This is a genomic window from Pseudorhizobium xiangyangii (assembly GCF_020531965.1).
Taxonomy (GTDB): domain Bacteria; phylum Pseudomonadota; class Alphaproteobacteria; order Rhizobiales; family Rhizobiaceae; genus Neorhizobium; species Neorhizobium xiangyangii.
Genome location: NZ_JAJAWH010000009.1, coordinates 53,369 through 106,641, shown reverse-complemented (window position 1 = coordinate 106,641; position 53,273 = coordinate 53,369). Strand labels below are relative to the sequence as shown.

General features: G+C 63.1%; 64 protein-coding genes and 2 pseudogenes (2 of these 66 running past the window's edge). 23 read left to right on the top strand and 43 right to left on the bottom strand.

Annotation, left to right across the window (positions count from 1 at the left end; genetic code table 11):
• Positions 1-315 carry the end of an MFS transporter gene (locus tag LH464_RS10110; RefSeq protein WP_226786255.1) on the top strand. 900 nt of this gene lie to the left of the window's left edge, so the window shows 315 of its 1,215 coding nt (coding positions 901-1,215); the start codon falls outside the window, past its left edge; its stop codon occupies positions 313-315.
• Here the strand turns inward: LH464_RS10110 and LH464_RS10105 are convergent.
• The 9 genes and pseudogenes from LH464_RS10105 to LH464_RS10065 form a co-directional block, all read right to left on the bottom strand.
• The gene (locus tag LH464_RS10105; protein WP_226786254.1) at positions 305-703 is read right to left on the bottom strand and encodes a DUF3168 domain-containing protein; all 399 of its coding nucleotides are present in this window, start codon (positions 701-703) and stop codon (positions 305-307) included. The genes LH464_RS10110 and LH464_RS10105 overlap by 11 nt on opposite strands.
• On the bottom strand, positions 700-1,032 hold the full coding sequence (locus tag LH464_RS10100) for a phage head closure protein (protein ID WP_226786253.1): 333 nt from the start codon (positions 1,030-1,032) through the stop codon (positions 700-702). The genes LH464_RS10105 and LH464_RS10100 overlap by 4 nt, the downstream gene beginning before the upstream one ends.
• Complete coding sequence (locus LH464_RS10095) at positions 1,032-1,472, bottom strand: head-tail connector protein (protein WP_226786340.1); 441 nt, start codon at positions 1,470-1,472, stop codon at positions 1,032-1,034. The genes LH464_RS10100 and LH464_RS10095 overlap by 1 nt, the downstream gene beginning before the upstream one ends.
• Positions 1,467-2,603 (bottom strand): annotated as a pseudogene (locus LH464_RS10090) (phage major capsid protein); the annotation flags it as partial. The gene LH464_RS10095 and the pseudogene LH464_RS10090, both read right to left, overlap by 6 nt.
• Positions 2,600-3,205 (bottom strand): HK97 family phage prohead protease, encoded by a 606-nt coding sequence (locus LH464_RS10085; protein ID WP_226786252.1) that lies wholly within the window; start codon positions 3,203-3,205, stop codon positions 2,600-2,602. The pseudogene LH464_RS10090 and the gene LH464_RS10085, both read right to left, overlap by 4 nt.
• Positions 3,206-3,286: 81 nt before the next feature.
• Positions 3,287-3,616 carry a DUF6107 family protein gene (locus LH464_RS10080; protein WP_226786251.1) on the bottom strand — a complete coding sequence of 110 codons (330 nt, stop codon included), beginning with the start codon at positions 3,614-3,616 and terminating at the stop codon, positions 3,287-3,289.
• Positions 3,617-3,859: 243 nt separating this feature from the next.
• On the bottom strand, positions 3,860-5,041 hold the full coding sequence (locus LH464_RS10075; protein WP_226786250.1) for a phage portal protein: 1,182 nt from the start codon (positions 5,039-5,041) through the stop codon (positions 3,860-3,862).
• A gap of 138 nt (positions 5,042-5,179) precedes the next feature.
• Positions 5,180-5,536, bottom strand: a complete 357-nt coding sequence (locus tag LH464_RS10070) for an HVO_A0114 family putative DNA-binding protein (RefSeq protein WP_226786249.1) — start codon at positions 5,534-5,536, stop codon at positions 5,180-5,182.
• 238 nt (positions 5,537-5,774) lie between these two features.
• Positions 5,775-6,398: a hypothetical protein gene (locus LH464_RS10065; protein WP_390624961.1), complete on the bottom strand. Its 624-nt coding sequence runs from the start codon at positions 6,396-6,398 to the stop codon at positions 5,775-5,777.
• A gap of 149 nt (positions 6,399-6,547) precedes the next feature.
• On the opposite strand from LH464_RS10065, the gene LH464_RS10060 reads away from it, so the two are divergent.
• Positions 6,548-6,688 carry a hypothetical protein gene (locus LH464_RS10060; protein ID WP_226786248.1) on the top strand — a complete coding sequence of 47 codons (141 nt, stop codon included), beginning with the start codon at positions 6,548-6,550 and terminating at the stop codon, positions 6,686-6,688.
• Positions 6,689-6,693: 5 nt separating this feature from the next.
• Here LH464_RS10060 and LH464_RS10055 read toward each other — a convergent pair.
• The 3 genes and pseudogenes from LH464_RS10055 to LH464_RS10045 form a co-directional block, all read right to left on the bottom strand.
• A pseudogene (locus LH464_RS10055) lies at positions 6,694-7,927 on the bottom strand (DNA-packaging protein).
• 193 nt (positions 7,928-8,120) lie between these two features.
• Positions 8,121-8,816 (bottom strand): hypothetical protein, encoded by a 696-nt coding sequence (locus LH464_RS10050; RefSeq protein WP_226786247.1) that lies wholly within the window; start codon positions 8,814-8,816, stop codon positions 8,121-8,123.
• Positions 8,817-8,944: 128 nt separating this feature from the next.
• Positions 8,945-9,121 (bottom strand): hypothetical protein, encoded by a 177-nt coding sequence (locus LH464_RS10045; RefSeq protein ID WP_226786246.1) that lies wholly within the window; start codon positions 9,119-9,121, stop codon positions 8,945-8,947.
• A gap of 579 nt (positions 9,122-9,700) precedes the next feature.
• Between LH464_RS10045 and glsA the strand changes: the two genes are divergently transcribed.
• The 6 genes from glsA (at position 9,701) to LH464_RS10015 (ending at position 15,580) form a co-directional block, all read left to right on the top strand.
• The gene (gene glsA, locus LH464_RS10040; RefSeq protein ID WP_226786245.1) at positions 9,701-10,681 is read left to right on the top strand and encodes a glutaminase A; all 981 of its coding nucleotides are present in this window, start codon (positions 9,701-9,703) and stop codon (positions 10,679-10,681) included.
• A 259-nt stretch (positions 10,682-10,940) separates the two neighbouring features.
• Positions 10,941-12,140, top strand: a complete 1,200-nt coding sequence (gene cml, locus LH464_RS10035) for a CmlA/FloR family chloramphenicol efflux MFS transporter (protein WP_226786244.1) — start codon at positions 10,941-10,943, stop codon at positions 12,138-12,140.
• A gap of 270 nt (positions 12,141-12,410) precedes the next feature.
• Positions 12,411-13,646, top strand: a complete 1,236-nt coding sequence (locus LH464_RS10030; RefSeq protein WP_226786243.1) for an MFS transporter — start codon at positions 12,411-12,413, stop codon at positions 13,644-13,646.
• Between the two features lie 696 nt (positions 13,647-14,342).
• The gene (locus LH464_RS10025) at positions 14,343-14,657 is read left to right on the top strand and encodes an ArsR/SmtB family transcription factor (protein ID WP_226786242.1); all 315 of its coding nucleotides are present in this window, start codon (positions 14,343-14,345) and stop codon (positions 14,655-14,657) included.
• A 2-nt stretch (positions 14,658-14,659) separates the two neighbouring features.
• Positions 14,660-15,124, top strand: a complete 465-nt coding sequence (locus tag LH464_RS10020; protein ID WP_226786241.1) for an SRPBCC family protein — start codon at positions 14,660-14,662, stop codon at positions 15,122-15,124.
• Between the two features lie 39 nt (positions 15,125-15,163).
• Positions 15,164-15,580, top strand: coding sequence for a GFA family protein (locus tag LH464_RS10015; RefSeq protein ID WP_226786240.1), 417 nt, complete (start codon positions 15,164-15,166; stop codon positions 15,578-15,580).
• 259 nt (positions 15,581-15,839) lie between these two features.
• On the opposite strand, the gene LH464_RS10010 is transcribed toward LH464_RS10015, so the two are convergent.
• The gene (locus tag LH464_RS10010) at positions 15,840-16,469 is read right to left on the bottom strand and encodes a hypothetical protein (RefSeq protein WP_226786239.1); all 630 of its coding nucleotides are present in this window, start codon (positions 16,467-16,469) and stop codon (positions 15,840-15,842) included.
• Positions 16,470-16,659: 190 nt separating this feature from the next.
• Between LH464_RS10010 and LH464_RS10005 the strand changes: the two genes are divergently transcribed.
• The gene (locus tag LH464_RS10005) at positions 16,660-17,025 is read left to right on the top strand and encodes a DUF4180 domain-containing protein (protein ID WP_226786238.1); all 366 of its coding nucleotides are present in this window, start codon (positions 16,660-16,662) and stop codon (positions 17,023-17,025) included.
• 143 nt (positions 17,026-17,168) lie between these two features.
• Here LH464_RS10005 and LH464_RS10000 read toward each other — a convergent pair whose 3' ends face one another.
• Positions 17,169-17,867 carry an alpha/beta fold hydrolase gene (locus LH464_RS10000; protein WP_226786237.1) on the bottom strand — a complete coding sequence of 233 codons (699 nt, stop codon included), beginning with the start codon at positions 17,865-17,867 and terminating at the stop codon, positions 17,169-17,171.
• Between the two features lie 198 nt (positions 17,868-18,065).
• Between LH464_RS10000 and LH464_RS09995 the strand changes: the two genes are divergently transcribed.
• Both LH464_RS09995 and LH464_RS09990 read left to right on the top strand, forming a co-directional pair.
• Positions 18,066-18,695 carry a carboxymuconolactone decarboxylase family protein gene (locus tag LH464_RS09995; RefSeq protein ID WP_226786236.1) on the top strand — a complete coding sequence of 210 codons (630 nt, stop codon included), beginning with the start codon at positions 18,066-18,068 and terminating at the stop codon, positions 18,693-18,695.
• 111 nt (positions 18,696-18,806) lie between these two features.
• A complete protein-coding gene (locus LH464_RS09990) occupies positions 18,807-19,712 on the top strand; it encodes a dihydrodipicolinate synthase family protein (protein ID WP_226786235.1) in 906 nt (301 codons plus the stop codon).
• Positions 19,713-19,719: 7 nt separating this feature from the next.
• On the opposite strand, the gene LH464_RS09985 is transcribed toward LH464_RS09990, so the two are convergent.
• Complete coding sequence (locus LH464_RS09985) at positions 19,720-21,195, bottom strand: protein adenylyltransferase SelO (RefSeq protein ID WP_226786234.1); 1,476 nt, start codon at positions 21,193-21,195, stop codon at positions 19,720-19,722.
• 102 nt (positions 21,196-21,297) lie between these two features.
• Positions 21,298-22,674, bottom strand: a complete 1,377-nt coding sequence (locus LH464_RS09980) for an MFS transporter (protein WP_226786233.1) — start codon at positions 22,672-22,674, stop codon at positions 21,298-21,300.
• A gap of 337 nt (positions 22,675-23,011) precedes the next feature.
• On the opposite strand from LH464_RS09980, the gene LH464_RS09975 reads away from it, so the two are divergent.
• Positions 23,012-23,638, top strand: a complete 627-nt coding sequence (locus LH464_RS09975) for an outer membrane protein (RefSeq protein WP_226786232.1) — start codon at positions 23,012-23,014, stop codon at positions 23,636-23,638.
• Between the two features lie 67 nt (positions 23,639-23,705).
• On the opposite strand, the gene LH464_RS09970 is transcribed toward LH464_RS09975, so the two are convergent.
• The 9 genes from LH464_RS09970 to LH464_RS09930 all read right to left on the bottom strand — a co-directional run bounded on the left by LH464_RS09970 (position 23,706) and on the right by LH464_RS09930 (position 29,007).
• The gene (locus tag LH464_RS09970; RefSeq protein WP_226786231.1) at positions 23,706-23,939 is read right to left on the bottom strand and encodes a hypothetical protein; all 234 of its coding nucleotides are present in this window, start codon (positions 23,937-23,939) and stop codon (positions 23,706-23,708) included.
• A gap of 47 nt (positions 23,940-23,986) precedes the next feature.
• Positions 23,987-24,844 (bottom strand): sigma-70 family RNA polymerase sigma factor, encoded by an 858-nt coding sequence (locus LH464_RS09965; protein WP_226786230.1) that lies wholly within the window; start codon positions 24,842-24,844, stop codon positions 23,987-23,989.
• A complete protein-coding gene (locus LH464_RS09960; protein WP_226786229.1) occupies positions 24,844-25,317 on the bottom strand; it encodes a carboxymuconolactone decarboxylase family protein in 474 nt (157 codons plus the stop codon). The genes LH464_RS09965 and LH464_RS09960 overlap by 1 nt, the downstream gene beginning before the upstream one ends.
• A gap of 121 nt (positions 25,318-25,438) precedes the next feature.
• Complete coding sequence (locus LH464_RS09955) at positions 25,439-25,831, bottom strand: GFA family protein (RefSeq protein ID WP_226786228.1); 393 nt, start codon at positions 25,829-25,831, stop codon at positions 25,439-25,441.
• A gap of 206 nt (positions 25,832-26,037) precedes the next feature.
• Positions 26,038-26,316: a hypothetical protein gene (locus LH464_RS09950; RefSeq protein ID WP_226786227.1), complete on the bottom strand. Its 279-nt coding sequence runs from the start codon at positions 26,314-26,316 to the stop codon at positions 26,038-26,040.
• A 161-nt stretch (positions 26,317-26,477) separates the two neighbouring features.
• Positions 26,478-27,194 carry a Crp/Fnr family transcriptional regulator gene (locus tag LH464_RS09945; protein ID WP_226786226.1) on the bottom strand — a complete coding sequence of 239 codons (717 nt, stop codon included), beginning with the start codon at positions 27,192-27,194 and terminating at the stop codon, positions 26,478-26,480.
• A gap of 310 nt (positions 27,195-27,504) precedes the next feature.
• Complete coding sequence (locus LH464_RS09940; RefSeq protein WP_226786225.1) at positions 27,505-27,873, bottom strand: response regulator; 369 nt, start codon at positions 27,871-27,873, stop codon at positions 27,505-27,507.
• Between the two features lie 168 nt (positions 27,874-28,041).
• The gene (locus LH464_RS09935; RefSeq protein WP_226786224.1) at positions 28,042-28,485 is read right to left on the bottom strand and encodes a DUF1801 domain-containing protein; all 444 of its coding nucleotides are present in this window, start codon (positions 28,483-28,485) and stop codon (positions 28,042-28,044) included.
• A gap of 48 nt (positions 28,486-28,533) precedes the next feature.
• Positions 28,534-29,007 carry a DUF1801 domain-containing protein gene (locus LH464_RS09930; RefSeq protein ID WP_226786223.1) on the bottom strand — a complete coding sequence of 158 codons (474 nt, stop codon included), beginning with the start codon at positions 29,005-29,007 and terminating at the stop codon, positions 28,534-28,536.
• Positions 29,008-29,230: 223 nt separating this feature from the next.
• Here LH464_RS09930 and LH464_RS09925 point away from each other — a divergent pair, with 223 nt between their 5' ends.
• Complete coding sequence (locus LH464_RS09925) at positions 29,231-29,761, top strand: DUF2380 domain-containing protein (protein ID WP_226786222.1); 531 nt, start codon at positions 29,231-29,233, stop codon at positions 29,759-29,761.
• Between the two features lie 29 nt (positions 29,762-29,790).
• On the opposite strand, the gene LH464_RS09920 is transcribed toward LH464_RS09925, so the two are convergent.
• Complete coding sequence (locus LH464_RS09920) at positions 29,791-30,075, bottom strand: acylphosphatase (protein WP_226786221.1); 285 nt, start codon at positions 30,073-30,075, stop codon at positions 29,791-29,793.
• 363 nt (positions 30,076-30,438) lie between these two features.
• On the opposite strand from LH464_RS09920, the gene LH464_RS09915 reads away from it, so the two are divergent.
• On the top strand, positions 30,439-31,185 hold the full coding sequence (locus LH464_RS09915) for a F0F1 ATP synthase subunit A (RefSeq protein ID WP_226786220.1): 747 nt from the start codon (positions 30,439-30,441) through the stop codon (positions 31,183-31,185).
• Between the two features lie 79 nt (positions 31,186-31,264).
• Here LH464_RS09915 and LH464_RS09910 read toward each other — a convergent pair whose 3' ends face one another.
• Genes LH464_RS09910 through LH464_RS09900 form a run of 3 tightly spaced genes read right to left on the bottom strand, consistent with a single transcriptional unit; the run spans position 31,265 to position 34,263 of the window.
• Positions 31,265-31,459 carry a heavy-metal-associated domain-containing protein gene (locus tag LH464_RS09910; protein WP_226786219.1) on the bottom strand — a complete coding sequence of 65 codons (195 nt, stop codon included), beginning with the start codon at positions 31,457-31,459 and terminating at the stop codon, positions 31,265-31,267.
• Between the two features lie 27 nt (positions 31,460-31,486).
• The gene (cueR, locus tag LH464_RS09905) at positions 31,487-31,942 is read right to left on the bottom strand and encodes a Cu(I)-responsive transcriptional regulator (RefSeq protein WP_226786218.1); all 456 of its coding nucleotides are present in this window, start codon (positions 31,940-31,942) and stop codon (positions 31,487-31,489) included.
• Positions 31,939-34,263 carry a heavy metal translocating P-type ATPase gene (locus LH464_RS09900; RefSeq protein ID WP_226786217.1) on the bottom strand — a complete coding sequence of 775 codons (2,325 nt, stop codon included), beginning with the start codon at positions 34,261-34,263 and terminating at the stop codon, positions 31,939-31,941. Before LH464_RS09900 ends, cueR begins: the two co-directional genes overlap by 4 nt.
• A gap of 145 nt (positions 34,264-34,408) precedes the next feature.
• Between LH464_RS09900 and LH464_RS09895 the strand changes: the two genes are divergently transcribed.
• Positions 34,409-35,065, top strand: coding sequence for a dihydrofolate reductase family protein (locus LH464_RS09895; RefSeq protein WP_226786216.1), 657 nt, complete (start codon positions 34,409-34,411; stop codon positions 35,063-35,065).
• 3 nt (positions 35,066-35,068) lie between these two features.
• Here LH464_RS09895 and LH464_RS09890 read toward each other — a convergent pair whose 3' ends face one another.
• Complete coding sequence (locus LH464_RS09890; protein ID WP_226786215.1) at positions 35,069-35,761, bottom strand: winged helix-turn-helix transcriptional regulator; 693 nt, start codon at positions 35,759-35,761, stop codon at positions 35,069-35,071.
• 188 nt (positions 35,762-35,949) lie between these two features.
• On the opposite strand from LH464_RS09890, the gene LH464_RS09885 reads away from it, so the two are divergent.
• Entirely contained in the window at positions 35,950-37,116 is a 1,167-nt protein-coding gene (locus LH464_RS09885) for an acyl-CoA dehydrogenase family protein (RefSeq protein ID WP_226786214.1), read from the top strand.
• Between the two features lie 84 nt (positions 37,117-37,200).
• Here LH464_RS09885 and LH464_RS09880 read toward each other — a convergent pair whose 3' ends face one another.
• Positions 37,201-37,680 carry a YcgN family cysteine cluster protein gene (locus LH464_RS09880; RefSeq protein ID WP_226786213.1) on the bottom strand — a complete coding sequence of 160 codons (480 nt, stop codon included), beginning with the start codon at positions 37,678-37,680 and terminating at the stop codon, positions 37,201-37,203.
• A 147-nt stretch (positions 37,681-37,827) separates the two neighbouring features.
• On the opposite strand from LH464_RS09880, the gene LH464_RS09875 reads away from it, so the two are divergent.
• The 3 genes from LH464_RS09875 to LH464_RS09865 all read left to right on the top strand — a co-directional run bounded on the left by LH464_RS09875 (position 37,828) and on the right by LH464_RS09865 (position 41,371).
• Positions 37,828-40,032: a transglycosylase domain-containing protein gene (locus LH464_RS09875; protein ID WP_226786212.1), complete on the top strand. Its 2,205-nt coding sequence runs from the start codon at positions 37,828-37,830 to the stop codon at positions 40,030-40,032.
• A gap of 195 nt (positions 40,033-40,227) precedes the next feature.
• Positions 40,228-40,815, top strand: a complete 588-nt coding sequence (locus LH464_RS09870; RefSeq protein WP_226786211.1) for a DUF1214 domain-containing protein — start codon at positions 40,228-40,230, stop codon at positions 40,813-40,815.
• A complete protein-coding gene (locus LH464_RS09865) occupies positions 40,808-41,371 on the top strand; it encodes a DUF1254 domain-containing protein (protein WP_226786210.1) in 564 nt (187 codons plus the stop codon). The genes LH464_RS09870 and LH464_RS09865 overlap by 8 nt, the downstream gene beginning before the upstream one ends.
• A 36-nt stretch (positions 41,372-41,407) precedes the next feature.
• Here LH464_RS09865 and LH464_RS09860 read toward each other — a convergent pair whose 3' ends face one another.
• On the bottom strand, positions 41,408-41,596 hold the full coding sequence (locus LH464_RS09860; protein WP_226786209.1) for a hypothetical protein: 189 nt from the start codon (positions 41,594-41,596) through the stop codon (positions 41,408-41,410).
• 587 nt (positions 41,597-42,183) lie between these two features.
• On the opposite strand from LH464_RS09860, the gene LH464_RS09855 reads away from it, so the two are divergent.
• Positions 42,184-43,197, top strand: a complete 1,014-nt coding sequence (locus LH464_RS09855) for a DUF2336 domain-containing protein (protein WP_226786208.1) — start codon at positions 42,184-42,186, stop codon at positions 43,195-43,197.
• 6 nt (positions 43,198-43,203) lie between these two features.
• Here LH464_RS09855 and LH464_RS09850 read toward each other — a convergent pair whose 3' ends face one another.
• Positions 43,204-43,551 (bottom strand): DUF1491 family protein, encoded by a 348-nt coding sequence (locus LH464_RS09850; protein ID WP_226786207.1) that lies wholly within the window; start codon positions 43,549-43,551, stop codon positions 43,204-43,206.
• Between the two features lie 71 nt (positions 43,552-43,622).
• Positions 43,623-44,024, bottom strand: a complete 402-nt coding sequence (locus LH464_RS09845) for a tautomerase family protein (protein WP_226786206.1) — start codon at positions 44,022-44,024, stop codon at positions 43,623-43,625.
• Between the two features lie 118 nt (positions 44,025-44,142).
• Here LH464_RS09845 and LH464_RS09840 point away from each other — a divergent pair, with 118 nt between their 5' ends.
• Complete coding sequence (locus tag LH464_RS09840; protein ID WP_226786205.1) at positions 44,143-45,003, top strand: LysR substrate-binding domain-containing protein; 861 nt, start codon at positions 44,143-44,145, stop codon at positions 45,001-45,003.
• A gap of 6 nt (positions 45,004-45,009) precedes the next feature.
• Here LH464_RS09840 and LH464_RS09835 read toward each other — a convergent pair whose 3' ends face one another.
• Both LH464_RS09835 and LH464_RS09830 read right to left on the bottom strand, forming a co-directional pair.
• Complete coding sequence (locus LH464_RS09835) at positions 45,010-45,984, bottom strand: peptidoglycan-binding domain-containing protein (protein ID WP_226786204.1); 975 nt, start codon at positions 45,982-45,984, stop codon at positions 45,010-45,012.
• Positions 45,953-47,494 carry a sensor histidine kinase gene (locus LH464_RS09830; protein ID WP_226786203.1) on the bottom strand — a complete coding sequence of 514 codons (1,542 nt, stop codon included), beginning with the start codon at positions 47,492-47,494 and terminating at the stop codon, positions 45,953-45,955. Before LH464_RS09830 ends, LH464_RS09835 begins: the two co-directional genes overlap by 32 nt.
• Before the next feature lie 464 nt (positions 47,495-47,958).
• Here LH464_RS09830 and LH464_RS09825 point away from each other — a divergent pair, with 464 nt between their 5' ends.
• Together LH464_RS09825 and LH464_RS09820 are read left to right on the top strand one after the other, a co-directional pair.
• Positions 47,959-48,387, top strand: coding sequence for a DUF5330 domain-containing protein (locus tag LH464_RS09825; protein ID WP_226786202.1), 429 nt, complete (start codon positions 47,959-47,961; stop codon positions 48,385-48,387).
• A gap of 168 nt (positions 48,388-48,555) precedes the next feature.
• Positions 48,556-48,978, top strand: a complete 423-nt coding sequence (locus LH464_RS09820) for a SufE family protein (protein WP_226786201.1) — start codon at positions 48,556-48,558, stop codon at positions 48,976-48,978.
• A 4-nt stretch (positions 48,979-48,982) separates the two neighbouring features.
• Here LH464_RS09820 and LH464_RS09815 read toward each other — a convergent pair whose 3' ends face one another.
• From LH464_RS09815 to LH464_RS09785, 7 genes are all read right to left on the bottom strand, one after another.
• Positions 48,983-49,789 (bottom strand): DUF6456 domain-containing protein, encoded by an 807-nt coding sequence (locus tag LH464_RS09815; RefSeq protein WP_226786200.1) that lies wholly within the window; start codon positions 49,787-49,789, stop codon positions 48,983-48,985.
• The gene (locus LH464_RS09810) at positions 49,782-50,234 is read right to left on the bottom strand and encodes a helix-turn-helix domain-containing protein (RefSeq protein WP_226786199.1); all 453 of its coding nucleotides are present in this window, start codon (positions 50,232-50,234) and stop codon (positions 49,782-49,784) included. Before LH464_RS09810 ends, LH464_RS09815 begins: the two co-directional genes overlap by 8 nt.
• Positions 50,235-50,459: 225 nt before the next feature.
• A complete protein-coding gene (locus LH464_RS09805) occupies positions 50,460-50,888 on the bottom strand; it encodes a MucR family transcriptional regulator (protein WP_226786198.1) in 429 nt (142 codons plus the stop codon).
• Between the two features lie 403 nt (positions 50,889-51,291).
• Positions 51,292-51,636, bottom strand: a complete 345-nt coding sequence (mnhG, locus tag LH464_RS09800) for a monovalent cation/H(+) antiporter subunit G (RefSeq protein WP_226786197.1) — start codon at positions 51,634-51,636, stop codon at positions 51,292-51,294.
• Positions 51,633-52,109 carry a cation:proton antiporter gene (locus LH464_RS09795; protein WP_226786196.1) on the bottom strand — a complete coding sequence of 159 codons (477 nt, stop codon included), beginning with the start codon at positions 52,107-52,109 and terminating at the stop codon, positions 51,633-51,635. The genes mnhG and LH464_RS09795 overlap by 4 nt, the downstream gene beginning before the upstream one ends.
• Positions 52,109-52,582, bottom strand: a complete 474-nt coding sequence (locus tag LH464_RS09790) for a Na+/H+ antiporter subunit E (RefSeq protein ID WP_226786195.1) — start codon at positions 52,580-52,582, stop codon at positions 52,109-52,111. The genes LH464_RS09795 and LH464_RS09790 overlap by 1 nt, the downstream gene beginning before the upstream one ends.
• Positions 52,579-53,273 carry the final stretch of a Na+/H+ antiporter subunit D gene (locus LH464_RS09785; RefSeq protein WP_226786194.1) on the bottom strand. The gene runs 868 nt beyond the window's last position, so the window shows 695 of its 1,563 coding nt (coding positions 869-1,563); its start codon lies off the right edge, out of view; it ends in the stop codon at positions 52,579-52,581. The genes LH464_RS09790 and LH464_RS09785 overlap by 4 nt, the downstream gene beginning before the upstream one ends.

The window sequence follows — 53,273 nt, the reverse complement described above, 5'->3', positions numbered from 1 at the left end:
TCCTCGTCGGGCGCGCTGTGGGTCTTCATCCTGTTCTATGGCTTCGGCTCGGGCATTCTGGCGGTGGCACGGGCGCTTCTGCCGCTCGCACTCTTTTCGCCACGGGAATTCGGCCTGCAGTCGGCGCGGCTGTCACTGCCGCAAAATCTCGCCAATGCCGTGGCGCCGGTCGTCTTTACCGCGCTCCTCGACCGCCTCGGCCATGAGGCGGCTATCGCCGTTGCCGGGGTGCTGGGATGTCTCGCGCTTGCCGCCGCCGTCATGCTGCTCCGCTTGGTAAGGAGGGTGCGGACACGGGCAGACGCTACTCCGTAACCGCCCGGAACTGCAGCTCGGCACTGAACAGCCTGCTCTTCGGCTGTCGCCTCGTCCGGGTCCGGATATGCGTCAGGTTCACGAGTTCATGGCTTGCCAGAACCAGTGGCGCATCGTGCAGCAGAACCTGCACGCGATCGGCGATCGCATCCGCCTCGCGCCGCCCCTCCGCGTCGGACCAGACTTCCAGCGTCAGCCGATGCTCTTCTCCCGCCTCCGTCGCAGTCGAATAATCCCGCGTCTCCATATCGCCAAAGACGATGCACGGCAGGGCAGGACGCGGCAGCAGCCGGTCGCGGACACCGGCCGGCCCGATCAGGTCGGCAAGGTCTGCATCGCCGGTGAGCCGCGTATGGATCGCGGCCAGAAGTGCATTCGCAGCGCTCATCGTGCCGCCTCCTCGCACCGGCAGACGAGATAGCGCCGCGTCTCGTCCGGATCGCGCACCAGCTTGACGGCGAAGACGCGCCCGCCTTTGCGGAACCGTTGCCCGGCGGCAATATCCTCCCGGAACCGCACCCAGATGCGGTGCGTGACCGTTCCCGTCTCGGCCGATCCTTCCTCACCGATCACCGTCGATACCGGCTCGACCCTGGCCCACATCGATGCGGCGATTGACCATGTCCTGCTCACGCCGCCCTGCCCGTCCGGCACGCTGTCGGCAGCCTCCAGGTCGAGCCGCACCGTCATCTGGCCGGGATCGAAGAAGGTCACCATCAGAGCCTCCGCATCCGGAAGGGCGCGATCAACCGCTCGTAGCCATCGGGAATTCCGGCCGGCTGCTGGTCGGGCGAGATGACGCCGCGAAACGCGAACATGTGGCCGACATGGATCAGCATCGCCCGCTTCAGCGTGTCCGGCACATCCGTCCCGGCCTCGCCGTAGCCGGCCGAAAAGTCGATCTCGATACCGTTCATCGACCGGCCGGACGACAGGGGATCCCGGAGCCACAGCCGGGCCGGACGCCCCGCGCCGTCAAGCAGATGGTCTTCAAGTGACACTTCAAGCGGAAGCCCGTCCTCGCCATAAACCGTAACGGTTTGAATCGCTTGCACCGGAGACTTCGCAATGCGGATGACGCCGTCGCTCGGCCAGTCGTCGAGATGAAGCCGCCACGACTGCGCCAGCAGGCACAGCCCCGTCTCGCGCTCGCGCACGCCCGCCCGGTCGACCACGAGATAGCCGGCACGGAAATCGCCAAAGGCCAGTGCGTAGGCATTCGCCCCCACATCCGGCATCTCCTCCGCCTCTGCAATCGGGAAGCCCATCAACGAAGCCGGCTGGCCCGCGGTTGCCGGCGGGCGCCACAGGTAATTTCCATCGGCATCCTTGAACTTGCGCACGTCGCCTTGCGTCTTGCGGTTCATCATGAACGTGCCGTTCTGGCGGTGGCCGGCCTTCAGCGCATAGATGATGTCCACCAGCGTGTCGGAGGGACCGGCGGCCTTCCAGTCACCGGCGACGCCGGTTGCGACATAGCCCAGGTTACCCCAGGTCCAGGTTGCGTCCGCCACCGCCGCATAGGTCAGGAAGCCCTTCGGCTTGTTGATGCCATCGCCGCGGATGAAGGCATCCCCCTCCTGCTCGGCGAAAACGATGTCCACCTCGCCGGCAATCCACGCCTCGATGTCCACCGCCGCGTCATCGAGCAAGCCTTGAGTTGCTGCCGGCATGGCATAGAGTTCCATGGTCGGGAAGGAGAGTTCCGCAAGCTGCGGCGTCGCAGTCTGCGGCCGCGCCGCCGTTTCCGCCACCCAGCCCGTGGCAAGGCCGGATGCCGCAAACGGCTTCTTCAGGACGGCGGTCGATACAGTCCTCACCGTCGAGAGCGCCCGCATCGGCGAGACGACCGAGATGCGGCGGCCGATCTCGTTGTCGGTCTCGGACGGCACCAGATAGCCGCCATCCGCGCCGGTCCCGCCGGAAAAGGCCTTGGCCTCCAGTTCGCGCAGGCCCTGGTCGTCGCCACGGCGCACATAGGCGTCGAAGGCAGACTTGTGCTCCTCGGCTTCCGGCGACAATTGGCCGGACGCCGATCCGAGCGGCGGGCGCGCCTTCTTCAGCACCAGGTGGTCGAGCACCTTCTTCTGGTCGTCCACCGCCCGGTTGATGCGGTCCATCTTATCGCGCGTCACGACATCCGAAGTCAGTTTCTGCTCGATCTCGCCGAGCCGGCGGTCGTTCACGTCCTTGAACGCCTCGAACGCCTCCATGAATTCCTCGAAGGCCACCGTTACCGTGTCCGGCAGAGCCTTCACCTCGGGCGCCGTCGTCATCTGATCCGTCATGTCGCTTTTCCTTTGAAGCTGGGTTTCAACATCGTCTTCGCCGCCCGCCGCATGTGGCGGACAAGCTCTGTCTCCCGGTCGCGGAAGAACCGCGCATGCTTGATGTCGGAGACGCGCGCCGAGGGCAGCATGGGGAAGGTCACCACCGAGATCTCCCAGAGATCGGCCTCGAGCACGCGGCGCACGCCGGTCTTGGCGTCTGTGCGTGCCTTGACGGTCCTGAACCCGATGGACAGTCCGTCGAGCGCACCCGACTTCATCAGCGAGAAGACTTCTCGCGCCCTCCCCACACCGGGCGACAGCACCCCCTCGACGTAGAGCCCGCGGGCATCCTCCCGGATCGTCGTCCAGGCGCCGATCGGCTCGGCCGGATCGTGCTGGTAAAGCATGCGCACGCCACGGGCGCCGCGTTCGACGAGCGAATTCATGAAAGCGCCGCGCTCTATGCGGTCCTTGCCGAGATCGATCTCGCCGAAGACGCTGGCATAGCCGCTGAACGTCCCGTCACCGGCAATCCCGGCCAGTTCCAGATTGGCGAATTTGCGCCCGCTGGGACGCAAGCCCCGGGGCATGACGGGGCGCTGCCCGCGATAAGCGTGCATGAAAATCTCCTGCAATGTCTTTGAAACGCCGCTCCCGCGTGCGGGCCGGGAGCGCATATTCTTTCAGCAGCGGGCCGCGAGCTACCCCACCCTTCGCCCATACCGCGCGGCCACACGCACCAGCGCACCCAGCACCCACCAGGCTGAAAGGCTGGCGGCGGCTGATCCGGTGAGCATGATTTCCGTGCCGGAAAGCCGGTGGGCGATTTCCATCTGCTCGGCGAGCCAAAGCCCCACCGGACCGCCGAAGATCAAGCCGCAGCAGAGGCCGGTGAAAAAGCGGCTCGCCGCCTCGCGCCTGCTCTTCGGAAGGAGGTAGATCAGCGATACGCCGGCGCCCGCCGCCGCACCGGCCGCCTTCGCCGCCAGTACGCCCGGCAGGAAGGAAGCCTCGTTGCCAAGGTCAGCCATTGTTAATATCTCTTGATTAGAATGATCACACAGACGGCCGATCGCCGCCGTGCCGCCCCGGAAGGCGATTGCCGATTCATCTGAATCGCTTACGCCGCAATGCTCCCAAATTGAGTCCGGTCCTTCAGAAATCGGTTCAGCGACCTTCGGGATTGAATCAAGTTGCTGAGATGCCGATTGAAGACGCTCGCCGGCTTGCTTCGGCATGATCGCCAAGCCTTTTCGCGGCCTTGCCTTTTTGCCTCAATAGCCCACCGCCTGCCGCTTTTCCTCTTCGCTCAGGAATTCCGCCGCCCCTACCCGCGCCCACAGCGCATCGCGCTCGGCGGAAAGCCCCGCAATGCGGTCGAGATCCGGCTCCAGCCGGATCGCTTCGCCATGGGTACCCGATAGCCACGCCGAAAGGCTCGCGGCCGTCCGCGTCAGAAGCGGCACCACGGTCAGCCGGTAGAAGGCGCGGTTCGCCTCCTGGTAGTTCGCGTAGGTGTTGTCGCCGGGAATGCCGATCAGCATGGGCGGCACGCCGAGCGCCAGCGCGATGTCACGGGCGGCGGCGTTCTTCGCCTCGATGAAGTCCATGTCCCTGGGCGAAAATCCCATCGATTTCCAGTCGAGCCCGCCCTCCAGCAGCAGCGGCCGCCCGGCATTGACGGCGCCGGAATAGCCGGCCTCCAGCTCCTGCTTCAGCCGCTCGTACTGGTCGACGGAAAGGTTGCCGCCGTCCTTCGGCTGATAGACCAGCGCACCGGAAGGCCGCGCCGAATTGTCGAGCAGCGCCTTGTTCCATTCGCCCGCCGCGTTGTGCAGGTCGAGTGCCGCACCGGCGGCCCCGAGCGGCGGAAATCCCAGATGATCGTCGAGCGGGTGGAAGAGCTTCAGATGCAGCAGCGAAAGGCTCCCCTCTCCGTCCGTATCCACAGGCAAGCGCCGTGTCACATTGCCGGCGCGGTGGTCATAGGCCGCAATCCAGCCGTCCCTGCCTTCCACCACGCTCACCCGGTCGGGGCGCAGCAGATGCAGCTCGCGCACGGCATTGCCGATTGCCAGCGGCTCCACATAGGCATTGCCGGAGAGAAGCAGGTGCCCGTACAGCGTCTCGAAGAAATCCGGTCCCGCCTGCCGGCCGTTCGGCTGCGCCAGAAGTGCCAGCGCAGGATGCTCGGTCAGTTCCGTCTCCCCGTCATAACCGAGCCAGGGCACGGAAGCGGCCGCCTCGGCCACCAGCCGTACCGCCCGGTGCGCAATCGGGTTCTTCATGAAGCCGGCGCGGGAAAGAGCGCCGTACGACCGGCCGGACCAGCGTGCCGCGCCATCGCCGGCCACGATCGCAAATCCGCCTGCCGCCTTCGCTTCCGTCGACCGGTTCGCGGACACGGCTGTTCGCCCGCCGGTGGTCGCCCACGGCAGCCTGAATGGAGATTTCATGATTGTCACCCTGCTCCAGATCCACTTTGATCGCTTGAGACATGCGCCGCTCGCTTGGCGAACCCGGCCCAGGCCTGATCGTCAGGTTTAACTCATCCGGCGGAAAGGCTTGCCACGAACCCTCACCCGGTCGATGCGCTAGTTGGCGGTCTGCATCTCGGCGGTGATCCGGTCCCAGCCCACGAAGATCTGGTCGTCGGTATCCTTTTCGATCAGCCCCGCGTCGAGCAGGGCGAAGACATCCGCATGAACGCTGCGATAGTCGCGCTCGAGTGCCTGCGACAGGCGGCAGATCGAGGTCGCCCCCTCCGCCTTCAGCGCCCGAAGCAGATGCCAGCGGCTCGGCGTCAGCACCTTCAGCAGCAGGTCCATGCTCTCGAAGGCGATTTCTCCGGACTGCTGTTGGGGATCGCCACCATTGATCCGCCTGCCCGCCGCAGCGGCGCGGTGCAGGAAACCGTCCATGTCCGATACGTGAAGCCGCACTTCGCTCATGTCATTCCTCCCGAGAGATCTGCCTTCGGTCGTCGACGATCCGCTCTCCCGTGCGGACGAGGACTGCGAATATTCCGTTCCATGTTATACGGGTCATGCGAATGCTATTGGCACGGCCCGGCAGTTGCCGAACCTTCTGGATGATCGTCTCGTCCGGCGTCGCGCGCTGCGGCTGAGGGACTCAAGGATCGCCCAGGTCATCGAGATCAAAAATAGCATAGGGTGCCGGGGGCAGCAATTATTCCAGCGCGAACCGGAACGCCCGCCCGTAACCCGCCACCATTTCGGCCCTGTCCGTGCCGTTGATGATTTTTCGCGCGCCCGCCCAGTCCTCGCGGCCGCGCTCGAAATAGTCGTCGAGGCACCGGCCGGTGAAACTGCCGCCCCGCATGCCCTCGATCAGGATCACTACTGCGACATCCATCTCCATCGCACGGCCGGGGTCCGCCACCAGGTCCATGCCCGTCACCGCCGACATCGCCTCGTAGTTCCGCCGGTGGGTCAGCTGCACCAGGCCACGGCCGAGCCAGCTTTTTCCGTCCGCATCGGGCCGCCAGTACGGTGTCCTTACCGCCTTCAGCCGGCCCGCCGCGAAGGCCGCTTCCAGCTTGCGGATCGCCAGCGCATCCGTCGCGGCAAGCGTCTCGCGCACCGGCTGCATGGTCGCCGCCGTCTCGTGGAACGCCGTTGCCAGCACGTAGGCAAGCTGGCTCGATTTGCCTCCGCCTGTCCTGGCCTGCCAGACATCGAGAACCGCGGAAAGGCCCTCGACCTGCGCCTGGCGAAGCCGCCCGCCGAACAGGGTGCGGCGCGCCCGGGAGTAGAATTGCCCCCGTTCTACCTCATTCGAAACCATACGCATTAACCTCTTCGACGTAAGGCCCCAAGTTTCAATCGGTTTAAGAAAACTAAATCGTTTTAATCCCTTAGCGCGCGATTTACATTTCATTCACGCTGTGGAACCAACTGCGTCACCGGACGTTTCGGTCGGCCTTTTGATATGGAGAGATCATGATGATGCACCCGCAAGTCCCGGCCCAGCAGCCCAAGCAGCTGCAGATCCCCCAGCATGTCCTCGACCGCCTGGAAGACGAGTGGCGGCAGATGCGCGACAACGCCGCGCCACAGCCGCGCCTTCAGGCAGCCGAATAAGTTCTCTAAATTCCACGCACGCGCGGCTCTCCCTGCCCTTCGAGGACGAGAGCCGTCAGCGCCCAGACCAGCGCATCCAGCCGGTCGGGCGAGCGGCCTGAGGAAAGCCCTTCCGGCCCGAAGTCGCACATCTGGTCCTCGAGTTCCATGAACCGTCCCGCGTGCACGACACGCCGCTGCTCGTAGAGCGCGGCGACCGGCTCCGCCCTCAGGAATTTCCCACGCGTCGCCCTGACCAGCGTCAGCGGCAGCACCGTATCGACGCTTCTCAGCATCGCCGCCACCATCTCGCCGCCCTGGTTCGCCTCGGCCACCACCCGGTCGGCCGAAAACCGTTGATAGGCGCGTACCACCGCGTTTGCCCAGCCGGCGGGCGACTTGCCCGTCACCGAGCAATCCGCCAGCACCACGGCCCGTCCGGTTGCCTCCAGCCCGGCCACGACGATGCCGCAGCAGGAGTGCTCGCCCGAACCCGAAGGCGGGTCGACCGCCACGACGATCCGCCGCAGCGCTTCGGAGACCCGCACCGTGCAGGCCTCGATCTCGCCGCGCGTCCACAGCGCATCCTCGCGGTCCGATCAGTTCGCCGTCGATCTCCTGCCGACCGAGCCTTGTCCCGCCGTAGCGCTTCTGAAGCTCGGCGATGAAGCCCGGTGCCAGGTTCCCGGCATTGGCGCGCGTCTCGATGCGCACCAGCCGCGTGCCTGCGTCGGCGATCAGCCGCTTCAGGAGCGGAACCGGTCGCGGGGTCGTGGTGACCAGCTGGCGCGGATCCGCCCCCAGCCGCAGGCCGAACTGCAGCATGTCGAACGTCTCCTCCGCATGCTTCCATTTCGCCAGCTCGTCGCACCAGGCATAGTGGAACTGCGGCCCGCGCAGGCTTTCGGGATCTTCCGACGAGAAGATCTGCGCCACCGCGCCGTTCGGCCAGACAAGCCTGCGGCGCGACATCTCGAAATCCGGCCTTCTCGTCCGGGCGATCCGGCAGATGCCGGAAACGCCGTCCACCATCACTTCACGCGCCTCGCCCAGCGTCTCGGCCACCAGCGCGATCCTGAGACCGGAACGCTCACCGGTCGAAGCCAGCGCATGCACCCATTCCGAACCCGCCCGCGTCTTGCCGGAACCGCGCCCGCCCATGATCAGCCATGTGCGCCAGTCGCCCTCCGGCGGCTTCTGTTCGCGGCGCCCCCCGAAAGTCCAGTCGCGGTCGAGACCAGGGACAAACCCGGCAAGCATGTCGCCCACTCGGTCGCCTACACAGGGGACGCTCCCATGCATGGACGACGAGGGCTGCGGCATGGCGGTCTCCCCCTCGACGGTTGAGACCGGAGCGAGCGTATCCTGCACCCCCGCTTCCCGCACACCCGTATCCTGACGCCCGATCGCATTGCCCAACGCCACGCCCTCATCGAGGGCCTGAACCTTGGCTTCACGCGCCGCGGCAATCTTCGCCAGGGTCCGGCCCGTTCGCTTGGAAACCATCGCCGCCTTGTCCGCCACCGTTTCTGCTGCCCGCTTTATCGTGCGCCGGCTGGGTGGCCTCGCGTTCCAGCCGGTCCGCAACCCAGGCCGGTGGGCCATCGCGTTTCCATATTGCGTAAAGACGGAAGCCCTCTTCATGCGCGCGGTCCTTGATCATCCCGACGAAGCGGTCCCTTGCCGCCCCGTATCCACCGGCCTCCGCCACCCGTTCCGCCTCGTCCTCGCGATCGCGGGCAAGCTGGCGCTGCAGGCTGTCGACCTTTTCGAGCGTGCGCACGATCAGCGACATGGCATCCGTCGCCGCCTTGATATCGGCGCGCGCAAGTTTCTGCGCCGCATCGTCGCCACCCTCGAGCAGCAGTTCGGCCGCTGTCCGCATCTTGCGGAAGGCGGCAAACTGCTCGCGTATCTCCATCGTCATCTCGTTCAGAAGCTGGCGCAGCTCGTCGGCCGGCGAGACAGACAAGGCCTCAACCGACTTGGTTTCCAGCACCACCGTCCGCACCACATCGGCGAGAGGATCAGCCTCAGGCAAAGCCGTGGCATAGGAAGGCGCCGCCTCCCAGCAACCGAACAGGCTGACGTCCGCCAGCGCGGGATCGAACGGCTCGCCGGCCGTCTCGAAAGCATCGGAAATGATCATGAAACATCCTCGCAAGGCCGTCGGTTCGGCATGCGCTCATCCAGCGGCGCAAACCGCAGGATGCGTAAAACAGAGAGGTTCAGTGAAAGTCGTGCTCCCCGAAACGGGGCTAAATACTCTGTCGGTACCTAGTCCGACATTTCGTCGCAATCGTTCGACAGGTTGAGCCTGATAGACTGGCCGGCAGCGTAAGAGCGCGCAAACTCCTCGTTCGAGAATGCCACCTCACACGTATTGTCATCCTCGGTGACGCGAACGAGGTATTCGCCGTTCGCGGAGACGATTTCGACAGACGACCGGGTCATGACTGCTCCCCCTCAGCTGGCGGCAAAACTGGCAAAAAAACCAATAGCCACATCGGAAAATGCAATGATATCCGAAGGATACATTTGGCCCGTTATCGGTCAATATGCAAAATCTTGCAGTTCGCACCTGCTATCTTCGCGCCGCGCATCACATGGTCCGACCCTACAGGGCAGCGGCACAGGCTTGCGTTTTGTCAAAAATGCTTTGGTATCAGAACCTTGCCGGCCAGCCGACTGGTTTGACGCCGCACCGAAGACCACGCAAACGCATCGGTCAGACCCGGATAAAAAGCCCGACATAAAAAAAGCCCGACGCAGGGGCCGGGCCAGCTTTGACTGGAAGATCTGCCAATCCGGCGTCCCGCCGGTCACAGATCTTCGACTATGCCTGAACCCTATCAGACGACCGTAACGCCGTCAAGGATTAAATTCCTATCTCGGCATTTTACGCACCGTGTTCGCCGGCACCGTTTTGACATCCTGGCTGGACCCCTTCCCTAGCCGCCCTAAATGCCGCCCCCTTCGACCCGGCACCCTTTGCCGCAAAAAGGTCGAGCGCATTGAAAGGCAGGCAGAGAGATGGTCAATCCGGTGCAGGACGCGGCAGCGCTGAAGGCAATCCTCGACGAGGTGGTCAAAGAGGTTCGCGAGGCTGCCCCCGGCATTCGTGACCAGGCGGTCGCGGAGGCTGAGGAGCACGGCAGACCTGCGCCGGCCAAGGCGGATTTCGAGACGTTCGGCATCGCCGTCCACACCCGCACCGGCGAACTCGTCGCATCAGGAAATGCCGGCGTCAGCTTTCCCATCCAGTCGATCTCAAAGGTCTTCGCGCTCGAAGTGGCTTTGGAGGCAATCGGCGAGAAGCTCTGGAAGCGCATCGGCCGCGAACCGTCCGGCGATCCCTTCAACTCGATCATCGACCTCGAGCGCGACAAGGGCATTCCCCGCAATCCCTTCATCAATGCGGGCGCGCTCGTCGTCTGCGACATCCTCGTCGGCCTTGGCGGCAAGGCCGGGCCCAATCGCCATGTGGTGCGCCTGCTTGAAAAGCTGCTGGAGGACAGCACGCTCGATTTCGATCCCCGCGTCATGGACAGCAACCGCACCGGCGGCGATCTCAACCGGTCGCTGATGTTCATGGCCAGCCACTACGGCAACCTCAGGCACCCGGTGGACAAGGTCATGGAAGCCTATATCCACCAGTGCGCCATCACGCTCGATTGCCGGGGCCTTGCCAGGGCCGGCCGCTTCCTCATGCTCGATGATCCCGACGATGCGGACGAGGTCACCGTGGCGGCGGCCCGGCGGGCGCGCCGCATCCTCGCCGTCATGATGCTCTGCGGCCAGTACGACGGTTCGGGAGACTTCGCCTATCGCGTCGGCCTGCCGGCCAAATCCGGCGTCGGCGGCGGCATCCTTGCCGTCGCGCCGCACCGCGCCTCGATCGCCGTCTGGTCTCCGGCGCTGGATCCGATGGGCAACAGCTGGCTCGGCACGCTCGGCCTCGAACTCCTGACAAAGAAGACCGACTGGTCGGTCTTCGGCCGCGCCCGGCGATGAAAGCCGACCAGGATCATGAAAAGCGTGAACCGCCAGTAATCAACAGCGGAGGCCGCGCGTTGCCAATCGTGGACGCTGCGTGGTAATCAGGCTGCTCTTATCGAATTACCGCAGTGTTGAGCCAATCATGGGATCTCCGAAGTCGTCAGACACGTAAGCCGCAACAACGTTCTTGTTGTTGCGGCGTCTGTCCATGTACCCCCACAGGCTGACAGGCAGATCGCCGTCAAATGTCCTTCATTTGAGCGGATGTCTCTTAATGTCTTCAAAATCCCCCACATGGGGCTACTCACTGCCGTTGGCACTGCTGCTGATGGCACCCTTCGACATTCTCGCCTCGCTGGCGATGGATATCTACCTTCCCGTCGTGCCGGCCATGCCCGGCATCCTCGGAACAAGCCCCTCCATGGTTCAACTGACGCTGAGCCTCTACATGGTCATGCTCGGCCTCGGGCAGATCATCTTCGGCCCGATTTCCGACCGTATCGGGCGGCGGCCCGTGCTGATCGGCGGCGGCATCTTGTTTGCAGCTGCGTCCTTCGGCCTTGCTGCCTCGTCCTCGGCCATCCCTTTCTTCGCCCTTCGCTTCCTGCAGGCGGCGGGTGCGTCGGCAGCCCTGGTGGCGACCTTCGCAACGGTGCGGGATGTCTATGCCGACCGATCGGAAAGCGTCGTGATCTACAGCCTGTTCGGCTCGATCCTGGCCTTCGTCCCGGCACTTGGGCCGATCGCCGGCGCACTGCTTGCAGAACATCTCGGCTGGCGTTCCATCTTTGTCGTGCTCGGCATTCTCGCTGGGCTTTCGGTCCTGCATGCCCTGCCGCGCTGGCACGAATCCCGGCCGGCGGAAGGACCCGTGATGCGACGCTCGTTCCGGCCCATTCTCCGCAGCCTGGCCTTCTGGACCTACACGCTCGGGTTCAGCGCAGCGATGGGAACATTTTTCGTGTTCTTCTCGACAGCACCACGTGTCCTTGTCGAAAGAGCCGGATATTCGGAACTGGAATTCAGCCTTGCCTTTGCGACGGCGGCCGTCGTGATGATCGTCACGTCGCGTTTTGCCAAGTGGTTCGTTAGACGCTGGGGCAATTCCGGCACGCTCCTGCGGGGCATGGCGGTACTGCTTCTGGGATCGACGCTGCTCGGCCTGGGAGAGGTGCTCGCCGCTCCGTCCCTGTGGACCTTCGTCGCGCCCATGTGGATCATGGTCGTGGGGATCGTCTTCACCGTATCGGTGACGGCCAACGGAGCGTTGGAAGAGTTCGGCGACATGGCCGGTTCGGCCGTCGCCGTCTACTTCTGCATTCAGAGCCTCATCGTCGGGATAGCCGGGACGCTTGCGGTGCTCTGGCTGCAGGGGGATACGGCGTGGCCGATAGCGGCCTATGCAGCAGCCATGGCCGCCGTCGTCATTGCCGTGCGGGCGCTTCAGCGCCGTCATGAAAGTGCGAAAGTGTAATCGATCCGGAGGCCGGCGAGCACGTCGGCCTCAACCCCTCAGCCGCTCGGCTCGAATATGAGAATGGGCAAGCTTGCCTGCTCGGGATAATTGCAGTCGCGGCTTCGAGGTGGCGGCTGACCGAGAGCCGTTCGTCCGAACCAAATCAGCATCACGTGGCGCCGGCCGCTCCATGAGCGCCGTCATCAAAAATGATACTTCGATCGCGACCGAAGCTTCCAACGCCTTGAAGCTGCAATATGGGGTGAAACCAGCATTGGAACCCTTGGCATGTCTTCTCCGTCAACATCCGTGAATTCGCCCTTCCTTGGCTGGTACGTGGTCGCTGCAACCTTCGTTCTGGCAGTGTTCGGATGGGGCGTCGGTTTTTACGGACCGCCCATTTACCTGCAGGTGGTGGTCCAGCGAACCGGTTGGTCCGTCCCGCTGGTGTCGACCGCCGTAACGCTGCATTTTCTTGTCGGGGCAGCCGTCGTTGCCAATCTGCCTCGTCTTTATCGGATGGCAGGCGTCCCCCTGATAACAAGTCTGGGAGCGGTTCTCCTTGCCATCGGCGTCGTCGGCTGGTCCGTGGCCTATCAGCCCTGGCATTTGTTTGCCGCTTCCCTGTTGAGCGGGGTCGGCTGGGTTGCGATGGGCGCGGCAGCCGTCAATGCCATCATCGCACCGTGGTTTGTGCGCAGTCGTCCGGCGGCGCTTTCCATGGCATACAACGGAGCAAGTGTCGGCGGCGTGATCTTCTCGCCCCTCTGGGTCGCACTTATCGTTTCGAACGGTTTTGCCAACGCAGCACTCGTTGTCGGCGTGTCGATGATCTTCATCGTAACCTCCCTGTCGGTCGTCGTATTCTCGAAATCCCCCGAGACGATGGGCCAATTTCCCGATGGAAGCCGGCAGGACCAGTTTCGGGCCCCGACAGCTAACTCGATCAACGCATCCCTGCCGGGCAGACTGCTTTGGCGCGACCGCCGTTTCATCACGCTTGCGGTGGGAATGGCCGCCGGCTTGTTTGCGCAGATCGGCCTGCTGGCACACCTGTTTTCAATTCTGGTTCCGGTCTTCGGATCCCAATCCGCCGGTCTTTTGATGGGAAGTGCAACTGTTGCGGCGATAGCCGGTCGCACCGGCATCGGCTGGTTGATGCCGGTCTCGGCGGATCGCCGTCTCATCGCATCCGCGAGTTATGGCGTCCAGATGATCGGGTCATTGGCACTGTTGTGGGCGGGTGGAGAAAACATGGCAGCGATGATTGTCGGCGTCCTGCTTTTCGGGCTCGGCATTGGCAACGCAACGTCACTGCCGCCGCTCATCGCACAGGTGGAATTTGTGAAAGCCGATGCCGCGCGCGTCGTGCCGCTGATCGTTGCGATGAGCCAGGCAATCTATGCCCTTGCACCCGCTCTCTTCGGCGTTGCCAGGGCAATATCCGACCCCTCGCTCCTTGTCCTGGCCGTGGCGATCCAGTGCCTGGCAGTTGCCGCCTACCTGTACGGACGACACCGCTAACCGAAAGAGCGCAGGAAGCCTGCCATCAAGCGAAATACGCTGATGCGCCAGAAGCGGTCACCAGCTTGTCAGTTTAAACAACCTGTCCAGAAACATGGGGCAAGCCCACTTGTGCCGTGTGATGCGAATGTTGTGATCTCATCTGCGTCAACATGGCTGATGTTGCATGCAGCAGTTTTGAGGTAGTGCTCCTCACGATAATTAGCATCAACGAATAAGCTGGAAATATCAAGTGATTGACTGGTTCCCTATCGTCTTCTTTCCGTTCAAGATTCTCGTGTTAGGCGCGGGCATGTTCTTCGCCATCAAGTGGCATCACGATCAGGCGAAGAAGACGAAATAACGAAACCGGCGGACCGTAAGCGCCCGCCGATTAGAAAAGCGCCGCCCATCTGGCCCGCTTAGTGCCGTGTGCTGCTTTCAATGAAAATTCCGAGACTTCACCTTCAACGTAAGCGGTGTTTTCCTCGCACATTGACCAAGCTCGATTGGCCATTCCCAAAAATGCCGCTACGACCTTGATGGCAAGAATGCGCCAGAAGGAGACATCGGTCGTTCTTCGAACTCAACCAGGCCATAGCGGACGCTGATATCAGTAGCTAAAATTCATGAGTGCGGATCGGGCGCATGCGCCGGCTCGTATATTGACATGCAGGTATTTACCTGCGTATCAATATTCTGGTAAAGATTGAGACCATGCACACTGACAAAGTTTTCAAAGCGCTAGGCGACCCGACACGCAGAAAGCTGCTCGACCTTCTGTGTGAGAAGAACGGGCAAACGCTAGGCGCGCTTTGCGAAACTCTGGATATGGCTAGGCAATCCGTCACGCAGCACCTCGGGATATTGGAAGATGCCGATCTGGTGAGCACGGTCAGGCGTGGACGCGAAAAGCTGCATTTCATCAATCCGGTGCCGCTGCACGAAGTCTACGAGCGGTGGGTGCGGAAGTTCGAACGCCAGCGCCTCACTCTGCTCTACGAGCTGAAGAAAGAACTCGAAGGAGAATAGCAATGACCAGAGAGACGACCAGTTTTGTTTACGTAACCTATATTCTCTCGACGCCAGAAAAGGTGTTCGAAGCCATAACGAAACCGGATGTCGCAAGGCGTTACTGGGGCCACGAGAATGTTTCCGACTGGAAGGTCGGATCGAAGTGGGAACACATTCGTGTCAATGATGAACGCACCGTCGAACTTACTGGCAAGATCATCGAGGTCAATCCGCCGACCCGTCTGGTCATCTCCTGGGCCAATGCTTCGCAGGCTGCGGATTCGGCCAGCCACAGCCGCGTAACCTTCGAGATAGTAGAGTATGATGAGATGGTCAGGTTGACCGTCACCCATGTCGATCTGATTGCGGGTAGCGGCATGGCGAACGGCGTCAGCAAAGGGTGGCCAACGGTCCTCTCCAGCCTGAAATCCTTCATCGAAACAGGCAAGGGTCTGGACATCTTTGCCAAGCCAAAGGCGGCCTGATTCAGGCGGCGTCAAATCTCACTCGCAGAAAGAATAGTCATGGCCAAAGCCTATACCGGCGGCTGCGCCTGTGGCGCGATCCGCTATGAAACGATGCGCGAACCGATCTTCGCGAACCACTGCCAATGCGGCGATTGCCAGAAACGTAGCGGCACCGGGCATGGATCCTATCTAACGTTCCCGCAGCGCGCCGATGTGACAATCATGGGTGAGGCCAAAAGCTGGCGGGTTGCGGGCGAAAGCGGAAATGAAAAGATACACGCCTTCTGCCCGACCTGCGGAACTCCAGTTTACCTCACATTTGCCGCGATGCCGGAACTGATAGTGGTCCACGCTGCCAGTCTTGACGATCCAGGCAGGTTCGATCCGCAGGCCGTCACCTATAGTGTCGGTGGCCATAGGTGGGACAAGATGGATCCCGCGCTGCAGGTATTCGAGCGAATGCCGCCCGCATAATTTTTGCTGGAGCAGTCCGAATTCGCGACTGTATTGAGGAGTCCACTAAGGGGTCGATCGCGACATCTACGCATTAAAATGAACGACCGCTTTCTTGTGCTGCCTTCCAAAAGCCGCCAGTCTCCTTCCCACCCCATCTCAGACGAACCGAAACCAGTTCTGCAATAACCGCCTCGGGCCGGAAGCAGTCATGACATCGTAGCTCCACGGCGAATGTGGATTCCTTTGAGATCGATTGCTGAATCCGATAGCGCTTTTCTTACCGAAGAAGCCCGTCGATATCGAAATCTTCCCAGCCGCGCAGCTTCGGAGCCGGATCGTCGGGATCACGATTGGGCATTTTCGAAACCTTCCGGGCTTTTTTCAGCGACCGCGTCAGTTTTGCCTTGTACGCAGCTTGTCGCCTTTTTTCCGCCTTGGCCTCGGCGTCTTCCTCCCGCCATTCATCGACAACGCCCCGGTCAAGAAGGTCTTCCACTAATTTGGGATCGAAGACATGGAACGTAATTCGGCGGGCGCGGCCGTTCAACCGGACCGTCCGGGTCCCGGCGCTCGGCAGACGTCCGTCCGCGAGCCATCGATGACGCTCGCTCGTTTTGATGGTCAGAATATCCTGTATCTCGCGGGGGATGACGGGCAGCGTCTCGACCTCCTCCATCACCTTGTTGACAACGGCGACCGAGGCGCTGAACGCGGCTTTGTCGCTGGCGGGCATTGCGAGAGTTAGGTCGCTACCTTCGAGGACCACCGACTTCTTCGAGGTGGCGGGAAGCCTGGCTTGGATTTCCTGCAAAATTCCCTTTGCTCGCACGGACGATCCAAGCGTAGCCGCAGCCGACAGCGTCCATGTTCTGAGCAGTTCAATGTCGGTCTTTGCGGCTTTCGGCATTCGCGTTAGATGGGATTGGCAGAGATCAAGGTCAACAACCCCGTTGCTAAGGGTGGATAAATGCAAAGGCGGCATCCACATCCTCCCGCCGCCGCTTTTACGTCGATCGCGGACACTGCTGGAGGCCATTTTGGCTTTGTTCGCAAGGCAGGGCAAATGAGTTTACGAGATGAAAGCAGACGAGATTGTCATGAGCACAGAGAACATCACAGGTCTTAACTTGTATTTTGCCGTCACTGACGGCCCTGCCTTAGCCACTGAACAGGACGCACTGGACCTGTTGGGCGAAACCTATGGCAAGGAGATCGATGTCATAATCGTTCCCGCCCATCGGTTCACGCCTGAGTTCTACGCCCTCAGCAGCAGACTTGCCGGCCATTTTTTTCAGAAAATGCAGAATTACCGGGTTCGCCTGGTGATCCTCGGAGACATCTCTGTCCACATAGCGGCAAGCAAAGCGCTCCGTGACTTTGTCGGCGAGACCAACCGCTTAGGCCACCATCTGTTCGCTAATGACCGGGCCGAGCTAGAGGACAGGCTCCGCCGGAAAGGTTGATCCTTCGCCTTTTCGGATGGGAGCAGACAGCCGCCCATCTCAATTGTGCTCCGGTCTAAAGATTTGACGCGGGACATCCTATGATGATCGGGATGTCCGCAATGGGCCGACAGCCGTCTTCGGCAGGATTGGGCCAATAGCGCTCATCGCGACGCGCCCTGCTGTTGAAGCCATCGGCAAATCACCCCTGCCAGGTCTTTGGGGGCCTCCAAGGGGATCATGTGTCCGGTCTTCTCGATGACCTCGAAAGCTGACCCGACAAGCCCCTGATGAAGCTCCAATGCCTCGGTCCGTGATCTGAGTTTGTCCTGCTCTCCCGCAATGACGATTGTCGGACACCGGATCGCATGCAACTCACCCCGTTCGTCTCTTCGCTCGAGAAGGGACTGGCGCCGGAACACCTCTCCCCCCAGCCGATGCCCCATTGCCTGAATGCGCGTGATCAGGTCCATCCGCCCTGCGTTGCCCGGATGCAGGGCGGACGCCACGGCCGATGTGCTGAGACCCTTGAATGCTGAAACGTCACCCTGTGCGGCAATGGCGGCCCGGCGCTTGGCCTGCACCTCGTCGTCGCCCCGCGCGGACGTGGCAATCAGGATGAGGGCGGTTATGCGATCAGGAGCTTGGCGCACGATCTCCCGCGCGACGTAGCCACCCATGGAGAAACCGGCAAGCACGAACGTCGGCGGAGCTTCGGCCAGGGCGCGGCGCGCCATGGCCTCGATTGTGCTGTCCCGCGACAGATCCGCATGGCTCACAGGGCCAGGATCGGCCAATGCCGGCTCCATATCGCGCCAGAGATCCGCATCGAGCATGAAGCCCGGAACCAGAAGTATCGCCAAGATAACCACCCCTACATTCCTGAACCCGTGAAATGACGGAGACCGCTGGGATGCGCAAGGAGATAACCCTATCTGGCCTACTTGGCCTATCTGGCCCGAAAGCGGCCTTCACGACACGCCCGCCTGCGGCGCGGGCATTCATCCCGATTCCCCCTGCCCGGATTTTGCTGTATCATTCCACCTTTGGGAGGATTGGTCATGACCTTCATCTCCACGCCCGGCTCCGAAGCAAACGATGCCACCACGGCAATGTATGTGGCGGCAGAAGAAAGCTACGGCTATCTGCCCAACATGTACCGGGTCTTCGGCCACCGGCCGGAGGTGATGGAGAAATGGGGCGCGCTGCTGGGCAGTATCCGCAAGCACATGAGCCTGCGCCGCTACGAGCTCGTCACGCTGGCCGCCGCGAAGGAACTGAAATCCTCCTACTGCATGCTCGCCCACGGCTCCGTCCTGCTTCGTGAGGGGTTCAGCGAAAAGCAGCTGATCGAGATGGCGGGCGGCGGCAGCCATGCGCCGCTGGATGAGGCGGAACGCGAGATGATGCAGTTCGCCGGAAAGGTGGTGCGCGACGCCACCGGCATTGCGAAGGAAGACATCGACAGGTTGAAATCGCATGGCTTTTCCGATGCGGAGATCTTCGACATCACCACGGCGGCGGCCGTGCGCTGCTTCTTCAGCAAGACGCTGGACGCCATGGGCGTCGAGCCGGACACTGTCTATCGCGAGCGGCTCGCTCCCAACCTGGTTCAGGCGCTGACCATCGGCCGCAAGGTCGAAGGCGCCTTCGTGTCGCAAACCGCCGCAGCAGCCAGGGCCGCAGGCTGACCCCGGATCGCTCTCTGACCCCGGATCGCTGGAGATCCCCACACCGGCGCCGCTTGCAGATGACAAACGAGCGGTCATAGTGGACGTCCTCGTTCGCCCGCCGGAGTTCCCATGCCTAAAGCCAAGTCGCCGTTCACCGGCCTCTCCGCCTTTCCCCTGACACCGGCGGACGAAAGCGGCCGCGTCGATACCGCCGCTCTTCAGGGCCTGCTGGCGCGCATCGTCGAAGCCAAAGCAAATTCCATCGGCCTTCTGGGCAGCACCGGCACCTACATGTACCTGACACGCGACGAGCGCCGAAGGGCGGTCGCAGCCGCCGTCGAATGCGTGGCGGGCCGCCTGCCGATCATCGTCGGGGTCGGCGCGCTTCGAACCGACGAGGCCGGGGCACTCGCCCGTGACGCAGCCTCCGCCGGGGCCGATGCTCTGCTGCTTGCGCCGGTTTCCTATACGCCGCTGACCGAGGAGGAAGCGTTCCAGCATTTCTCCACGGTCGCCGCCGCCACCGACCTGCCGCTCTGCATCTACAACAATCCCTCGACCACCCATTTCACGTTCAGCGAAAACCTTCTGAGCCGCCTTGCCGATGTGCCCAACATCGCCGCGGTAAAGATGCCGCTGCCCGGCGAGATGGATTTCTCCGGTGAACTGGCCCGCTTGCGCAACCGGACGCCGGCCGGCTTTGCCATCGGCTATAGCGGCGACTGGGGGGCGACGGACGCGCTGCTGGCCGGGGCCGACGCCTGGTACAGCGTCGTCGGCGGTCTTTTCCCCAATGCAGCGGCAGCCCTCGTCCGGGCCGCAACCGAAGGCGACCGCGCCGAAGCCGCCCGTCTCGATGCCATGTTCGTCCCGCTCTGGCAGTTGTTCAAGGGGCATGGCAGCCTGCGCGTCATGTATGCCGCAAGCAACCTGCTCGGCCTGTCGGCGGCCGTGCCGCCACGACCTGTCCTGCCACTCGGTTCAGAAATCCTGCCGGCCGTCGAAGCGGCAATCGCCGCGCTGCCCGAGGCTTGAGACCGCGTCACGTCCCGCAGAACGTCTGCAGCACGCGCTCCTCGGGCTTTGGCGGGATCGTGTAATCCTCGAACTCCGGCCGGTCCTCGAAGGGGTTTTCGAGCGCCCCCAGCAGCCGTTCGAAGAAGCTCAGGTCGCCGTAATTGGCGGCGGCCAGCGCTTCCTCCACCTTGTGGTTGCGCGGAATGACGGCCGGGTTGGCGGCGCGCATCGCGGCAGCCCTTTCCGAATCCGGAACGGCCTCTTCCGAAAGCCGTGTGCGCCACACCGCCAGCCATTCGACCGCGTTGGCGGTGTCCTTGAAGGAGGACAGGAAGGCGTCATCGCCGCCCCCGCCCCCGCCCCCGGCAGCGACCGCGCAGAGCCGCCGGAAGGCCAGGGTGAAATCGGCCTCGCCTTCGTGCATGGCGCCCAGCAGTCCCTGGACAAGCTCGCCATCGCCTTCGTGCCCCTGCACCAGCCCGATCTTGTGGCGGAACACGTTGAGCCATTCGCTCTGGAAGCGCTGGCCGAATTCCGTCAGTACCCGGTTGGCGGTAAGCGCCGCCTTGTCCTCGTCCGCGCCGATCAGCGGCAGCAGGCATTCGGCCAGCCGCGCGATGTTCCACTGGGCGATGCCGGGCTGGTTGCGATAGGCGTAGCGCCCCATCTGGTCGATGGAGGAAAACACCTTCATCGGATCGTATTCGTCGAGAAAGGCGCAGGGGCCGAAGTCGATGGTCTCGCCCGAGAGCGTCATGTTGTCGGTGTTCATCACGCCGTGGATGAAACCGATACCCATCCAGCGCGCCACGAGGTCGGCCTGGGCGAAGGCGACGGCGCGCAGCAGCGCCAGATAGCGGTTATCCTCGCTTCCAAGCTGCGGATAGTGCCGCTCGATCACGTAGTCGGCGAGCGTGCGCAGGCCGTCGATGTCCTGCCGCGCGGCGAAATACTGGAACGTGCCGATGCGTACGTGGCTGGAGGCCACGCGGACGAAGACTGCGCCGGGCTGCGGGGTCTCCCGGTAGACGGGCTCGCCGGTCGCGACTGCGGCAAGTGCCCGGGTGGCCCGCACGCCGAGCGCGTTCATGGCTTCCGAAACGATGTATTCGCGCAGGACCGGGCCAAGCGCCGCACGGCCATCGCCGCGGCGGGAAAACGGCGTTGGGCCGGCTCCCTTGAGCTGAATATCGCGGCGCGTCCCCTTACGGTCGATCACTTCGCCGAGGAGGATCGCCCGGCCGTCGCCGAGCTGTGGCACGAACGACCCGAACTGGTGGCCGGCATAGGCCATGGCAATCGGCATCGCGCCGGCCGGCACGACATTGCCGGCAAGGATCGCCGCCAGCCGCTGCGGGTCGCTCAGGTCCGCGTCGATCCCCAGTTCCTGCGCCAGCGCCGCGTTGAACTTCAAAAGCGTCGGGCCTTCCACCGGCTCGGGGTAGACCGGCGCGAAGAACCTTTCAGGCAGCTGGGCATAGGAATTATCGAACTGAAACAAGGGTGGCTCCTTTAGCCTTCTGGCAGCTTGTGGCCTCCCCCAGATATGGGAGGATGCGTTGGATGGAACAAGCCGGAGGCGGTTTTGTTGCGCTTGCCGCCTTCAGGTTCCTTTCAGGCGGACACCGAAGCCGAACAGCAGGGTGACGACCGCGCCGGCGGCGGCCGTTCCGTAGAGCCAGAGCGCCGGCCCGGCGGGATTGCCGCTGTCCAGCGCGCCGACCAGATCGGTCGCCGTGGCGATCGTCCCGGCAAGGCCCGCACCAATGGCATATCCGGCAGTCGAGATCACCGGCAGCAGGGCGCTGGCCAGATCACGCTCGGACCGTGCCGCCGCCTCCATGGCGGCCTCGTTGACGCTTGCCCACGCAACCCCGAACCCGGTGCCGATCGCCACCTGGCCCGCAAGCAGCAGCGGCACGGAAGCGGTCGCAAGCGCTGTGCCGACGGCGAGGAAGCCCGCGAACTGGAACAGGGCGCCGCTCCGCATCCAGCGGTGCCGCGGCCCGAGTGCGACAACCCGGCTCGCGACGATGGCGACAACGCTCCAGGTAAGCGCCATCAGGACGACGATATAGCCCACCACCGCCGGCCCGAAGCCCCACACGGCACCGACCATCAATGCCAGATAGACGCTGCCGACGGAATGGCTGGCGGACATGAGAAGCAGGACCCAGAAGCCGTGGCCGAGTGTCGAGCCCAGCCGGAAGGCGCCGCCGGGAAAGAGTTTCGGGCCGAACCGTCCGTCAAGCTTCAGCGCCGGCAGGAACAGGCCGGCGCCGGCAACGATCGCCGCCACCTGCAGCACGCTGCTTGTCGCGACCGACGAAAGCGACAGCACGAAGGATGCCGCCAGGCAGAGGGCGACCGTCGCATAGGAGAGGAGCACGGGTGCCGCCTCGGTCACCTTCGGCCGGGCCGCGACCGCAAGGAGCGGCAGCACAAGGACGAAGGGCGCGACGGCCAGAAAGGCCGCACGCCAGGAGAAAGCCTCCGTCAGTAGCCCGCCGACGAGCGGCCCGGCGACAGCCGCCACCGCCCAGACCACCGCTTCCACCGCGAAGACCTTGGCAACGAGGGCAGACGGAAAATTTGCGGGGATCAGGCTGTAGCAGATCGCGACGATCAGGCCGTCGGCTATGCCCTGAACGAGGCGGCCCGCCATGATCCAGGAGAAATCCGGCGCAGCCATCGCCATCAGTCCGCCGGCGGCAAAGACAAGCGTCGAGAGGATAAGGCTTGAGCGCGCACCGATACCGTCGCGCAGGGCGGCGGCAACCGTTCCTCCGGCGATGGAGCCCAGGAAGTAGAGAGTATAGGCCCAGCTGAACCAGGCCGTGCCATCGACCTGCGCCGCGGCCTGCGGCAGGGCTGCCACGATGGCGAACTGGTTGAAACCGTGCAGGCCGATACCGGCCGAGATCAGCGCCAGCATGACGCCGCTCCTGCCGCTGAGTAGTGCCTTCCAACTGTCGTCCATGCGCGCCCCTTGCCGCTCAGTGCATAACAGCTCTGGGACCTCAACTGCCGTTGAGGTCAAGCACGCGGCAGGCGGTTATCCGATGATCCAGCGGCCAGGCGTGCATCGAAGCGACCTTGATGCAAATCCGCCACAGCCCGCGAGGTTTATTTCCGACGACAGGGAACCGGAGGAACCGCATCCCCGTGGCCACGTTCTCAGCCATCATCAACTACGGGCGATAAAAGCAATACACTGTGATTTTTCGTTTGTGATAACCTGTTGTACTTAAGCTACAGCTTTATGAGCAAAACAACGTTAAATCCTCATCATCCGCTTTCGAGTAAGGAGAGTCATCATGAAGAGAATTCTGTTCCTGGCTGCGAGCGTTGCAATGGCTGCATCCTCTTCAGCACTTGCCGCCGATGCGGTTGAGATCATTCCAGAAGCCCCGATCGCCGTCGAAATGCCGGCGCCGTTCAGCTGGAGCGGTCCCTACATCGGTGTGCACGGCGGCTACGGCTGGGGCGACGGTGAAGCCCTGGGCGAAGACAGCAGCTTCGACGGCGGCCGCTTCGGTGCATTCGCCGGTTACAACTGGCAAGTATCCGACGGCTTCGTTGCCGGTATCGAAGGCGATCTGAACTACGACTGGAATGACGACGACTTCGCACCTGGCTTCTCGGCAGAGACCGGCTTCTCCGGCGGCATCCGCGCCCGTGCCGGTTTCGCCTTCGACCGCGCCCTGCTCTACGCAGCAGGCGGCTGGACCGCGACGAACGTCAGCGTCGATACGCCTGCCGGTGACGACGACGACACTCTGAACGGCTGGACGATCGGTGCGGGTCTCGACTACGCCTTCACCGACAACATGTTCGGCCGCGCCGAATACCGCTACAACGACTATGGCAGCGGCGACGTATTGGGCGCAGACGTGGACTTCACCCAGCACGTCTTCCAGGTCGGCCTCGGCGTGAAATTCTGATCCCTTTCGGATCGAACCAGAAAAAAGGGCTCCGCAAGGAGCCCTTTTTTGTTGGAGCAGGGTGGCATCAGCCTCGTATGGCACGGCGGCGGACGATGATCCTCCAGCCGATAGCGAATGCGACCATCAACGCCAGCCACAGAAGCGGAAACACCACGAATGCCGCCACATAGCCGCACGCACCTTCGAAACAGGAGCCGAGCATACCGGCATCCGCCAGGCCGCCGGCGGAAAACAGGGCAGCCGTGCCTGTCATGAACAGGCCGACGATCCAGATCGCGATTTTCGCAACAATCCTCATCCACCAGCATTAACAGCCGGGACGGCGCAGCGGCAACAGGCCCCGACCTAATGCAGATGCTTCAGCTTGTCGGGGTTGCGCATCACGTAGATCGCCGCGATCCTGCCGTTCTCGATGTCGAGGGCCGTCGTCTGCAACTCGCCGTCCGCCTCGCGCGTGATGAAGCCCGGCAGGCCGTTGACCATCACCGTGCGGATCAAGGTCGAGCCGCCCTTCGCGAAGAACCGCGCCAGCGACTCCTGCAAGTTCATCACGTCCTCGATGCCGAAGAGAAGCTTCATTGCCGCCGGACGCTTGCCGCCGCCATCGGCATGGAAGCTGACATCGGCTGTCAGCATGGCGCTGAGCGTCTTCATGTCGCCGCTTCGCGAGGCCGTGAAGAACGCCTCGGCCAATTCGAGGCCGTGCGTCCTGTCCACCTGGAACCGCTGCCGCGATCCGCGCACGTGGGTGCGGGCACGGGCGGCAAGCTGCCGGCAGGCGGCGGGCTCGCGGCCGATCGTCGTCGCGACCTCCTCGAATTCCAGCCCGAACACGTCGTGCAGCAGGAAGGCCGCCCGCTCCAGCGGCGAAAGCCTTTCGAGCGCCAGCATCAGCGGCAGGGTCACGTCTTCCTCTTCCTCCTCTTCCACGACGGGATCGGGAAGCCAGGGGCCAACGTAGGTTTCGCGCTTCAGCCGCGCCGACTTCAGCTGATCGAGGCAGAGCCGCGTGACCGTGCGGCGGAGAAACGCCTCGGGCTCACGCACCTCGGCGCGGTCGGCCCTCATCCAGCGGATGAAGGCCTCCTGCAGAACGTCCTCGGCATCGGCGACCGAGCCCAGCATGCGATAGGCGACGCGCATGAGCTTGCCGCGCAGCGGATCGAAGCTCGCCGCGGCGTCCACCGGTGCCACCTCCGTCATCAGGCGACCGCCGCCGTGGCGGTGACCTTTGCCGCCTCGGGTTCGATCCACAGGCTGAAGCCGACCGCCAGGCGGTTCCAGCCGTTGATGACGTTTATCATCAGCGTGAGTTTCACCTGCTCCTCCTGTGTGAATTCAGACCATAGAGCCTCGTACGCCGCCTCATGCGCGTGGCCTTCCGAAAGCCGCGTCAGCGCTTCCGTCCAGCCGAGAGCCGCACGTTCGCGATCGGTATAGCACGGAGCCTCGCGCCAGGCCGAGAGCAGATAGATGCGCTGTTCCGTCTCGCCCTTGGCGCGGGCTTCCGCCGCGTGCATGTTGATGCAGTTGGCGCAGGCGTTGATCTGCGAGGCGCGGATCTTGACCAGTTCGATCAGGCTCGGCTCGAGGCTTGCGGCGATCTCGCTGGAGGCCTTCATCCACGTCTTCATCAGCGCGGGCGCGACGGCAAAGGGAGCAAGTTTGGGGGACATCGTTCGTTTCCTTCCATTGGTTACGACGACATGACGAGGCAGCCCTGCCTCCGTGTGACATGGGCGGAAAACTTTTTTGAAAATCCCCGGCGATCGACGGCGGCGGCCCGTGCGGCGCGGCCTACTCCTCGAAGCGATCCGTCGCCTCACGATCGCGCTCGTATCGCTTCGTGAGCGGAAACGGGGGCAACCAGCTTTCGCGGCGGATGGTCCAGAGTTCATAGGTTGGCTTCAACTGATCGGGGGCATCCAGCGATCCGAGGTTCACTTCGACCTCGTCTTCGGTGCGACCGAAAACGGACGAGCCGCAGCGCGGGCAGAAATGCCGCCCTGCATAGTCGCGCGTTTCGCCATCGATCGTTACCGCATCCGCAGGAAATATCGCGGAGGCGTGAAACAGGGCTCCGTGATGCTTGCGGCAGTCCAGACAGTGACAGATGCCAACCCGGTACGGGCGTCCGGACGCCACAATCCTGACGTCCCCGCACAGGCAACCGCCGGTCAATCGGTCCATGCCGCCTCTCCTCCAGGATCAAGCCGTCGGAATGGCTACAACGAACAGCACTGCCATTGAAATTGCCTGCCGCGAGCGGCAGCACAATCGCGGGTCCGGGCATGGGTGTTGTCGGCAAAGTGTGGCGGGCGCAGTCAGCGTCGTGATTAAGGACCTGCCGGCCAATGTCGTGGCCGCGGGCAATCCGGCCTAGGCCGAAGCGCCCGCTACTTCATCAAAACGGCTTCCTCGCTGCGACAGCGGTGAGACGTCTCAGCCCGGAAAAGCCTCGACGAGGTCATCAGGGCTGCCACGTCGGCGAGCTTTTGCGGATCGGAAAGCCCCATCTTGTACAGCCGGATAATGGCCCTTCCGAGCATTTCGCCATCCTCGGCGACGTCGAAAGCGGTACCATCCTCCAGAGCCAGCAGGAAAGCGTCACGCATGACGTCGATGTCCTGCCGGTTGAATATGCCCCATCGCATTGCATCTTGTTTCAGTCGCATTTCGCACCTCCCTGTCCGAACTGCCGCCGATGTGATGCTTGTCCTTTTATCCCTCCAAGTTCACGCCTTCGAGTCTATCAGTAAACGAGGCCGCCCGGGCGATCAGTACGGTAGACGACCGTGTTGGTGGCCAAACCCGTCCGCCACGACCGCCCGAGAAGTCAGAAAAGATCCATCATCAGGCGCCGGTATTCTGCTTCCGGTTTGCCGTAGGCATCATGAGCGAACTCCTCCAGAGCCGCCCTGTTGCGAATTGTTATGCTCCCCCTCTCGGCCCTGATGAAACCGTTACCTTCCAGGATGTGGAGTGCGGCGGTGACGCTGGGTCTTCGGACCGCAAGCATCCGCGACAGAAATTCGTGGGTAAGCTCTATCTCGTTTCCCTGGATCCGGTCGTGGCACATCAGCAGCCAGCGCGCCAATCTCTCGTTCACTTCATGAACGGCATTGGAAAGGGCCGTGTAGGCCAACTGGACCGTGAAGGCTTCCAGGGAGCGGACCATCATCTTGGACACGTTCGCGTTGGAAGCCATGCACATGCGGAAGGCATCGTAATCCATGCGGTAGCCCTCCCCTTCCAGCTGGATGCCGACGTTATGCGGGCAGACTTCCACCAATGCCGCGGCCGAGGTCGGGACATATCCGTCGAAGCCGAAAAGCCCCGCTTCGGCGCGACGACCTTCGGGCGTTTCCACGACACTCGACCCTATCCCGGCGGTCAGGAAGTAGACGTAGCGGATCGGCTGGCCGGCTGTCGCAAGTTGCGTGCCTCTGGGCAAGGCCACATGCTCGAGGTCCTGCGCGAGCTGGCCGAAGTCAGCCGGCGGAAGGATGGAGAGAAGCTTGTTCTGGATCGTTGCCTGGTGAGGAATTGCCATATGTGCCTCCCTCAAAAACAATGCGAGAACCTGAACATAGCCCTCGATCGCCCTTGATCGCCTGCGCCCTGCCCAGTTGGCAGACGATGTTCAAGAATACTCCTCTTCCGCATTGGAGAAAAGCTTTTGTCTATCGGGAGACAGGACGGGACAGGTGTCGCGGCGGCCGGAATCGGAAAGCAATCCAAGGGACTACGCACCCCTTTCGCCACGGGATCCCACGCCAGATGCGAAGCACCATTTTGTGAAGGGAAGGCCGCGCCTGTGGGTTGTCAGGCGCCGATGCAGGCGATCGGGCTCTCGTCGCGCACTACATCTTCATGACGTCGCATATCGTCTCCACGACGAATGCGGAACTATAGGGTTTCGGAACGAACTTTCCCTCCACGGGAAGATCGGCATGGGTGAAATAGTGCTTGCCCGACGTGACGATGATCTTGATCGGCGGCCACCGGCTACGCACGAGGCGGGCGAGCTGAAGCCCGTCGATATTGCCCGGCATATCGATGTCGGTGAACAGGACCTGGATTTCCGGATGCCGATTGAGCAGCGTCACAGCCTGGTGAGCGTCGGGTGCTTCGAAGACTTCATAGCCAAGCGAGGATAGTTCATCGCTGATATTCAACCGAATGAGCGGCTCGTCCTCGACAATGAGGACCGCAATTCGTGCAACTGGCACAGCAGTCTCATTTCTGCAGGAGGAATCGTGCGCCGATTCGTACGTTAGCAGACAAAACCACTCATGGAGCGGCAAGTTCCCCAAACAGTTAACTTATGCCCAGAAATAAGGCAGATCCTCGTTTCCCACCTGTCTTGCGGCGGCAGCTGCGCAAATGGACATCAGCTTTCAGGCGCTTCTCGGTGTTTTCCGGGAGCGTATGGGCGCCGGTTTCGACAGGTTCAGCGCCACGGCAGCGCGGATCAGCGCCGTCAAAGCCTCCCGGTCGATTTCGTCTCTCTCATGCAGATCGATGGCGCGCCTGGTATTTCCCTCCAGGCTGGCGTTGAAGAGCCCTTTCGGATCATCCAGCGCCGCCCCCTTGGCGAAGGTCAGCTTGACGATCTGCCGGTAGGTCTCGCCGGTGCAGATGATGCCCGCGTGTGACCACACGGGGACCCCGCGCCACTTCCATTCCTCGACCACATCCGGATCGGCCTCCCGGATGATCTCCCGCACGCGGGCAAGCGTCTCGCCGCGCCAGTCGTTCAGATCCGCAATTCTGGCATCGATCAGCCGGGAGGGAGACGGATCTCCATCCTGCGGGATCGCGCCGTTCTTCTCCGTGTCCATGAACATCCTCCTTCCCGATATTGCCTCCCCGTTACCCTCAGGGACCGCTCACATCTTTTCGCCGGGCAGTTCGCTGGCCTGCTTCACCCAGGAGGCGAGCCGCACCTCGTCCAGCGCGTCGTCCTCGTAGATATCGAGGTAGCGCACTTCCTTCTGCTTCGACTTGCCGGGAGGCTCGGGTTTCAGCGAGGTGCCGCGGAAGAAGGCCACCTTCACGTATTTTGCAAAACAGTGGTAGCTGGCAAACCAGCCCTCGCCCTCCACGCCATAGAAAGGCGAATTCCATTTGACCGCTTTCTGGACGCCGGGAACGGCATCCTCGATGAGCGCGTCGAGGCGAATGCCGAGTTCTCTTTTCCAGCCCGGCATGGCGGCGATATAGGCTTGCACGGGTGCATCACCATAGCCTTTCGCAATCTGCGGATTACCGCCCGAAAGCAGAACCGGCCCCCCGGCATCCGGCCCCTCGCCATCCGGCTCGGCTGCAGGCCTGACCTGCCTCTTCGTCGTTTCCTTTGCCATCGGGTTCGCTCCTCCCTCCACATCACGAACAGGGCTGCGGCAACCGGGCGTCGCCCGTCTGCAACCAGCGCATGTGCCGGGGAAGATAGCATCCACCGCCGTGGCATCCAACCCGCCGGCGGCGCGATCGCAGAGGTGGCCGGGAGATGCGGACAGCGCGTGATCGTGCCCGAGAAGGCTAAACGGTGTATGATGGCCCGACGACGTGGACGGGAGGACAGCGATGCGCCTTCGCACATTGACCAGTCTGGCGACTATGCTGGCAACGCTCCTTGCAACACCGCTTGTCGGCGCCGGCCTGCCCGCATTTGCCCAGCAGGCAGAGCGGATGTCCATAGAAGTGTTTCCGTTCGAGCTGGAGGACAAAAGCGCCGGGGCGGGCATCATTCCTCCGGACGAGCACGACATACGCTATCTGTCGGAGTCGGCGCAGGTCGCGAAAGACATGCTGTCCAGGTCCGGGCGCTTCACCGTCATCGACGCGCCAGCCGGCGATGAGCAGGCGGCGGCAACGGGCGGATTGCGCAATTGCAGCGGATGCGAAGGGCGGATTGCCAAGGAGCATGGGGCATCATTTGCGCTGCTCGGCGTGGTGACCCGTGTCAACCGGACGGAGCACACCATGTTCATCCGCATTCTCGACGCGGAAACGGGAAAGCCTGTTTCGATGGGATTCACCGACCTGCGCATGGGCGCCAATCACGGCTGGCCGCGCTCCGCCAGGTGGGTGATGACGAACAAGATCCTGCAATAGACCGCCACGGACACCGATCGCCGTCGTCCTCAGCTCTCGATGCGAAAGCCGGTCGGCATGGTCTCCAGCGTTGTCGGTTGCGTCTCCACCCCGGATACCGATGCCCCTGCAGGTCCCTGTCGGAAACGTTCGAGCATGGTCGATACCGCGGCATCGGAACCCGCGATCAGGGCCGAGACGGAGCCGTCGGTCTCGTTGCGCACCCAGCCCGTCAGGCCGAGCCGCGATGCCTCCGCCCGCGTCCAGACACGGAAGCTGACACCCTGGACCCTGCCGGATATGCGCACCCGCACTGCCTTCTGACCGTCGGTCATGGCTGTTTTCCTCTTAGGAAACATCCGGTCGAAATGGATCACCGCGAAACGAGGTCAAGGGACGGGCATTGCTTCGCAGACATCCAATTGGCCCCACAGGTCGGGCTCGCCCTCGGCAAGCGCTGGCACGACTTGCATTCGAAATGGGAGACGGCTAGGAAAGGCCCGCGCTGGACGACCCGCGCCATGAAACGTTCCGGGGACGGCCCCGCTTCTCTTCGTTGAGAGCAGGAAGCCGCCGCGTGAAATTTCCCTCCACTTTTCCCTACCATTCAGCACCGCGATCGAAGCTCGTCCGCCATGCCGCTGCCGCGGCCGCCCGGGCTTGCCACGTCGTGTGTGCCAGCTTTTCAAGGACATCCTATGGCCGGGCCTATTGAGCAGTTCGAAATCAAACCCATCGTCGAGTTCAGCCTCGCAGGTATCGACCTCAGCTTCACCAACTCCTCCGCCTATATGGTTCTGACGGTCACGGTGGCGACGGGCTTCCTGATGTTTGCAACAGGTTCTCGCCGCATGGTGCCTGGGCGCTGGCAGGCGAGCGCGGAGCTGCTCTACGAGTTCGTCGCAAAGACCCTGCGGGACAATGCAGGCGAACAGGGCATGCGGTTCTTCCCGCTGGTCTTCTCCCTCTTCATGTTCATCCTCGTCGCGAACATGATCGGCATGTTTCCCTATGCCTTCACGGTGACGAGCCATCTCGTGGTGACCTTCGCGCTCGCTGCGCTCGTCTTCGGCACGGTCACCATTTATGGCCTGGTGAGGCACGGGTTCGGCTTCCTGCGGCTGTTCAAGCCCGATGGGGTGCCGGCCATCCTCGCCCCGATCATCATCCCGATCGAGGTCATTTCCTATCTGTCGCGGCCCGTCAGCCACTCGATCCGACTGTTCGCGGTGATGCTGGCCGGGCATATCACGCTCAAGGTCTTCGCCGGCTTCGTCGTGGCGCTTGCCGGGGCAGGTTCGCTCGGCGTCATCGGCGCCATCCTGCCGCTCGCCATGACCGTCGGATTGACGGCGCTGGAACTGCTGATGTCCTTCATTCAGGCCTACGTCTTCACCATGCTGACCTGCATGTACCTGAACGACGCGCTGCATCCGGGCCACTGAGCACGGACGGCAAGGCGGTGGCGTTGGTTGGGAAGGCCCTCATCCTGACGTGGCTGATCGAAGGTCAGCCCTCGAAGGATCAGGCCTTTGCCGGCGTGTAGCCTGCTTCGCGGATCGCCGCTTCGGCCGTCTCGGCATCGCCCGCAACGGTGACCGTCTTCGCCGCGAGATCGACGGCGACGACGGCACCGGGCAAGGCCTCGACGAGCGCTGCACGAACGGTCTTCTCGCAATGGCCGCAGGTCATGTCGGCAACGGTGAAGGTGGTGGTCATGCAATTTTCCTTTTGTTGTTTTGTTGTCTAGGCGGAGGTGCCGGTTTTCACAGGGCCGGTTTTCACAGGGGCAGTCTTCACAGGGACGGCAGGCGCCTCGCCGGCCAGATCGTCGAGGATCGGGCAGTTCGGCCGGTGGTCGCCGCCGCAGCAATGGGCGAGATGCTTCAGCGTCTTCACCATGCCCTGCATTTCGGCAATCCGCCGTTCCAGGTCGCCTATATGCGCCTGTGCCACATCCTTGACGGCGGCGCTGGTGCGATCCTTGTCCTGCCAGAGTTTCAGCAGCGTTTCGGTCTCCTCCAGCGAGAAGCCGAGATTGCGGGCCCGCTTGATGAAGCGCAGCACATGCACCTCCTCGTCGCCATAGACCCGGTAGTTGTTGCCGGTGCGACCCATCGGGCGGATCAGCCCGATTTCCTCGTAATAGCGGATCATCTTGGCGGAAACACCCGAGGCTTCCGAAGCCTGTCCTATGTTCATCGTATCACCTTGACGGTTTTCAACCTGAGCGCATTAGCCACCACGAAGACGCTGGAAAAGGCCATGGCGCCGGCCGCGATCATCGGCGACAGCTGGATGCCGAAGGTCGGATAGAGCACACCGGCGGCGACCGGGATCAGCGCCACGTTGTAGCCGAAGGCCCAGAACAGGTTCTGTCCGATGTTGCGGATCGTCGCACGGCTGACCGCGATCGCATCGGCAACGCCGGCAAGCGAGCCGCCCGACAGCACCACATCGGCGCTTTCGATCGCGACGTCCGTGCCGGTGCCGACAGCGATGCCGACATCGGCCTCGGCGAGCGCCGGCGCATCGTTGATGCCGTCGCCGACGAAGGCGATCTTGCGGCCTCCGGCGCGAAGCGCATGCAGCGCCTCGACCTTGCCTTCGGGAAGCACCTCGGCAAAGACACGGTCGATGCCGACCCGGCGACCGATGGCTTCCACCGTCTTTTTCCTGTCGCCGCTGACGATGGCAACCTCCAGCCCGAGACCATGCAGCCCGCGGATGGCGTCGATGCTCTGCGGCTTCAATTCGTCTGCGACGGCAATCACCGCCGCAAGCCTGCCGTCGATTGCCGCGTAGACCGGCGACTTCGCCTCTTCCGCCAGCCGGTCGACCGCTGCTGCGAAGGCCGAGACATCCAGCCCGAGCCTTTCCATCAACCGGTCGGAGCCGACGGCGACGGCGTGCCCCTCCACCGTGGCCTCGATGCCGTAGCCGGCGAGACCACGGAAATCCTTCGGCTGGTGACGTGCGATGCCCCTTGCCTCGGCGGCGCGGACGATGGCGTCTCCCGTCGGATGTTCGGACAGTGCCTCGACCGAAGCGACCAGGGACAGCACATCCTCTTCGGCGAAGCCTTCCGCCGTGACCAGATCGGTCAGTTCCGGCTTGCCCTTGGTGATCGTGCCGGTCTTGTCGAAAACGACCATGTCCACCGCGCGAAGCTCCTGCAGGGCATCACCCTTGCGGAAGAGCACGCCGAGTTCGGCGGCGCGGCCCGAGCCGACCATGATCGAGGTCGGCACAGCGAGCCCCATGGCGCAGGGGCATGCGATGATGAGGACGGCGACGGCCGCGACCACCGCGTGGCTGAGCGACGGACCCAGGACCAGCCAGACGAGGAACGTGAGGATGGCAAGCCCGATCACCGCCGGTACGAACCAGCCGGTCACCTTGTCGACCATGGTCTGGATGGGTAGTTTTGCCCCTTGAGCCTGCTCGACCATGCGGATGATCTGCGCCAGCATGGTGTCGCGGCCGACCTTCTCCGCGCGGAAACGGAAGGAACCGGTATTGTTGATGGTGCCGCCGACGACCGTGGCGCCCTCGCCTTTCTCGACCGGGATCGGCTCGCCGGAGATCATCGATTCATCCACATGCGACGCTCCGTCGAGGACCGTGCCGTCGACCGGGATACGCTCGCCCGGACGGATGACGACGACATCGCCGGCCACCACGTCCTCTGTCGGGATATCGACGGTGCGACCATCGCGTTCGACGCGCGCCGTCTTCGCCTGCAGGCTGGCAAGCTTGGAGATCGCCTGGCTCGCCCGACCGCTGGCACGGGCCTCGAGCAGGCGGCCGAAGAGGATCAGCGTGACGATGACGGTCGCCGCCTCGTAATAGACGTAGCGTGCGTTCTCCGGCAGGAGGTCCGGCGCAAACGTGGCGACGAGCGAATAGCCGTAAGCGGCGAGCACGCCGACGGCGACCAGCGAGTTCATCTCCGGCGCGCCGCGGAAGAGCGCCGGCAGGCCTTTTTTCAGGAAGCGCAGGCCCGGCCCGAAGATGACCACCGTCGCCGCCAGGAAATAGGCATAATAGAGGTTCTGTGTTGGAACCGCTTCCATCAACCAGTGATGCATCGGATCGTAGACGTGGCTGCCCATTTCCAGCACGAAGAGCGGCAGGGTCAGCACGAAGGCGACGACGAAATCGCGCTTCAGCGTCGCATCGCCATGCATGTGGGCGGAATGGTCGTGGGAGGCTTGCTCCTGATGATGGTGGGTCTGCGTCTCGTCGGCGGAGACATAGCCCGCATCTTTCAGCGCCCGTTGCAAGGCATCCGGCGGCACCTCATAGCCGACCTTCTCGATCGCGGCCGTCAGCGCCGCGGGCGAAAAGCCTTCACCCGGCTCGATGGTCAGCTTCCTTGTGGCAAAATTCACCGAACTCGCCGTGACACCCGGAACCTTGGCGGCAGCGGTTTCGACCCGGCGCACGCAGGACGCGCAGGTCATCCCTTCGACGGGAATGCTGATCGGCTCGATGGCGGCGGGTTTGACGGTCTGGTTCATGGCGGAATCCTTTGTTCCGCATGTATGTGGACCTTCCCATCATGGGAAGGTCAAGGCGATGGGCGAGAAATTTTGCGTGGCGTGTCGGATTGTCGCGATGCGCCGCGTCCTCGAACCAGTCGACGCCTCAAACATGGAGGAAGACATGAGAAAGATCGTGGTGAGTGCCTTCATCAGCCTCGACGGCGTGATGCAGGCTCCGGGCGGGCCCGACGAGGACCCAACGGGCGGCTTCGAGCACGGCGGCTGGATCTGGCCGCTGTTCGACGAGACGATGAACGAGGCGCTGGACGCTCTTTTCGCACAACCGTTCGACCTGCTTCTCGGCCGCAAGACCTATGACATCTTCGCCGCCTACTGGCCCCATGAGGGGGACGGTTCGATCGGCTCGGCGTTCAACCGGGCGAGAAAATACGTCGCCACAGGCAAACCGGACATGGCGCTCGACTGGCACAACAGCCGCACGCTCGGCGCGGACGTGGTGGAAGCACTCCGCAGGCTCAAACAGGAGGACGGGCCGATGCTCCTGACCCAGGGCTCCGCCGATTTCCTACAGACGCTTTTCAGGCATGGGCTGGTCGACGAACTCTATATGTGGGTGTTTCCGCTGGTGCTCGGTCGCGGCAAGACACTGTTTCGCGACGGGGCGATGCCTCAGACGATGAAGCTCATCCGCTCTGTCGCCTCCGGCTCCGGCATTGTCCTCAATCAGTATCGGCCGGACGGCCCGGTCGTGACCGGCTCCTTCGCATCCCGGGAGCCGAGCGAAGCGGAACTGGAGCGCCGACGCAAGCTGACATAGGCGCTAGCCCACCATGCGCTCGACGGGCGCGAACTTGCTCAGTCCCAGCCAGGCCTGGACGTTGCGGGCAATGGCCGGGTCGCCCTCGACATCGAGTTCCCCGCCGTTCGTCTCCTCGCGCACCGTCGTCAGCCCCATCCAGATCGCGGTCATCGCACGAAGCGAACTGCGGATGACAAGGTCGAGTTCGTGGCCGGGATCGAAATTGCAGAGGTCCACGCGGCCGTTCTCGATCACCAGCCACCAACGTTTCTGCCCGGCCGAAAGTTCGGGATACAGAAACTGTATCGTGCAGCGCTGCATCGGCAGGTGGCTGACGTCGAGATTGCGATGCATGTCCCACATCAGCAGCGAGGGATCGAGGTTCTTAAGCGACAGCCGGGATTCCATCCAGCGCTGCGCCCAGTTTCCCAGACCCATGATCAGCGGGCGAAGCTCCTCGCCGGATTGCGACAGGCTGTATTCGGTGGCGCCGCCCGAAAGCCGCCGGACGGTGATGACGCCTGCCTTTTCGAGTTCCTTCAACCGCTTGGAAAGGAGCGTGGGCGACATTTTCGGGACGCCGCGCCTCAGATCGTTGAAGCGCGTCGAGCCGCACAGAAGCTCGCGGAGGACGAGCGTCGTCCACCTTGAGCAGAGTATTTCCGATGCCATCGACACCGGGCAGAACTGCCCGTAACCACCACGTTCCTGCATGGCCCCACACTCTCAAGGCCCAGCCCGTTTCCATCATAGTCCAGGTCTCCCAGCCCGACAATGCGGGGGCAACCGGAGGCCGGCGCAGGAGCAGACGTGGGCCGGGGGCAGTACAGTTCCTGAACTGGAGCAGATCCGCGATCAGGCGCACACTGCAGGCATTCTCAATGTCGAGAGGAGGAAACGACATGCAAGGCCTGGCAGAAACCATGGCGCAACCGAACGCAGCGGTGGGGGATCTCAACGTCGTCGAGATCGCAAAATCCCTTAGCCCCATCATTGCGGAGCGCGCCGCGGCTGCAGATGAAACCGACAATTTCGTGCGCGAGAACTATGCTCTCCTGAAGGATGCCGGCCTGGTCGAGGCTGGGGTGCCGATAGAACTCGGCGGCGGCGGCGCGGAACTGCCCGAACTGGCAGAGATGCTTCGCATCATCGCCCGTGCCTGCGGCTCCACCGCGCTCGCCTTCGCCATGCATACCCATCAGGTGGTGATCCCGGCATGGCGCTGGCGCCACCAGAACGTCACCGTCGTCGAACCGCTTCTGAAGCGTATCGCGGCCGAACGGCTGGTGCTGCTGTCCAGCGGCGGATCGGACTGGATCGGCGGATCCGGCAAGGCCGAGAAGGTGGAAGGCGGCTACCGGATCAACGCCCGGAAGGTCTTCACGTCCGGCGCGGAAGCCGGCAACATCCTGATGACCGGGGCGATCCACGACGCCAATGACGGCACACGGTCCGTCATCCATTTCGGCGTGCCCATGAAGGCGCCGGAAGTGAACATCGACGATACCTGGCACACGCTCGGCATGCGGGGCACAGGCTCCAATGACGTGGTCATCGAGAACCTGTTCATCCCGGACGCAAACGTCGCCTTCTCGCGCAAGAGCGGCGAATGGCATCCGGTGTTCCAGGTCATCTCCACGCTCGCCTTCCCGCTGATCTATGCGGTTTATCTCGGCGTGGCTGAAAGCGCCCGCGACATTGCCGTGGAAGCCGCCCGCAAACGCCCGCCGTCGGATCACACGACGGCGCTTGCCGGCCGGATGGATACGGCACTTCGCGCAGCGCAGCTTGCCCACCGCTTCATGGTGGACGTCGCCATGCGCAATGCGCCGTCCGCCGAAAGCGTCAACGAGGTGATGATCGGCCGCACGCTTGTCGGGCGTCACGCCATCGAAGCGACGGAACTCGCCATGGAACTCGTCGGCGGCGCGTCCTTCTACCGGTCGACCGGACTGGAGCGCCGCTTCCGCGACGTCCAGGGAGCACGCTTCCATCCGCTACAGTCGGGGCCGCAAGCGCAATACACCGGCGCGATGGCGCTCGGCCGGCCTGTCGCCAACATCTTCTAGGGCCTATGCGCAATCTGCGCATGACCTAGGTCGCAGGAGGATTGCGGGGTCGCCAATGGCTCCGCAAACCTTCCCTTCCGGGACTTAACTCGGCACCTTCTCGGTCTCTTCCCCGGCCCTCCACGGCCAGTCGACGATATAGTCCTCGAAGTCCTCGATATCGACGTCCGTCTCGCAGGCGGTCTCGTGCCCGCGGGCGGAAATGCCGGCAATATGAACCGTTTCCGGATCACCGGAGACGAGGTGGTGCCACCAGTAGAGGTCGTGCCCCTCGTTGATGAGGCGGTAGCCGCAGGTCGGCGGCAGCCAGGCGATGTCGTCAACGGTTTCCGGTGTCAGCTGGATGCATTCGGCCACGGTTGCCTGGCGGTTTTCGTAATCGGTACAGCGACAGCTCGTGCCGTCCATCAGGCGACAGCGGACCGATGTAAAGACGACGGCGCCGGTGTCCCAGTCCTCGAGCTTGTTGAGACAACAGAGCCCGCAGCCGTCGCAGAGGCTTTCCCACTCCGTCTGGTTCATCTCGGCAAGCGTCTTCGTCTTCCAGAAAGGTCGTTCCGTCATTCACATTTCCGTATCGGGGATCATTGGGTGCTCCGCGACTTCGCCTTGTTGCTATTCTGCTATCGTCAATAAACACTTCATCAGCTATTGCTGATTACCTATGCCCGCAGCTCTGGCCGCTCAAGATGGCGGCGTCAAGCGACCGGCATGATCGATCGGGGGTATCAGGTGCAGGACGATCCAAAACAAAGGGAAGAGCGGCCGCACAAGCGGCATATGCTGCTCCGCATCGACTCCTGGATCGATTCCACCGTCTGGAACCTCGGCTTCCGGCTCGGCGAGATATGGGAAGAGATTACCATATTTTCGCGTAAATTTCGCGTCCGCGGCTGGAAAAAGGCCGTTTTCGAAGTTGCCGGCGAAGCCATGACCCTCGGCACGGCCGGTTCGGTCGTCCTGCTTGCACTGGCATTGCCGGCCTTTGAGGAAACCAAGGAAGATTGGCGCAATCGTGGCGATTTCGCCGTAACCTTCCTCGACCGCTACGGAAACACGATCGGCCACCGCGGAATCATCCACGAGGATTCCGTGCCCGTAGACGAATTGCCGGACCACCTGATCAAGGCGGTCCTGGGCACGGAAGACCGTCGCTTCTTCTCCCATTTCGGCATCGACTTCCTGGGCCTTGCCCGCGCCATGAACGAGAATGCCAAGGCCGGCGGCGTCGTGCAGGGTGGCTCGACGCTGACGCAGCAGCTTGCCAAGAACCTGTTCCTGACCAACGAGCGCTCGATCGAGCGCAAGATCAAGGAAGCCTTCCTGGCGCTATGGCTCGAGGCCAACCTGTCCAAGAAGGAAATCCTCTCGCTCTACCTCGACCGCGCCTACATGGGCGGCGGCACATTCGGCGCGGCGGCGGCAGCGCAGTTCTACTTCGGCAAGAACATAACCGAGGTGAACCTTGCGGAATCCGCCATGCTGGCGGGCCTGTTCAAGGCACCGGCCAAATACGCGCCGCATGTCAACCTGCCGGCGGCGCGCGCCCGCGCCAACGAAGTTCTCTCGAACATCGTCCAGGGCGGGATGATGACCGAGGGCCAGGTCATCGGCGCCCGGCGCAACCCGGCAACCGTCATCGACCGGGCCGATGCCAAGGCGCCGGACTTCTTCCTCGACTGGGCATTCGACGAGGTCCAGCGGCTTGCCAGGGCCGGAAGGTTCAACGAGCACTCTGTCATCGTGCGAACAACGATCGACATGGGCCTGCAGCAGGCCGCGGAAGCCGCCATGGAATCCAGCCTTCGCGAGTACGGCGAAAGCTACCGCGCCAAGCAGGGCGCCATGGTGATGATCGAGAACGGCGGCTCCGTGCGCGCCATGGTCGGCGGCCGGGATTACGGCGAGAGCCAGTTCAACCGCGCCACCCGCGCGCTACGCCAGCCGGGCTCGTCGTTCAAGCTCTATACCTATGCCGCCGCCATGGAGAAGGGTTTCACCCCGGAATCGGTCATATCCGACGCTCCGGTCACATGGCGCGGCTGGTCGCCGCAGAACTACGGCCGCTCCTACAAGGGCAAGGTCACGCTGATGACCGCCATGTCGCAATCCTACAATACCGTGCCCGTTCGCCTCGCCAAGGACGAGCTCGGAACCGAGCGGATCGCGCAACTTGCCAAGGACATGGGCATCGAAACGCCGCTTCGCACCGACAAGACGATCCCGCTCGGCACATCCGAAGTGACCGTCCTCGACCAGGCGACCGCGTACGCGGTGATGCCGGCCGGCGGCGTGCAGTCGCGACGCCATGGCATTGCGCAGGTGGTGAGCTACGGCGGCGACGTTCTCTTCGATTTCCAGCGGGACGAGGCGCCGCCACGGCGCGTGCTTTCGGAGCAGGCGGTTTCCTCGATGAACCGCATCCTCACCAACATTCCCTATAACGGCACAGCACGGCGCGCGGCCGTCGACGGCGTTCTGACAGGCGGCAAGACGGGAACCTCGCAGAGCTATCGCGATGCCTGGTTCGTCGGCTTTACCGGCAACTACACCACGGCGGTTTGGTTCGGTAACGACGACTTCACGCCGATGAACGAGATGACCGGTGGCTCGCTGCCAGCCATGACGTTCAAGAAGCTGATGGATTACGCGCATCAGGGTATCGAGCTGAAGGCAATCCCGGGCATCGAGAACCCCTTCCCCGCGAGCGCGAAGAAGGAACCGGTGGTGGCCGCCAAGCAGGACGGAACCGAGGAAGCGCTTCCGCCGCTTGTCCGGCCCCGCTCCATGTCGGCCGAATCCACGCGCGTGCTGCGCAGGATCGCCGACAGCCTGAAGACTGCCGCACCGCTTTCCATCGCCAAGGGGAAGATTGCGGATGCGACGGTGACGGGCTCCCTCACGACGGGCCAGTGACAGTGATCGTTTACAGGGACAGCGACGACCGTTCCCGCGTCGGTGCCGGCGCGGCACTCCCGGTCGTCGCTCCTGAAGCCAACACCCGATGAACCATCGCTAAGACCAAACTGCCCGACAAAGCGCCGCTTCGCCGTTCCTTTTCGGAAGAATCAATGCTAACCCTCGGCAGCAATCCTTGAGGGCAAGCCTTTCGTGTTTCGTGTACCTTTCCTTGTCGCCATTGCCCTTGCGATCGCCTTCGGAGGCGGCATCTGGTCGACGCTTAGGGCGCTTGAGGCGACCACCGGCTTCGGCGCGATCCGGCTTGGCCCGTGGGAAGCCTTTCCGAACGCCCAGACGGCGGAAGCCGATCCCTATGCCAAATCGCACCGCGCGAGTGCGGGCGCCCTGCTTTATGCCAGCGCCGAGGGCCTGCAGTTCACCGCAACGGTGGATAGCGCCGGGGCCACGCTGAGGGGCGACTGCACCTACCGGATTTCAGGCCATACACCGCCTGCCCGTCTGTGGACGCTCTACACGGATGGAGCAGCCGCGAGCAGCCGCGTGCGCGGCCAGGACCTGCCGGTGGCGCTCAATTCGCGATCCATCCTGCGCAAGGCGGACGGCACGTTCGACATCGAGATCTCGGCCGAGGCCAAACCCGCCAACTGGCTGGCAATCCGGCCTGACGGCCGCTTCCGCCTGAAGCTGACGCTTCTCGATACGCCTGCCGCGGGCAGTTCCGGCCTGATCGATCTTTCGATGCCGAGCATCCAGAAGACTGGATGCGGCGATGCTTAAGGTTCTCTTCGCGATCATTACCGGGCTTGTGGGCGCTGCGCTGTTGCATCTGGTGATCATACTGGCGCTTCCCTATTTCAGCGAAAAGGACGCCTACACGCGCGTGCTCGCGGAGGGTAGCCGCCACACCTTCTACCGGCTCCCGGACGTGCGCGACCGCGCCGGCCTGATGCAGGACGATCCCTTCATGGAGGTCTCGGTTTGCGCCTACGACATTTCGCAGGGGCCGATCCGCGTCTATGCGCAGGGGAAAGTGCCGTTCTGGTCCCTCGCCATCTTTGACGCGGCGTCCAACGAAGTCTTCAGCATCAACGACCGGACATCGGCTGCGGGCATTCTCGATATGGTTCTCGCGACGCCGGCGCAGCTGACGCTGCTCAGGAAGGCGCTGCCGGAGCCGATCGACCAATCCATTCTGGTGGAGACGCAGCAAGCCGACGGCTACGTGGTATTGCGGACGATGGTTCCGCAGGGAAGCTTTGCGCCGGGCGCTTCCGCATTCCTCTCCGAGGCGATATGCGCGCCCTTCGAATGGCGGCAAAGCCAGCAGCTATAGGGCGGCGAGTTCAACCCCTCGACCGCGTGGTATCCGCTAGTTCTGTTCGAAAAGCATCGTCGTGTTGCGACCGTGCTTTGACGGCATCGGCTCCAGCCGCTCGTACCTGATGCCGGTAAACATCAGAAGCTGCGCGGACCCGGCATCCGCCGGCTCGCCAATGCGGATCTCGGGCCGCCGGCCCTGTTTGTCACGCCACGTGTCCAGTATCACTATTTCTGCCATGCTCGTCTCCCTGGTCGTTCGAGACGGATGAAGCGGTTCGATTTCACCCTGCCCTTTAGCGGGCCGACGCATTCCCAGCTGGCTGGGCATCCGCGCCTTTCTCGTCGGTGCAGCCTCCCCTGAGGCACAGCGACATTTCGGCATTGCGACCTATCCTGGCCGGACAGCCCCGGAAACCTGACGCAGGCACTTTGGCCTGCCGAATCTCAGCCATTCCGATGCGGTACGGAATGCATTGAGGCAATAACTGGTAAACCATTCGTTAAAGCTAACGGTTCCTTACCGTCTGCATGGCCCGTGGCACCGCCTAAAACGCTGGAAGTGGCAAAATGTTCACACCAGGGCGGCTCATGCGGCATTGCGGGCGTGCCGCAACGGCGCATCTTCATCCCCCATTAACCGTGGCAGCATACCATCTGGTTTACCATGAGGGTCAGGCCGGCGGGCAGGAGGCATGCGCCTTCCCGTTTCAGGTTTTCTCCTCCAGGCACGATCCTTTCCCGAGATCCCGGTCGCAGGAAAGGTTGTTTCGTGTCCTTACGTGGTGTGCTGCCGCGAGTGTGTATTGCGTTGACGTGAGTGTGGCCGTGACGGACCAGTTTCGAGATCTTGAAAGGCCCTCGGCCATGCGTAGGAAGGATGTGGTTCTGATGGCCACAGTGACCAGTTTCGAGAGCATGCCCCATCCATCGCGCTCCGAACTGAGACAATTCGCAGAATTGTTCGGACCCTTGTACAGCGCATCGAGCGATGAGGCACGCCGTCAGGCAGTCGCCGCGCTTTCCCAATGCCCGAAGGTGCCGAACGCCGTCACCTTCTTCATCGCCAGCCAGCCGATCGCGATCGCCGCGCCCTTCCTTACCTCCTCTCCCTGTCTCGATGACGACACGCTGATCGCCGTCGCCCGGACACAAGGGGCCGCTCATGTGCGCGCCATCGTGCGCCGCGAGAACCTCTCGCCGAAAGTCGTGGATGCGCTAGTCAGCCTGCGTCACGACCTGCCGGTGGCGGGACCGCAGGAGAAGGCGGAACATCATTCCGAGCCAGCATCACCATCGGCCGCGGCCGCCCAGGAGGCGGAGCGTCGGTGGCGCGAGGATGAACTTCGCCAGCGCATCAAGGCGCTCGCCAGCCATGTCCACCGCTCCAGCGACGACCGGCTGGGCCTGCGGACGCTCTCGCCCATCCAGGATGCACTGCTCGTCCGCTTTGCCCGCAACCGCGAGGGCGCGATGTTTGCGGCCGTGCTGGCCGACAGCCTGTCTGCAAGTCACTGGCTGGCGGAGCGGATCATGCTCGACATTTCGGGCCAGCAGCTCGCCACCACGCTGAAGGCGCTGGGCATGGAGGAGACGGAAGCGCTCTATGTGCTGCAGCGCTTCTATTCGCATCTGGACCATGAGACCAATGGGGTCACCCGCGGCCAGTTTCTGTGGAATTCGCTTCATGCCGACGAATGCGGCCGGCGCGTGGAAGCCTGGCGGCGGGCCGACAGCTACACGACGCGCGAAAGCGAGTTTGCCGAACCGGCAGCAGGCACGGACGGCGAGGCTGCTGCAGTTTCCCCCGGAGCCGGACGTATCCTGCGCAGCCGCGGCTGACGCCAATCAGCCGGCATCGACCACGGGGAAGAGATCGCCCAACTCGTCGGTCTCCAGTTCCAGCACCCAGAGATCGCGGTCGAACCGCAGTTCCCGTTCAAGATGCTCCGCGGTCATGTCGGGCTCGGCGCGATCCAGGCGTTTTTCGAAGCGGCGGTCATACGCCTCGCCCATTTCCTCGAACATGGACTGCGGCGCCGGCCCGTAGAGCGTTTCGGTGCCGTCGCGGAAGCGCTGGCGGATGAAGATGGCCCCCGCCTCGTCCGCCCCCTTCTTCTCAACGGCCGCAAAGCCTCCCGCCGAGAAGACGCGGCGGGTCAGGGCGGAAACGTAGAAGTCGGATCGGATGCGCATGAACCGCACCTACCCCGAAAGACGCATCCACGCAAATCCCGCGCGCCGGCAGTCGACAGTCGGTCAGGCAGTCAGGCGGCGGCCACCTTGGCGGTGGTGCGCCGATGCTCCTGCGTAACGCCACCATAACCCCAGGCCGTTTCGTGGACCTCCCGGACGATGACATATGTCGCCAGCGGCACGTCCGGCCCCAGAACCTCCTTCAGCAGGCTATTCATCTGCTGCACGAAGCGGCTCTTCTCCGCATGGGAATTTGTTCCCTCCGACACATTCGCCTCCACATTGGCTGCAACCGGGACCGGTTCGGCACCGATCGTCCAGCCGGTCAGCGGGACGACGTCGACAAGCACGGCGGTGACCTCGCGGCGCTTGCGCATGACGGCATTCATCAGGTCCGTGGTCCCCTCCTGCAGACGACGGACTGCGGCGGCATCGATTTCGGCGCCTGCGATGGTGACGCGAATGAAAGGCATGGCGATCTCCTTCGGGATATGTGGCTGACAAGTCTATTGACGGGCCGAGTATCCGACCGCATCATCATTTTGAAAAACGAGAAGTTCCAAACCAACAGTTTTGCAGAAACGAACGATTATGATCCCGACCAACCTGGACATGGATACGTTGCGGACCTTCTCGGTCGGCATGGAGCTCGGCAGTTTCGCCAAGGCGGCCGACCGGCTGGGACGATCCCCCTCGGCGATCAGCCTGCAGCTTCGAAAGCTGGAGGAGCAGGTGGGCGAGCGCCTGGTGCAGAAGAGCGGGCGTGGCCTTGTGTTGACCGAAGCCGGAGAAATCCTGCTCGGCTATGCGCGGCGGATCCTTGACCTGAACGACGAGGCGCGGGCAGCGGTGAGGAGCATCACGAGGCTCGACGGCTGGGTGCGGATCGGCGTTCCACAGGACTTCGCCGAGACCTGGCTGCCGGCCCTGCTCGGCCGGTTCTCGCGGATGCATCCCAAGGTGCGGATCGAGGCCCGGGTTGATCGCGGCAATTCGCTTGCCGCGGCGGTCGACAAGGGGGAGCTGGATATCGCACTGACATGGGGACGGCAGGAGCGGCAGGCATGCGACGTCATCGCGACGCGGCATGCCGTCTGGATCGGCCCGCAGGGTTTCACCCGCGATCCCTCTGAGCCTCTGCCGCTTGTTGCCATCGAGGCGCCCTGCAGCTTTCGCAAGGCTGCGGTCGATGCGCTCGAAAGGGAAGGAATTGCATGGCGGCATGCCTTTGCCAGCCCAAGCCTCGCCGGTCTGTGGGCCGCGGTGAACGCAGGCCTTGGCGTGACGCCGCGCGTGGCGGAGGCCGTTCCGCCCTATTTGCGAATACTCGATCCGAAGGAAGCTGGCCTGCCGCCGCTCGGCACGCTGGAGCTTGCATTGCACACGTCGCGGGATCGACCGGAACCGCCGGTCGCCGAACTGCGGACGCTGCTGCTGGGGGCGGTGGGGTGACGGTCGCTACAACGCGCCGATCGACTTCAGCTTCTTGAGCACCATCTCGTTCGGCAAGCCGGTTTCCGGCAGGCGGTAGTGTTTCTCGAACCGCCGGATGGCCGCCTTGGTCTGGTTGCCGGCCACGCCATCGACCGTGATGTCCGTATAGGCGATGTTCGACAGGCCGCGCTGGATCTGGAAGACGAGATCCGTGGAGGGAACGATACCGGAGCTGACATCGCGCGGCGGCGTTGCCGCCCGCGTGGCATTGGTCGCGGGCCTGCCGGTGTTGCCGGAGGCGCGGATGGCAGCGGCGACCGGGTCCTCAATAGCGGCGCTGACATCTTCCGGCGGGCGCATGGCGGGGACTGCGACGGTTTCGACAGGCCGAGGATCGACTGGCCGAGGCTCGACAGGTGCATTGGCTGGCTGGACGGTGGCCGGCCGTTCGGCAGCGCTCAGGGCTGCCACGAGCTCGGGCGTCGCCTCGCCGGTCTGTGCCATTCCCTCCGTTTCCTGGAAGAACAGGATGGCGGCCTTGGTCTGGGGACCCATCAGCCCGTCGGCAGTGCCCTGGTAGAGCCCGCGGCGCACGAGCTGGCGCTGCACTTCGGCAACGATTGCCTGCGGGACGGCCTGGCTCTGGGATGTTGCCGACGGCTGCTCGGTCGCAGCGACGCCTCCGGCGCCCTGCCGCTCGATGCGGAAGGTGGTTACCTCCTGCGGGGAAACATTCCTTGCGGGGCGGTAGCCGGCGATGCCGTTCGGATCCTGGGAATCGCGGGTGGCGAGGAAGGGCGACGGGTGGGTGCCCGGCTGGTACCAGAGCGCATTCGCCGCGATGAAGCCAAAGACGACAGCAAAGCACGACACGCCGCCCAGCAGGCGCGGATGACGCGTGGCCGTCCGTCCCGCGGCCGAGAAGAGCCGGGACAGGATGCCAGGTTCGGGAACCTGCTTCTTCCTGTTAGGCGATTTTCGCTTTCGCGGCGTCGTCATTTCCGATGTCCTGTTCGTCCTTCATGGTCGTCCGTGTGGTCTTCAACAAACGCGGCGGAAATTCGACCATCGGGTCGTTCGGCTCCTCGGCCACGTCCACAATGCCCGCACCGTCCGCCGGCAGGGTCACGGTCACAACCGTTCCCTCGCCCGCGCTGCTTTCGATATGGAAGCTTCCGCCGTGCAATGCAACCAGTCCCTTCACCAGCGAAAGCCCAAGACCGGTGCCTTCGTACTGGCGGGCATAATCGTCCTGCACCTGCATGAACGGCTGGCCGATCAGCGCGAGCTTGTCGGCCGGGATGCCGATGCCGGTATCGCTGATGGTCAGCACGAAGTCGCCGCCGTTGCTTGCCGCGTCGATGGTGACGACGCCGCCGTTTTCCGTGAACTTGATCGCGTTGCCGGCGAGATTGATGAGGATCTGCTTCACGGCGCGACGGTCTGCATTTACCTCGCCCAGTCCCTTGGCGGTGCGGGACGTCAGGGTGACGCCCTTGTTCCTTGCCTGGAGGTCCAGCATGGCGCGGCAGGCTTCCACCGCCTCGCCGATCACGAAAGGCTCGGCGATCAGCTGGTAGCGGCCGGATTCGATCTTGCTCATGTCGAGCATCGTGTTGACGAGCGACAGGAGATGCGCGCCGGACTGGCGGATCAGGCCGACATATTCCTTCTGCCGATCCGTCTCGAGGCGGCCGAAGTACTCGCCGGCCAGCACGTCGGAAAATCCGAGGATGGCATTGAGCGGCGTGCGCAGTTCATGGCTGACCGCAGCCAGAAAGCGGGATTTCGCTTCATGCGCCGAGTGAGCTTCCGAGATGCGTGCCGTCGCCTCGTCGCGCAGCGCTTCCTCGGTTGAAATATCGCGGAGCTGTGCGAACACGCAGGCAAGCTCGCCATCCTCCCGGCGCAGCGCCGACATCTCCAGCCGGACATGCAGGAACTGCCGGCCTTGCGACGCACAGTAGACGCCCTGCAGGCGAACGGTCGCGGACGCGCTGTCGGCACCCTGCCGCAACGTATCCAGCGCATGCACGAGCGTGATGCGATCTGAAACATGGACGAGTTCGGCCAGACGCTGGCCGGAGGCATCCTGAAGGGATGGCGGAAAGGCGCTCCGGTCACGGCCGCCGCATTTCGTCACGACGCCCCTGCTGTCGAGCATGAGCGAGAGACCCGGGCAGACGTCGAAGATCAGGTCTTCGCTGGAAGCCGGAGCAGCAGTCGGGGCCGGCCGGCGCGTGAAAGCGAAGGTTGCCGCAACCACGCACAGGAACAGCGACACGACGGCTGTCGCGCCGACGGGAAGCGCTATGGAAATCGGCAGCAGGAAGCTTAGCGCGATCGGAAGAGCCACCGAGGCGACGGACGCGACGAGCACCATGCTGCGGAGCAGGGCGACATCGCGGACACGGATCTCTTCCGGTTGCCGGAGGCTCCGCAGCCAGCGGGCGGCGGCCCGATCGATCTCAGCGACCGCCTGTCCGGCAATGTTTCTCACTACGCGCACTCAATACCCTTACGCCAACAATTACCCCCCGACTTTAGGCCTCGGCGGTTTAAGGAAAGGATAAAACCGGGGCCTCGCACACGTCTCAAAGAGGCACGTTTCCCGTTTTGAAACGCTTTGGGCCAGGCTTTTCCCGTCGTGGTTAATGAGGCGTAAGCAGCGGATTTATTTCAATTTTCCTGATCTCGTTAACTATTGTGGCAAGGTGCCGGCCTGAAAGGGTGGCGGTTCTCGGCCAGCCGCCCCAATTATGCTTAACAGCAGATACTAAGATTTGAGAAGAATGCCTGCCAGACGCGTCCAGAAACGGGATGGATACAATTTTAGATAAATTTGCCGAAAAAGCGCCTGAACTTTTCAAAGAGCGATTCGCTTCCTCGCATTAGGGTGACACCAAGACCGGGACAGACCCGGCGGCCGGCCAGGCATCACGGCCCGGCAATCACGAGATGGTGGACAGGAAAATGTGGTTTCTGATCAAAGGCAGCGTCTGGTTCGCACTCGTACTCGTGGTGCTTTCCTATTTCAGCAGCCAGCCGGTTGCGACAAAGGAAGGCTCATCAGGCGTTGAGATGCAGGACGCGGTGAGCGCCGCCACGCAGGCCTACCAGTATCTGAGCGACATGTGCATCGAGAAGCCGGACGTCTGCGCGAAGGGCGCTGAAACCTTCTCTGCGCTCGGCCATCGCGCCAAGGAAGGCGCTCGCGTCGCCTTCGAACTCCTGGACAAGCAATTTACCGACGAGGTTCCCGCCATCGCAGAGGTTTCCGACCCGCAGCCGATGCCGGAAAAGCCGGTAGCGGTCGGCGCTCTCGTGTCCGACAGCCTGGCCACCGGCACAATTTCGACGGGTGGCATCCCGCTTCCGCAGAAGCGCCCCACCCTGAACTGAATACCCCAAGCTGTTTCATGACCCTGCGTCCGGCTTTGCCGCCGCAGCACTGCCTGCCCTGACTTCAGCCTTTGCTGAGCCGTGAGGTTTCATCCCTCACGGCCCTTTTTCTATTCACGCCGGGCACATTCCTTCCTATATTCAGTTCGAAAGAATACTGGAGCAGCCATGGCGACGCTGGAGCAAATCATCGACGATTTCGCCTTCCTGGACGATTGGGAGGATCGCTACCGCTACGTCATCGAGCTGGGCAAGGCGCTGCCGGAGCTGGCCGAAGACAAGCGGACACCGGAGAACAAGGTTCTGGGCTGCGCAAGCCAGGTCTGGCTCGTCAGCCACGAGGAAGATGGCGGTGCCGACCCGGTCCTGACGTTCGAGGGTGATTCCGACGCCCATATCGTGCGGGGACTGGTGGCCATCGTGCTCGCCGTCTATTCCGGCAGGCATGCTTCGGAGATCGCAGGAACCGATGCGATCCAGATCTTCGACAGCATCGGTCTCGTCGAGCACCTCTCCTCGCAGCGGGCCAACGGCCTGCGCTCGATGGTGAAGCGCATCCGCCAGGAAGCGCACCTGAAGGCCGCCGCCTGACGCATCAGCACGAAATCGGCGGGCGATAGTCCGCAGCCCCCCAATGATGGCGCGCGCGCCCTCCTCCCCGCGACGGCGGCGCATAGTGCCGGGCGAGCGCCAGAAGCGCCGTGCGCAGCATTAGCTTTGCGGACCTTGCCGGCCATTGCCGCTCCCGTTCCACCGTTTCCAGGCCTTTCGAAAAACAACAGACATCGACCGCGACGCCTGAGAGTTCGGGGCCCATGGCATCGACCGCCCGCCCGAACCGCTCCCGCGCGGCAATGGCCGTGTCGGCGATCTCCGCCTGCCCCCCGGCATGACCTTTCGCCCGGCTTGCCAGACGTGGCTCCCAGCTTGCGGTGATGCGCGGCTGAAGCTGGGCACGCGTGAAATCCGACAACAGGCGCTCGCCGGCATCCAAAGCGCTCTCCGGCAGGAAAGGCTGGCCCGCGCGATCCTTAAGGCGTCCCAGCAGCGACAGGGGCGATTCGGCGAGATTGCGCCTCGCCGGCTGGCGGTGGCCGGCAATCTCGACCGTTTCGGCCACGTCGATCCGGTGCTGTCCGGCAAACGCATCGTCGGGAAGCATGGATCGCCGCAGAAAACCCGCCGTCTGCGGCGTAGCGGACAAAATGCCGTCCGCCTGCCGGACAAGACCCTGGCTGACGGCGCGTCGCACCAGTTCCTCGTGATAGGATTGCTCATCCCCCGCGATCCTCACAAGGTCGGGATGTCCCGCCGAAGACACCGTCAGCGGACCTTTCACCAGCCGACGAAGGAGCCGCACAAGGTGGCGCTTCTCGCCACGCGTCCATTGCAGGTCAATCATCGCTTGCAAACTCCGGCGTTCCGAAGACGGCGGTAACGACCCTTTCCATGGCGGAGACGAAATCGTCGAAGACGGGATCGTCGCGACGGTCCTCCACCACATGGCAGGCATGACCGACCGTCGTGCGGTCGCGGCCAAAGGCATCGCCGATGTCGCTCTGCGAGATCCGCAGCGCCACATGGCAGACATACATGGAGATCTGGCGGACGTGGCAGGCGAGCCGCCTGCGGTCGCGCCGCACAAGGACCCGATCACCGAACAGAAGCACAAGCTCGCCCACGATCTGGCGGACGATACGGCAGACGCTCTTGAGGGGAACGGGGCGAGACCCCGGACACGACAGGGGGCCCGACAGGCCCCAGTCGACAGACAGGCCCGCAGGCGTCTCCCTCGGCGTCGAGGGCTGAGCGGCCAAAAGCGGCGGGAAACTTTCATCGGGTGTCATGACAAACTCCTTTAAATAGGACTTTATTCATACACCACAGAGCAGAAACGAGGACAAAGAAAATACGACGGCCCGCAATTCCGATTGATATTCAAGCGGAATTTAAACTCTTCACGCAAAGATGTGTGATTTTATTCCTCCTGCAGTCCTCATCGCGCAAAAAAGAAGGGGCCGGAAGCATAGGCTTCGCGGCCCCTCGAGAGGGCTATCAACAGGAAGGAGACGTTACTTGGCGCGCTTGCGGCGCTGGCCGAGACCCATCTGCTTAGCGAGACGCGAACGGGCTTCGGCATAGGCCGGAGCGACCATCGGGTAATCGGCCGGCAGGCCCCACTTCTCGCGGTATTCTTCCGGAGTCATGTTGTAGTGGGTCATCAGGTGGCGCTTCAGCGACTTGAATCTCTGGCCATCTTCCAGGCAAATCAGGTACTCGTCCTCGATCGACTTCTTGATCGGAACAGGCGGCTTCGGCTTCTCCGTTACCGTTACCGCGGGTGCGGGTGCGGAAGTGATGCTGAGCGCCGTATGGACGTCGGAAATCAGGGAGGCGATATCTCCGACAGGAACCACGTGATTGCTTACGTAGGCCGCTACAATATCCGCGGTCAGTTCGACCAGCAGATCCTGTCCCTTGACCAATGCCACTTCTGTCATTTTGCGTCTCCTGTCTTTTTATCGTTCAGCCAAATGCCGGGGCGCATCAGCTAGAAAGTTGTATTCCAGTTCGAGGCACAGCTTGCCGGCCACAGGCCGCCAAAAGGTCAGGAGCCGGAGACAAGCCATAGTCACTGTCGGCACTGAGAACAGCGCACCGCACTACAAAGCGAGCATCTACGGTCGCACAAGCACCAGATAGATATTCGGGATGAAGGGGTGCGGCTCTTCTTGACTGCCATTGCACTCGACTACACTCCGGTTAGCACCAATAAAGTGAAGTTTCCAACCATGAAATGTAAGCCAAGACATAAAATTTTCAACTCGGCCTCTGGATACCTCACGTAATAGGGAGTTTCTCTCAAGAGGCGCGCAATAGTTGAGTTATTCAACCGATTAGTAACTATATTCTCGGCTCATCTGTCTTCTTCTCGTCCAGGACGGAAATGTCCGACAGCGGATAGCCCGAATCATGCGCGGCTTTGGCCAAAAGATGGGCGGAGACCGGCGCGGTCAAGACGAAGAAGAAGAAACCGGCAAATGAGCGCGCCAGAATGGCCAGATCGGCGGCGTGCACTCCGACCGCCACCAGCATCAGGGCCGAGCCCACCGTGCCCGCCTTGGAGGCGGCGTGCATGCGGGTATAGAGGTCGGGGAAACGGTTGATGCCGATTGCCGCCGCGAAGGTGAAGACCGTTCCGACGAGAATGAGAAGTGCTGTTGCCAGAGCAAGAACAAGATCCATCACGTCTCTCCCTTCCCGGTGGCCGGCTTGCGCTTCGTTTTCGGCTTGTCCTCCGGCTGCCTTGCTGACGCCGCCTTCTGCTTGCCGTCACTGGATTTGGCCGGCTTTGGCTTTGTGGCCTTTGGCATGGCGGGCGGGGCGGCTGTTCCGGCAGGCACTACAGGAACGGCCGGTGGTCGCGTCCCGTCTTCCCCGGCCCGCGCCTTTCGCGACAGGATGAAGCGGGCAAAGGCGACGGTTGCCAGAAAGCCGACAAGGCCGAGCGAGATCGCGATGTCGATGTAGAGCGTGAAACCGGTGCGGATGGCGATGAGCGCGATGAAGCCCATGACGATGCCGACCAGCATGTCGAGGGCGATGACGCGATCCGGCAGGGTCGGTCCCTTGATCACGCGCCAGACCGTCAGCAGGAAGGACACGCCGAGGACGAAAAGGCCGACATTGACGGCGAACTGGGTGATGGCAGCGGATGTCATCAGCGGAACGCCTCCAGGATCTTGCGCTCGAAGCCGTCGGCAATGTCGCGGCGGGTCGCGTCAGCATCGGAGCAGTCGAGTGTGTGGACGTAGAGCGTCTTTCGATCGGGCGAGACATCGACGGAAAGCGTGCCGGGCGTCAGCGTGATGAGGTTGGCAAGCAGGGTGATCTCGAAATCGCGATCCACGGTCAGCGGATAGGCGAAGATGCCGGGCTTGAGGTCGAGGCGCGGGCTGAAGACCATGACCGCCACGCGGTAGGCGGAGAGCGACAGTTCCTTGAAGAACAGGGCAAGCAGCGACAGGACACGACGAAGCCGGCCCCAATACCCGGGCGTTGCCATCTCGCCACGGACGACCCAGAGAGCCGCCGCCGACAGGAAGAAGCCGAACACGAAGTTGAGAAGCGTCGCGCTGCCGGTAATCGCCACCCAGACGACAGCGAGGATGACGTTGAGGATATAGGTGGTCATTCAGCACCTCCCGTCGGGAAGACCGACTGGATGTAGGCGGTCGGATCGGCAAGGCCTATTGCGGCTTCCTGGGACAGGCGGACAGGAAGTTCCGGAAAGAGCCCGAAGAACACGATGATCGCGACAAGCCCCACAAGCGGCGCCGAGCGCTCGACCGTTCCGGTTGTCACCGTGACAGCGGCACCTGCCGGCTGCGGGCGCCAGAAGGCGAGGAGAAAGACGCGGCCCAACGCCAGCGTCAGGATGAAGGCCGAAAAGAGGATCGAGGCGGACAGCCACCAGGCACCGATATCGAGAGCCGCCTTCAGCAGCACGATCTTCGGCCACAGACCGGAGAACGGCGGCAGGCCGGCCGTTGCGAAGAAGATGACGAAGGCGCTGGCCGCGACCCATGGGGCCTTCCTGTAGATGCCGCCGAGCGTCTGCAGCGACCAGGAGCCGCCGACGCGCGCCGCCTCGCCGATCAGCAGGTAGAGCGCGGTCATCGTCACGATCGAATGCAGCGCATAGAGGATGGCGCCGCTGACGCCGGTCGGACCACCGATGGCGACGCCTGCCATGACATTGCCGATGCCGGCGATCACCGCGAACCCCGCCATGCGCCGAAGGTCACTCTGGGCCAGTGCCCCGAGTGCACCGAGCACCATGCTGAGGGCCGCCGACACGGCGATGACGAGGCTGAGATCCTCAC

Excerpts from the sequence above, each read along its gene's own strand:
- LH464_RS10015 (WP_226786240.1), top strand. The coding sequence starts at position 15,164 with ATGGCCAAAGCCTATACCGGCGGCTGCGCCTGTGGCGCGATCCGCTAT.
- LH464_RS09955 (WP_226786228.1), bottom strand. The coding sequence starts at position 25,831 with ATGGACCGATTGACCGGCGGTTGCCTGTGCGGGGACGTCAGGATTGTG.
- LH464_RS09810 (WP_226786199.1), bottom strand. The coding sequence starts at position 50,234 with ATGACACCCGATGAAAGTTTCCCGCCGCTTTTGGCCGCTCAGCCCTCG.
- LH464_RS09890 (WP_226786215.1), bottom strand. The coding sequence starts at position 35,761 with ATGCAGGAACGTGGTGGTTACGGGCAGTTCTGCCCGGTGTCGATGGCA.
- LH464_RS09910 (WP_226786219.1), bottom strand. The coding sequence starts at position 31,459 with ATGACCACCACCTTCACCGTTGCCGACATGACCTGCGGCCATTGCGAG.
- LH464_RS09950 (WP_226786227.1), bottom strand. The coding sequence starts at position 26,316 with ATGCGACTGAAACAAGATGCAATGCGATGGGGCATATTCAACCGGCAG.
- LH464_RS09920 (WP_226786221.1), bottom strand. The coding sequence starts at position 30,075 with ATGACCGACGGTCAGAAGGCAGTGCGGGTGCGCATATCCGGCAGGGTC.
- LH464_RS10065 (WP_390624961.1), bottom strand. The coding sequence starts at position 6,398 with ATGCGTATGGTTTCGAATGAGGTAGAACGGGGGCAATTCTACTCCCGG.
- LH464_RS09960 (WP_226786229.1), bottom strand. The coding sequence starts at position 25,317 with ATGTCCCCCAAACTTGCTCCCTTTGCCGTCGCGCCCGCGCTGATGAAG.
- LH464_RS09835 (WP_226786204.1), bottom strand. The coding sequence starts at position 45,984 with ATGACGACGCCGCGAAAGCGAAAATCGCCTAACAGGAAGAAGCAGGTT.
- LH464_RS09915 (WP_226786220.1), top strand. The coding sequence starts at position 30,439 with ATGGCCGGGCCTATTGAGCAGTTCGAAATCAAACCCATCGTCGAGTTC.
- LH464_RS09875 (WP_226786212.1), top strand. The coding sequence starts at position 37,828 with ATGATCGATCGGGGGTATCAGGTGCAGGACGATCCAAAACAAAGGGAA.
- LH464_RS10105 (WP_226786254.1), bottom strand. The coding sequence starts at position 703 with ATGAGCGCTGCGAATGCACTTCTGGCCGCGATCCATACGCGGCTCACC.
- LH464_RS09825 (WP_226786202.1), top strand. The coding sequence starts at position 47,959 with ATGTGGTTTCTGATCAAAGGCAGCGTCTGGTTCGCACTCGTACTCGTG.
- LH464_RS09900 (WP_226786217.1), bottom strand. The coding sequence starts at position 34,263 with ATGAACCAGACCGTCAAACCCGCCGCCATCGAGCCGATCAGCATTCCC.
- LH464_RS09845 (WP_226786206.1), bottom strand. The coding sequence starts at position 44,024 with ATGCCTTTCATTCGCGTCACCATCGCAGGCGCCGAAATCGATGCCGCC.
- cueR (WP_226786218.1), bottom strand. The coding sequence starts at position 31,942 with ATGAACATAGGACAGGCTTCGGAAGCCTCGGGTGTTTCCGCCAAGATG.
- LH464_RS09885 (WP_226786214.1), top strand. The coding sequence starts at position 35,950 with ATGCAAGGCCTGGCAGAAACCATGGCGCAACCGAACGCAGCGGTGGGG.
- LH464_RS10060 (WP_226786248.1), top strand. The coding sequence starts at position 6,548 with ATGATGATGCACCCGCAAGTCCCGGCCCAGCAGCCCAAGCAGCTGCAG.
- LH464_RS09795 (WP_226786196.1), bottom strand. The coding sequence starts at position 52,109 with ATGACATCCGCTGCCATCACCCAGTTCGCCGTCAATGTCGGCCTTTTC.
- LH464_RS09980 (WP_226786233.1), bottom strand. The coding sequence starts at position 22,674 with ATGGACGACAGTTGGAAGGCACTACTCAGCGGCAGGAGCGGCGTCATG.
- glsA (WP_226786245.1), top strand. The coding sequence starts at position 9,701 with ATGGTCAATCCGGTGCAGGACGCGGCAGCGCTGAAGGCAATCCTCGAC.
- LH464_RS10100 (WP_226786253.1), bottom strand. The coding sequence starts at position 1,032 with ATGGTGACCTTCTTCGATCCCGGCCAGATGACGGTGCGGCTCGACCTG.
- LH464_RS09975 (WP_226786232.1), top strand. The coding sequence starts at position 23,012 with ATGAAGAGAATTCTGTTCCTGGCTGCGAGCGTTGCAATGGCTGCATCC.
- LH464_RS10030 (WP_226786243.1), top strand. The coding sequence starts at position 12,411 with ATGTCTTCTCCGTCAACATCCGTGAATTCGCCCTTCCTTGGCTGGTAC.
- LH464_RS09820 (WP_226786201.1), top strand. The coding sequence starts at position 48,556 with ATGGCGACGCTGGAGCAAATCATCGACGATTTCGCCTTCCTGGACGAT.
- LH464_RS10080 (WP_226786251.1), bottom strand. The coding sequence starts at position 3,616 with ATGGCTGACCTTGGCAACGAGGCTTCCTTCCTGCCGGGCGTACTGGCG.
- LH464_RS09965 (WP_226786230.1), bottom strand. The coding sequence starts at position 24,844 with ATGACGGAGGTGGCACCGGTGGACGCCGCGGCGAGCTTCGATCCGCTG.
- LH464_RS09865 (WP_226786210.1), top strand. The coding sequence starts at position 40,808 with ATGCTTAAGGTTCTCTTCGCGATCATTACCGGGCTTGTGGGCGCTGCG.
- LH464_RS09815 (WP_226786200.1), bottom strand. The coding sequence starts at position 49,789 with ATGATTGACCTGCAATGGACGCGTGGCGAGAAGCGCCACCTTGTGCGG.
- LH464_RS10005 (WP_226786238.1), top strand. The coding sequence starts at position 16,660 with ATGAGCACAGAGAACATCACAGGTCTTAACTTGTATTTTGCCGTCACT.
- LH464_RS09840 (WP_226786205.1), top strand. The coding sequence starts at position 44,143 with ATGATCCCGACCAACCTGGACATGGATACGTTGCGGACCTTCTCGGTC.
- LH464_RS09990 (WP_226786235.1), top strand. The coding sequence starts at position 18,807 with ATGCCTAAAGCCAAGTCGCCGTTCACCGGCCTCTCCGCCTTTCCCCTG.
- LH464_RS10010 (WP_226786239.1), bottom strand. The coding sequence starts at position 16,469 with ATGCCGAAAGCCGCAAAGACCGACATTGAACTGCTCAGAACATGGACG.
- LH464_RS10050 (WP_226786247.1), bottom strand. The coding sequence starts at position 8,816 with ATGATCATTTCCGATGCTTTCGAGACGGCCGGCGAGCCGTTCGATCCC.
- LH464_RS10025 (WP_226786242.1), top strand. The coding sequence starts at position 14,343 with ATGCACACTGACAAAGTTTTCAAAGCGCTAGGCGACCCGACACGCAGA.
- LH464_RS10085 (WP_226786252.1), bottom strand. The coding sequence starts at position 3,205 with ATGCACGCTTATCGCGGGCAGCGCCCCGTCATGCCCCGGGGCTTGCGT.
- LH464_RS10075 (WP_226786250.1), bottom strand. The coding sequence starts at position 5,041 with ATGAAATCTCCATTCAGGCTGCCGTGGGCGACCACCGGCGGGCGAACA.
- LH464_RS09850 (WP_226786207.1), bottom strand. The coding sequence starts at position 43,551 with ATGCGCATCCGATCCGACTTCTACGTTTCCGCCCTGACCCGCCGCGTC.
- LH464_RS10045 (WP_226786246.1), bottom strand. The coding sequence starts at position 9,121 with ATGACCCGGTCGTCTGTCGAAATCGTCTCCGCGAACGGCGAATACCTC.
- LH464_RS09930 (WP_226786223.1), bottom strand. The coding sequence starts at position 29,007 with ATGGCAAAGGAAACGACGAAGAGGCAGGTCAGGCCTGCAGCCGAGCCG.
- LH464_RS09970 (WP_226786231.1), bottom strand. The coding sequence starts at position 23,939 with ATGAGGATTGTTGCGAAAATCGCGATCTGGATCGTCGGCCTGTTCATG.
- LH464_RS10070 (WP_226786249.1), bottom strand. The coding sequence starts at position 5,536 with ATGAGCGAAGTGCGGCTTCACGTATCGGACATGGACGGTTTCCTGCAC.
- LH464_RS09860 (WP_226786209.1), bottom strand. The coding sequence starts at position 41,596 with ATGGCAGAAATAGTGATACTGGACACGTGGCGTGACAAACAGGGCCGG.
- cml (WP_226786244.1), top strand. The coding sequence starts at position 10,941 with ATGTCTTCAAAATCCCCCACATGGGGCTACTCACTGCCGTTGGCACTG.
- LH464_RS09790 (WP_226786195.1), bottom strand. The coding sequence starts at position 52,582 with ATGACCACCTATATCCTCAACGTCATCCTCGCTGTCGTCTGGGTGGCG.
- LH464_RS09805 (WP_226786198.1), bottom strand. The coding sequence starts at position 50,888 with ATGACAGAAGTGGCATTGGTCAAGGGACAGGATCTGCTGGTCGAACTG.
- LH464_RS09995 (WP_226786236.1), top strand. The coding sequence starts at position 18,066 with ATGACCTTCATCTCCACGCCCGGCTCCGAAGCAAACGATGCCACCACG.
- LH464_RS09895 (WP_226786216.1), top strand. The coding sequence starts at position 34,409 with ATGAGAAAGATCGTGGTGAGTGCCTTCATCAGCCTCGACGGCGTGATG.
- LH464_RS09945 (WP_226786226.1), bottom strand. The coding sequence starts at position 27,194 with ATGGCAATTCCTCACCAGGCAACGATCCAGAACAAGCTTCTCTCCATC.
- LH464_RS10020 (WP_226786241.1), top strand. The coding sequence starts at position 14,660 with ATGACCAGAGAGACGACCAGTTTTGTTTACGTAACCTATATTCTCTCG.
- LH464_RS09925 (WP_226786222.1), top strand. The coding sequence starts at position 29,231 with ATGCGCCTTCGCACATTGACCAGTCTGGCGACTATGCTGGCAACGCTC.
- LH464_RS09935 (WP_226786224.1), bottom strand. The coding sequence starts at position 28,485 with ATGGACACGGAGAAGAACGGCGCGATCCCGCAGGATGGAGATCCGTCT.
- LH464_RS09880 (WP_226786213.1), bottom strand. The coding sequence starts at position 37,680 with ATGACGGAACGACCTTTCTGGAAGACGAAGACGCTTGCCGAGATGAAC.